The following is a 57,671-nucleotide window of genomic DNA, read 5'->3' as shown; positions in this document are numbered from 1 at the left end:
TTCTATACCTACCGTTTTGTTCAGACTTTCTATAGACTACCGAGTTATTATCTTCATTCATATTCTCTATTGTATCTTCTATTAAATATATATTTGTTCCAGTCTTAGTCCTATTATCATATAAATATTTTCTCTTTTTTCCAAATAATTTATCTGTTCCGTATACTGTTGAACCGTATTTAAACTCCATATCTTCCGGCATTGTTATACTGTACCCTGATATTTGTTGCTTTACTCTTCTTCTTCCCAATATTTCTTCTTCTCCAAAATCTGTATCACCATCTGCTTGTCCTTTCTTTGCATGCGGTCCTGACCATTCTGATGAATCCTGTAAAAAGAAACTGCATGACACTATAAACATTAAACTTAACATTAACATTACTATTTTTTTCATCTTATCTTACCTGCTTTCTTAAATTTTCTACCATATCATCTATTGACTGTGTCGGATTTTTTCTTGGTATAGTTTGATTAATTTTTTGATTATAGATATTAACTAATCCTGCTATATTTTCCTTTTCACGCCATTGTGCATCTTGATTTCCCTTATATTCATCATATAGAGCATCTAATCTGAAGTCTTTTATTTCATTTCTGTCTATTAAATCTACTCCTCTCATCCATTTTTCTACCATCGCATCTTTTCTTGCTTCTCTTATTTCATCTATTGAACCAATTATTTTTTCTTGAAATTCCTTAGGTAAATTTTGTTGTGTCGAAACTTGCATTTAATTTTTTAAAAATTTATCCACTTTTAAAAAAGTGGACAAAACTTCCAACTCAAATTTCTCTACCCTCAAAAATACTCCGTTCGTTTGAAAAAATCATAAACTCACTTCGTTCAAACAATGATTTTTCATCACTCACTCCCATATTTTTTCGTAGAGAAATTTGAATGTCGGATCTAATTTTATTTACTGGCTTTTCATTACTTTTACTATTGCTTCACACTGTTCAGTACCCACATAGTTTCTATTATTAGACCCACAGACAACATATAAATTAGGTTTTATTTCTACTAATATCCCCCCTCTAGAGTTGTAAGCTTTTGCTTCCATTTTATATCTCCCATTTTTTTTTATTTCATTTTTCCAAATGTATGCATCATTTTCACTATAGCTAATTAATTTTTCTATTGATTCCTCTATTAAATATACGCTTGTTCCAGTCTTAGTCCTATTATCATATAAATATTTTCTCTTTTTCCCAAATAATTTATCTGTTCCATATACTGTTGAACCATATTTAAACTCCATGTCTTCCGGCATCGTTATACTGTATCCTGATATTTGTTGCTTTACTCTTCTTCTTCCCAATATTTCTTCTTCTCCAAAATCTGCTCCTGCATCTGCTTGCCCTTTCTTTGCATGCGGTCCTGACCATTCTGACGAATCCTGTAAAAAGAAACTGCATGACACTATAAACATTAAACTTAACATTAACATTACTATTTTTTTCATCTTATCTTACCTGCTTTCTTAAATTTTCTACCATATCATCTATTGACTGTGTCGGATTTTTTCTTGGTATAGTTTGATTAATTTTTTGATTATAGATATTAACTAATCCTGCTATATTTTCCTTTTCACGCCATTGTGCATCCAGATTTTCCTTATATTCATCATACAGAGCATTTAATCTGAATTCTTTTATTTCATTTCTGTCTATCAAATCTGCTCCTCTCATCCATTTTTCTACCATCGCATCTTTTCTTGCTCCTCTTATAGTTTCTATAGAATTAACTATATTCATTTGCTCTTTTCCTGGTATATAAGGGTTATATTGCATTGAATATTGTAACATTTCCTTTACTATATCTCTGTCTTCTATTCTATACCATCTATGATTGTTTTCTATAAACTTTTTAAATTCCTTATCAGTTTTCAGATTATTATTTCTCATTATCTCATCTTTGGCATATGCATATTTTCCATTTTTTTCTTTGTCAAATTCTTCTATTGTAGGAAGTTTCATGAATACATATCTTTGATCTCTCATTGTTGATGGTCCGAAAATCGGTATTCCCGAATAACTGTTTCTTTTATCTCTCGGTTTTTCATCGTAATCCCTTGTTTCCGAAATGAGTCCTTTTATTCCGTTCCATTTTCCCTTCTCACTTCCAACTTGATCAAGATAATTTATTAAAGATACTCCGTTTATAAAATTCATCTTCTTCGCCAAATTATCAAATACCATCGGTACTACAGGCGTTCCTGTATGATATAACGTTATATTACCATTCAGTGTTTTTCCTTTATTGTTCAGATAATTTAATGCTCCCATCATTATTATATTTGCTTGGCTGTATGTCGTTATATTGAATTCCCGTTTTGGATCTAATTGCATTAATACATCCGCTAATCCTCTTGACGTTCCTGTTGTAAGATGAAAATTAGTTTTACTTCCGTCAAACATTTTTCCTAACACTGCTTCGGCTCCGTCAATTATTCCTCCTCTCGTTTTGCTGTAAATTAATGTTATTTTTACAGGTTCTTTTTTCATTTTATTTTTTATTTCATCCATTGATACTAACTGATTTATTGCATTTGCTATAGAACCTTCGGATTCTTCAGTCATTCCGTTTATAAGTATTTCATTATTTGTTATCTCTGATGCATTCTTTAATTTCTTTCCTGTTATAACCGGTTTCCCATTTTTATCTTCTTCCAGCACTATATCATATATATCAAATTTATCTTTTTTGAAATACATTTGTATTCCTTCAAGCATTCCTCCATTTTGTCCTGCCGTCGGTATTATAGGTAAAGTTTCATTTTTCAACTTCTTATCTACAAAATCTTCTATTCTTCTTATTGTCTTGTAGACTTTTTCTGTCCATTCTCCCTGTATGTTCTTTGGTTCATTATTTAACAGTTTCTCATTTACATCATCTGCAAACTTGCCTATTATTCCCGCATCTGTTGCCAGTATTCCTCCTATTTCTCCCCAACCTTTTTTCGTTTCCACAAAGTCCACATTTACTTTCTTTACATTCACATCTTTCAATATTTCATCTGATCTATATACATCTCTATTTAAAGGTCCATTCTGTTCTCCTACCGTCAACACTCCGTTTCCTATTGTTGCTCTCGTTACTTTTTCTCTGTTATGACCTTCTATTGATGCTCCGTAATCTGTTCCTACTTTGTCTTCTTTTCCTTTTATAGGATTACCGTTTTCATCTTTTAAGTGTATCTGCTGATCTGTAGGTACTTTTTCTCTTTCTGTTATACTTGCTCTTATTCCTGCTCCTACCTTTTTATCTTTGCTTTCTATATCTTCTGTCAGCAGCTTTTTGATTTCTACTGTTAAATTTCCTCTGTCTTTTCCGTTTTCATCTATATTTCCTATCAAACCGCCTTTTAAGTATCCTTCATCTGCTTTTACTCTTATTTTTTCTGTTCCTGTTATACTGCTTTGGGTTCCTACCCATGCTTTATCTCCTTTTACTACTGTTACTTCTCCGTTTCCTGAATAAGTATATTTTTCTTTTCCTTTACCTGCATTTACTCCTATTCCTACTCCTATTTCTCTATATTTTGATGTATCCTGTAAACTTTCCAATACAAGTTTTTTTGTTTCCACATCTGTTTCTTTTCCCTTTAAGTTTCCTCCTTTTATTATAAGTTCATCAGATCTTGAATACAACTTATTTCCTGCTATTATTTGGCTGTTATTATATGTCTTTCCTTCAGATTTACTTTGGGAATATCCTACGTTCCCTCCTACATTTCCTGAATTTGTTCCCCATATACCGTATTTTCCGCTTACTGATATATTTCTGGACTTATTCTTATTTTGAAAATCCCACTTTTCAAAAAGTGGACAAAACTTCCAACTCAAATTTCTCTACCCTCAAAAATACTCCTTTCGTTTGAAAAATCATAAACTCACTTCGTTCAAACAATGATTTTTCATTACTCACTCCCATATTTTTTCGTAGAGAAATTTGAATGTTGGTCTTTATTTTTATTTACTACAAGTCTTCGTAAAACCGTTTGCTCTTATTATTTTTTGAGCCAAATTATTCACATTAGCCCCGTAATAACTTATTCTATAATATTCTCCATTAACCTTTTTGGTAAATTCTATTTTATTACAATGATCATCTTTAACAAAATAAATAGGAAGACCGTAACCTGTTCTTAAATCTATTATGGTTCCGTTTTTAAAATTTATCTCTGTATTTGATGGTATTAATAATGTTATATTTTCAAATTTTACTCTTTTGTCTATATTCCTTCTATCTATATCTTTTATAGATTCTTCTACTTTTTCTTTATAATGATTATTTAAAATAGCTCCCGAAACATTTTTTTTCTCATTTCTTTTGTTTCTTTATCCTGCTCCATCTCAAATACCGTCTTTTCAATACCATATCTCAGCTCTCCACATGAACCTAATAATATCATTAGCCCTATTACTATCATTACTTTCTTTTCCATTATCTCTCAACTCCCTGTCTTAATTTTCTTAAGTAACTCGTTATATCCGATACTTTTAACTCTTTTCTTTTTTCTTCTACAGACATTCCTACATTCATAATTCCCGGCAATCCCTTGTCCTGATATCTGCCCGCATTGTATTCTCTTATTAACTCTGCTCTGTTGTATTCATCTCTTGCTTTTAATAAGAATGGACTGTTATCCAATATCGCAGGTCCGTTCATTGCTAAGTCTAATTTTAATGCCTGATCTTTTTTATATAACTCTATTACTTCTCCCAGTATTTCTTCTTTTCTTGTATTACTCGCACCTTTATATTCTTCAAACTTATTATATATTTGTTCTGATATCTCGGCACTCTCGTATACATTGGAGTTGATACCCCCACTTTTGAAAAAGTGGACAAAACTCCCAACTCAAATTTCTCTACCCTCAAAAATACTCCGTTCGTTTGAAAAATCATAAACTCACTTCGTTCAAACAATAATTTTTCATCACTCACTCCCATATTTTTTCGTAGAGAAATTTGAATGTTGGTTTTTATTTTTATTTAATTACATGTGTTTTTAAAACCATTTATATTTATTATTTTTTGTGCTATTTTACTTATTTCAGGTATAGTTTTATTATAAAATATACTATATTTATTATTATTATGTATTTTTTCTATGCAATGAAGTTCTTTCGAAAATGTAATTGGTATTCCATACCCTGTCTTTTCATCTACTATATTTCCAACCTTCATATTCAATCTTGTATTTTCCGGTATCAACAACGTAATTTCTCCAAATTGTACATGTTTATTTATTGGTCGTTTTAGTATATCTTTTATCACTCCTTCCACTATCTTTTTATCTTTTTCCTCTGCTCCTCCTGCTTCTTTTTCTTTTAATGAATTTGCATATTTTTCTTCTTTCATTTCATACACTGTTTTTTCTACTCCGTATCTTAACATTCCACATGAATTTAATAACATCATTAGTCCTATTACTATCATTACTTTCTTTTCCATTATCTCTCAACTCCCTGTCTTAACTTTCTTAAGTAACTCGTTATATCAGATGCTTTTAAGTCTTTTCTTGCTCTGCTCTCTTCTCCAGACATTCCTATATTCGTAATTCCTGGTAAGCCTTTATCCTGATATCTGCCCGCATTGTATTCTCTTATTAACTCTGCTCTGTTATATTCATCTCTTGCTTTTAATAAGAATGGACTATTATCCAATATCGCAGGTCCATTCATTGCTAAGTCTAATTTTAATGCCTGATCTTTTTTATACAACTCTATTACTTCACCTAATATCTCTTCTTTTCTTATGTTATTCGCACTTTTATATTCTTCAAACTTATTATATATTTGTTCCGATATCTCGGCACTCTCGTATACATTGGAGTTGATACTCCCCACTTTTGAAAAAGTGGACAAAACTTCCAACTCAAATTTCTCTACTCTCAAAAATACTTCGCTCGTTTGAAAAATCATAAACTCACTTTGTTTAAACAATGATTTTTCATTACTCTCTCTCATATTTTTTCGCAGAGAAATTTGAATGTTGGATTTTATTTTACTTAATTACAAGTCTTTGTAAAGCCGTTTGTTCTTATTATTTTTTGAGAAATATTACTTATTTTTGGATCTTTTTCATTATAAAGTATTCTAATAAAAGTTTGGTCATTTACTTTTTTTCTATAAAATATTGATGTACAACGCTTAACTTCATCAAAACTTACAGGTATTCCATATCCTGTTTTTTCGTCAACTATATTTCCTACTTTTTGATTTATGATTGTATTTTCTGGTATCAACAACGTAATTCCCCCAAATTGTGCATGTTTATTTATTGGGCGTCTTGATATATCTTCTATTACTTCTAATACAGAAGACTCATAATTTTTATTGCCTATTGCTCCTCCTGCATTTTTTTCTCCATTCCTTTATTTCTCTATCTTCTCTTGCTTCATCTACTGTCTTTTCAATCCCATATCTCAACTCTCCACATGAACTTAATAACATTATTAGCCCTATTACTATCATTATTTTCTTTTCCATTATTTCTCAACTCCCTGTCTTAACTTTCTCAAATAACTCGTTATATCTGATACTTTTAACTCTTTTCTTTCTCCTCTCTCTTCTTCAGGCATTCCTATTTACATAATTCCTGGTAACCCCTTATCCTGATATCTTCCCGCATTATATTCTCTTATTAACTCTGCTCTGTTATATTCATCTCTTGCTTTTAATAAGAATGGACTATTATCCAATATCGCAGGTCCATTCATTGCTAAGTCTAATTTTAATGCCTGATCTTTTTTATACAACTCTATTACTTCTCCTAATATCTCTTCTTTTCTTGTATTACTCGCACCTTTATATTCTTCAAACTTATTATATATTTGTTCTGATATCTCGGCACTCTCGTATACATTGGAGTTGATACCCCCACTTTTGAAAAAGTGGACAAAACTCCCAACTCAAATTTCTCTACCCTCAAAAATACTCTGTTCGTTTGAAAAATCATAAACTCACTTTGTTCAGACAATGATTTTTCATCACTCACTCCTGTATTTTTTCGTAGAGAAATTTGAATGTTGAATATTTTTTTATTTACTGCAAGTATTTTTAAATCCATTTATACTTATTATTTTTTGTGCTATTTTGCTTATTTCAGGTATAGTTTTATTATAAAATATTCCATAATCTATATTTTCTTTTACTTTTTTTGCAATACACCCACTACTACTTCCTGAAAATGTTATAGGTATTCCATATCCCGTCTTCATATCTATTATATTTCCTTGTTTTGAATTTATTACTGTACCTTCCGGTATTATTAAAGCAACCCCTTCAAATTGTACTCTTTTATTTATAGGTCTTTTTGATATATCTTTTACTATTTCTTCTACTCCCCCCCTATATTTATCTCTCGAAACTGCTCCTGGACCATCTTTTTTAGTTGCTTCTTTTTCCTCTTTATCCTGTTCCATCTCAAATACTGTCTTTTCAATCCCATATCTCAACTCTCCACATGAACTTAATAATAGCATTAATCCCATTACTAACATCACTTTCTTTTGCATTATCTCTCAACTCCCTGTCTTAACTTTCTCAAATAACTTGTTATGTCTGATACTTTTAACTCTTTTCTTTCTCCTCTCTCTTCTCCAGGCATTCCTATTTTCGTAATTCCTGGTAAACCCTTATCCTGATATCTTCCCGCATTATATTCTCTTATTAACTCCGCTCTGTTATATTCATCTCTTGCTTTTAATAAGAATGGACTGTTATCCAATATCGCAGGTCCATTCATTGCTAAGTCTAATTTTAATGCCTGATCTTTTTTATACAACTCTATTACTTCTCCCAGTATTTCTTCTTTTCTTGTGTCATTTGCACTTTTATATTCTTCAAACTTATTATATATTTGTTCCGATATCTCAGCACTCTCATAAACATTGAAGTTGATACCCCCACTTTTGAAAAAGTGGACAAAACTCCCAACTCAAATTTCTCTACCCTCAAAAATACTCTGTTCGTTTGAAAAATCATGAACTCACTTCGTTCAAACAATGATTTTTCATCACTCACTCCCGTATTTTTTCACAGAGAAATTTGAATGTTGGAAATATTATTTTTAATTATAAGTCTATTTATTTTTTTATAGGTTCTGTTAATTCATCCTCTTTAAAATCATCTATAGTTTTTTCTATTCCATATCTTACTAAACCCAACATTCCACACGAATTTAATAACATCATCAGCCCTATTACTAACATTACTTTCTTTTCCATTATCTTTCAACTCCCTGTCTTAACTTTCTTAAGTAACTCGTTATATCAGATGCTTTTAAGTCTTTTCTTGCTCTGTTCTCTTCTCCAGGCATTCCTACATTCATAATTCCCGGCAATCCCTTATCCTGATATCTACCTGCTTTGTATTCTCTTATTAACTCTTCTCTGTTATATTCATCTCTTGCTTTTAATAAGAATGGACTGTTATCCAGTATCGCAGGTCCATGCATTGCTAAGTCTAATTTTAATGCCTGATCTTTTCTATACAACTCTATTACTTCGCCTAATATCTCTTCTTTTCTCGTATTATTTGCACCTTTATATTCTTCAAACTTATTATATATTTGTTCCGATATTTCCGCACTTTCATATACATAAGTTCCGTGAGGATTACTTATTAAGCTTTTTATTCCTTTTTCAGAAACAGTTTTATTGTTTATAGAATTTTTATAATTTTCTTTTATTTTAGATATTTCATCATTTGTAACTACCTTTGAATACAAATAATCTTCTTCTAATATCTTTTTATCTCCAGGCAACACAGGTATAAATAATCCCGGCATTCTTTGTTCTCTAAATATTGCTTTTCCTGCAAACCACCAATTCCCTGTATTATCTTTCCATGAATGTTCTTTTACACTGTTTACATTTAATGCATTTATCAATCTAGACTCTCCTGATAATCCTAATATCTTTTTAGAGTTCGCCACAAAGTCAGGTGTATTTAAGGCTGCTCCTCTAAATGTTATTCCCAATGAATTTTCAAATTCCTGTATCGTATTTCTTCTTATCGGTGTTCCATACATTCCTACTTTATAACTTCCTTGTCCATCTCCTAATTTTATTCCGTTATTTTTTAATATATTAAATGCTCCTAACCCTACTATATTTCCTTGACTGTATAATCCCAAGTCATAATTTACTCCCTCTGCTCCTGATGCCAACGCTATCGCTGTTCCTCTCGAGATTCCTGTCGACAATCCTAAACTTGATAAACTTCCATCAAATACTTTTCCCATAAAACTTTCAAACAGATCAGATACCATTCCTCTCGACGGATTATACACCAACGCTATTTTTACTTCTTCTCCATTTGCAAATCTCTTTTTATTCTCTTCTGTCATATTTTTAAATATAGCATTTCTTGTCGCATTTGATTTTACTTCTGTTATCCCATTTATAAATGCCTGAACATTTTTCAATCTTTTTCCGTCTTTATCAATTCCTACTTCTGACAGTCTTCTTTTTTCAACCATTCCCATCAGCATTTCCCCATTTTTACCTTTTTGCAATGTTACTTCTATTATAGGGGCTTTATCTTTTCTTACTGTTCTTACTATTTGTTCTAACAATCCTCCATGATGTTCCTGTAATGGCATAAGTGAACCTGTCATATTGTTCAGTTTTACTAATTTAGACTCTACAGATGCTATTGCTGAACTTGTTTTTGTTCTAAACTTATCTTCATAATTCGTTCTTACCTTATTTCCTGTATGTTCTTTTATATCATCCAGAAAATCTCCTATTATTCCTGCATTACTTGACATTATTTTATTAAAATCTCCCCAGCTGTTCGGTTCGCTCTTAAATATAAATTCTGTCTTTTGTACATTTACATCTTTAAGCATTTCCTCTGCTCTCGTTATATCTCTGTTTACTCCTACTTCTATCCCTTTTCCCGAGTTTATTGCTCCGTTTCCTATTGTTGCTCTTGTTACTTTTTCTCTTTCGTGTCCTTCTACTCCTACTCCGTATGTTTCATCTACTCTGTTTGGAACTTCTTTTACATTATCTCTGGTTTTATTCTTTCCTTTTTTATTATTTAAAACTAATTCTGTATTATTATCTCTTGATCTTTGGTTTATTTCTATATTTCCATTTAAGTTTATCAGTTTATCATGACTTTCTATATCCTGTGTTCTTAAACTTCCATATGATAATGTCAAGTTTCCTTTGTCTTTTCCATTCTCATCTATATTGGCTATTATCCCTCCTATCAGTGCCAATTCTTTGCCTACTTTTACATCTGCACTCTCTGTTCCGATTATTCCGCTTTGTTCAGCTACCCATGCCTTATCTTTTCTTCCGTAATTGCCTCCCAAACTTCCGTTATGTCTGTTGTCAGGTTTTCCGTCCTGACCTTTTCCCTTTTGCATACTGTAGCCTACATTCACTCCTATCTGTTTCATCTCCTCTTTATCCTGTAAACTTTCTACCAACAGATTTTCTCTTATATCCGCTTCTACATGCTTACCTACTGCTCTGCCCCCTCTTATTTCCATATTGTCGGCTTTTATTTTCAGTTTATTGCCTGCCTGTATTTGTGTATTATTATACATTGTGCCTTCTGATTTCATCGTACCGTAATTTGCTCCTGCCGATACTCCTTCTGCTCCCCATAATGTTATTCCTAAGTTTGCTCCTATGCTTCTTGATTTTGCACTGTATCTGTCTGCCGATGCTTCCAGTTTTATCTTCTTGGCATCCATTTCCAAGTCATTTTCTGCTCTTATAAAACTTCCGTTTATTTCCAGTTCTTGACTCTTTAGCAATATATCCTGTCCTGCTCTCATATTTGTTGTTACATTTTTCAAGTACTGACTCGCACTTTTTGTTGTGTCGAAACTTACATTCAATTATTTAAAAATTTATCCACTTTTGAAAAAGTGGACAAAATTTCCAACTCAAATTTCTCTACCTTCAAAAATACTCCGTTCGTTTGAAAAATCATAAACTCTCTTCGTTCAGACAATGATTTTTCATCACTCACTCCCGTATTTTTTCGTAGAGAAATTTGAATGTCGGATTTATTATTAAATTAATGACCAGGATAACAATCCAATCCTAACTGACAAGTAGGAATACAAGAACTTAATATCAATGCAAGTCCTATAATTAATAACAATAAAAATATTTTTCTCTTCATCTTTAATTCTTCCTTTCTATCAAAATAATTTTTTATTGGCTTTTCATTACTTTTACTATGGCTTCACATACAGGAACTCCTTTTTCTATTTCAGGAGAAGCTGCTTTACAAGCTATATATAATCCCGATTTTATCTCTATCATCATTTGATACTGAAACGGTCCTGTTGTTATTCTATATTTTCCGTTACCAATTTCATAGATACTTCCTTCTTTTTTAGCTATATACGTCTTTAACTCCAACATTGATTCTTCTATCAAAAACACTTGAGTTCCCGTTTTTGTTACTTCATCATATAAATATTTTCTTTTTTTGCCGAACAATTCATCTGTAGTTGCTGATTTTCCATATTTAAAAACCATATTCTCCGGCATTTTTATATTGTATCCTGATATTTGTGCTACTACTTTTCTTCTTCCTAATATATCCTTTTCTGTAAATTCTGCTCCATAATCTGAATATCCTTTCTTAGGAATCGGTCCTGTTAATTGGGACATATCTGTTATACATGATGACAGCATTATTAAACTTAATATTAAAATTATATTCTTTTTCATTTATCTCACCCTTCTTCTCAAATTCGCAACCATGTCATCTATTGATTGCGTTGCACTTCTTTTAGTATTACCATTCATATGCAAATCTCCTGTTCTTTTATTCTCAGGTATTTTCTCTCTTTCTCTCCATTGAGCTCCAAGATTTTCCACAAATTCATCAAATAAAATATTTGTTCTAAAATCTATTATCTGATTATTTGTAACAACTGGACCGTATTTCATTTTATCAAGCATAATATTTTGTCTTTCAGCCCTTATTTTATTTATTTCTTTTTCTACTTCTATTGCTGATTTTCCTGAATTTAACAATTCCAATTCTCTAGCTACAAATTCTCTATCCTCATACATATATCTTCCATGATAATTCATCGCATACCCTGTAAATTGTTTACCATTCTTAAAACCGTGAGCTTGACTTATACTTGATATTTCCTCTGGAGTATATTCTTCTTTTTCTTTTAAAGTCAACATCGGGTATACCTGATCTCTTAACATTGATGGTCCTATAATTGCTATCTTCGGTGCTAAAGCATCTCTTTTGGTTCTCGGTTTTTCATTATAATCTCTTGTTTCAGATACTATTCCTTTTAGTCCCATCAATTTTCCATTTTCACTACCTACAGGGTCTAATGTATTTATCATTGATACTCCGTTTATAAAGTTCAATTTCCCTGTTAATGCATCAAATGCTTTTGGAGCTATCGGCGTTCCTGTATGATATAACGTTATATTACCATTCAGTGTTTTCCCTTTATTGTTCAGATAATTTAATGCTCCCATCATTATTATATTTGCTTGGCTGTATGTCGTGATATTATATTCTCTGCTCGAATCTAAACGTGTAAGTATATCCGATAGTCCTCTTGAAACTCCCGTTGTCATTCTAAAGTTTGTTTTGCTTCCATCTGCCATTTTTCCTATTACCGATTCAACTACATCCGGATAATATCCTCTTGTCTTATTGTAAATCAACGTAACTTCAAATTTTCCTCCGTTATCTATTCTTTTTCTGTCTGCTGCTGAAGATAATTGATTTATTGCATTGTTTATCGATCCTTCTAATTCTTCTGACATCCCGTTTACAAATATTTCTTTTGTTTTTATCTGACTCGGATCTTTTAATTTTTGTCCTGTTATTATTCTTTTTCCATTTTCATCTTGTTGAACTACAATATGATACATATCCAATTGATCTTTTTTACCGAAATATTTGAAAGCATCCAGAATTCCTCCATGTTGTCCTGATGTCGGTATTAATGCAAGTGACTCATTATAAAGTTTTTTATCTACAAAATCTTCTATTCTTCTTATTGTCTTGTAAACTTTTTCTGTCCATTCTCCCTGTATGTTCTTAGGTTCATTATTTAACAGTTTCTCATTTACATCATCTGCTAACTTTCCTATTACTCCTGCATCTGTTGCCAGTATTCCTCCTATTTCTCCCCAACCTTTTTTCGTTTCCACAAAGTCCACATTTACTTTCTTTATATTCACATCTTTCAATATCTCATCTGCTCTATATACATCTCTATTTAAAGGTCCACTCTGTTCTCCTACCAACAATACACCATTTCCTATTGTTGCTCTTGTTACTTTTTCTCTGTCATGACCTTCTATTGATGCTCCATAATCTGTGCCTACTTTGTCTTCTTTTCCTTTTATAGGATTACCGTTTTCATCTTTTAAGTGTATCTGCTGATCTGTAGGTACTTTTTCTCTTTCCGTTATACTTGCCCTTATTCCTACTCCTACATGTTTATCTTTGCTTTCTATATCTTCTGTCAGCAGATTTTTGATTTCTACTGTTAAATTTCCTCTGTCTTTTCCGTTTTCATCTATATTTCCTATCAAACCGCCTTTTAAGTATCCTTCATCTGCTTTTACTCTTATTTTTTCTGTTCCTATTATACTGCTTTGGGTTCCTACCCACTCTTTATCTCCTTTTACTGCTGTTACTTCTCCGTTTCCTGAATAAGTATATTTTTCTTTTCCTTTACCTGCATTTACTCCTATTCCTACTCCTATTTCTCTATATTTTGATGTATCCTGTAAACTTTCCAATACAAGTTTTTTTGTTTCCACATCTGTTTCTTTTCCTTTTAAGTTTCCTCCTTTTATTATAAGTTCATCAGATCTTGAGTACAACTTATTTCCTGCTATTATTTGGCTGTTATTATATGTCTTTCCTTCAGATTTACTTTGGGAATATCCTACGTTTCCTCCTACATTTCCTGAATTCGTTCCCCATATACCGTATTTTCCGCTTACCGATATATTTTTAGATTTATTTTCATAAGTGTCTTCAGAGCCATGTATTTTTATTTTATTTGATTCTAAAAATACATTATTATCTCCTTTTATTATTCCTCCATATATTTCCAATTCATTACTTTTAAGAACAATATCTTTTCCTGCTCTTATATTTGCTGCTATATTTTGAATATACTTACTTGCTGATTTTCCTTGACTTACACTTGCTTCTAAGTCTAAGCCGGCATGAACACCTCCCGAACTTGGTCCTTTAAAGTAATTATTTAAAGCATTTATTGTATCTTCTTTTCCTTCAAGACTTTCCATAAGGTCTTTACCTTTTGCTATGTCTTTTATAAAGCTTCCTACTCTTCCTATATTAGGCAATTCTTTTATTGCTTTAAAATAATCTTTATAAGATTTAAAAGTATCTTTTATTCCGCCTAAATTAAGACTTACTGCCAATGCTGCTCTTGCATTTACACTTTGGCTGTTTGTCAGTATCTCACTCGTTGAGTCTTTTATATAGATTTTTCCTTTTTCTGCAAATACTCCTATATTCTCTTTAGCTCCAAAATCTCCCTGTAACAATACATTTCCTTCATCTGATTTTATTAATATATTCTTATTCGTTACAAGTACATTCTTTTCAGGTGTTATCATCGTTCTGCCGTTATAGTCTTTGGAATATGCCGCTTCTACTCCTGCCGATGCTGACAGCTTTTTACCGTCCGCTGTCGCAAATAATCCTGCTCTTATTTTTTCATTCTGCTCTCTTATACTTGCAAAATTTTCTCCGTCTTTTAATACTACTCCGTTTTTTCCGTCCAGTATAATATCCCCTGCTGCTCCTATTTTACTTCCTATTGATATTATATGGTCTCCTTCTGCTTTTACTCCTCCACCTTTGGAGTTTATTATACTTCCGACATTTTTTATCGTCTGTGTCGATATTTCATTCTTACCTTTTTCTACTCCTGCAAATACTCCTCCCTTATTTGCTGTAAATTTTAATCCTTTTGATAAATGCTCTTCATATCTGCTGCTTATTTCCGTTCCCGGTACTATTTCTACTCCGAGTTTTCCTCTTAAAAATACAGGTCCTACTGTTTGTATATCTACTCCCTCTATTCTCAATTTTCCTTCAGAGTCCATTTTTACTCCGCTTTCTCCGTATAGTTGACTATGTCTGTATTTTTCCTTATCATCACTTATATAGTCACTTCTTCTTTTATATGTTACTCCCCAGAAACTTTTTACTGTATGTGAATCATATATATTTTTTATTCTGTCTTTTGTACCTTGTAAATATATATTTCCGTCAGACAATCCTACTATCTGCCCTTTTGTTTTAAAGTTTACTCCCTGTGCAAATACTCCCTTATTGTCCGCAGCTTTTCCTATCCCTTTATAGTTTATAAGGACATTTCCTTCATTTGTTATTTCCACAGGATTTGCATAAACATTATCCTGTATCCATGTTTCTGTCGTCGTTTTCTTTCTTCTCAGTCCTCCTCCGCTTGTACTTGTCTGTGTTCTGAATTTATATTCAGTGTCCACTGTCGAGAACATCAAAAGATAGTTCTTCGCATTCAGCACTACATCATTTTGTGCTCTTAAATCGCTGCTTTCAAGAACTATGTCTTTTGCCGAATCAAGTATTGTGTCTTTTCCTTCTCCTATTATTCCTGATACTGTGTTCATTTTATTTACTGTATCCCAATATCTTGAAACCTGTACCTGTACAGTTTTTGACGGTCCGTATTCCATTTCTCTTTCTTCTCCGTCTCTTCCTCCACGACGTACTAATTTCTTATCTCTTACCTGTCTTGTTTCCGTTACTGTTTCTGTCACTCCTTTTTTACTGTCCTGTAAACTTATTGTTTTATCTACTATATCTTTTTCTGTACTCTTTATATATGTTCCGCCTTTTCCTTTTATGTTTCCGGCTACATTTTCCACTTCTTTTCCTTCTACATAAACAAGACCATTTCCTTCTATTTTCCCTATATTTCTTATACTTTCTGTTACTCCTATTACTTCAGGAGCTGATGCTCTTCTTACTATAAATCCTCTTAATCCTCCACTTTGCGGTTGTAACATTATTGTCTGGGATGTTATTGTACTTTCATTTAAGACTTTTCCGTCTTTAGACGTAACTTTCGTAAATTCTGTTCCTGAAATTACTGCACCTGTATTTGTTACTCCTTTGTTTCCTTCTACAATTACATCTTTTCCTTCTATTTTTGCTATGTTGTTTCCTATACTTGCATTTACTATTTTTCCTTTTACATCTATAAATGTTGTTCCTTTTCCTGCCTCTCCTATTTGCGATGTATTTACAAGTTCTCCCGCTTTTATTACTGTACTTTGACTTCCTATTATACTTGAAGGATTTATTACCATTCCTACTTTTCTGTTATCTACCAATACTCCGTCTTCTCTTCTGTATATGCCTTTTGTATATTCTTCTGTACCGTTCACTACTTTTCCCGTTACTTCCATATATACATCGGCTCCTTCTATTCTGCCGCCTGCTCCCAATACTGTCAGGTTTTTATCTTTTTCGTCCTGTATATATTTCCCAATATTATATACATTTTGAGCTTTCACATAAATACCTTTTTGAGCTTTTATATTTCCTCCGTCTTTATTTATTACATCTCCCTTTTCCGCTTTTATTGTTATGCTTCCGTCACTTGTTATATTTGAAGCCTCTACGTTAAAGTTTACTCCTCTTTCACGTATCTCTCTTTTTTCTTCATTTTTATTATTTCTTCCGCTATTTCTTCTCAATCTTGAAAATATTCCGCCTCTTGTATACCCTATTCCTTCTGTTCCTGTCGCTTCATATCTTACAGTATCTATTATTTCTATGTCTGCTGTTCCTATATTTTCAAAACGACCATTCTTTACTTCTCCGTATATATCTCCTTTTGCATCTATTTTTCCATTGTCATTTCTTATTAATGTTTCCGCTATTAATGTCAAACTTCCTTCTGATAATATTTTCCCTCTGTTGTTTTCTATTATACTTCCTTCTAAATATGTATTTTCTTTACCTTTTATTAAGCCTGTTCCCTTATTTAACAGCTTTCCTTCAGCTTTTACATAAAGATTCTTATCCGATAACAGATTCCCTTCATTTTCTATATTCTTTGCTGTTACTGATAATGTATCCAGCCCTCTTATATCTTTGGCATTCTTTAAGTCCGATTTCGTATCCAGTCTTAATATCCCCGATACTATTTCATCTTTTAGTATTATTCCTTCCTGCCCTATTAACTCCAATGTATTTTTTCTTTGCATTTTTTCTTTTATTGTTACTTTTTTTCCGTTTAATGTTGTTACTGCATCTCCTTCTACTAATCCTTCATATTCGTACTCATTAGGCGTAGTTAATTCCACTACACCTCTTGATACTATTTTTCCTTCTCCGTTTGATACTTTTCCTACATTTAACGTTGTTTGTCCTAAACTTGCTATTATTCCTTTTGTATTATCAAGTCTATCTGCTTTTAATTCTACTCCTGTTGTCTGCTCTTTTACTTCGTCTTTCTTACTTTCTTCTTTCTTGTCTTCTTTTTTCTCAGGTCCTTTTTCTTTCACTTCCCATTTTTGTGCTTCTTCTTTTGTTATTCCGTCTGATAATATATATCCTTCTCTGTTTATTGTTTCTTTTACATTAAGGTCTATTTTCCCGTTGCTTCTTATTATTCCTGTCAGGTTATTCAGTTTTTCTCCTACTACTTTTACTCCTTCAGAGCCGAATATTTCTCCTCTTATGTTACTTCCTTCTTTTGCTGCTATATCAAGTTTTTCGTTTGTTAATATCTTTCCTTCATCATTTATGAATTTATTTGCATCTATTTTTTTGATGTTTCCTTTTAGTGTTCCGTTTTTATTGTCTATTACTTTTCCATCTAAAGTTAAGGCTCCTATAGATTCTACTTTACCTTTGGCATTTCCTGTAAGATTGCCTCCTATTCTTACTTCTCTTCCTTTTATTAATCCTTCTGTATTATCTACTGCTCCTGTTATATTTATTCCTTTTTCTGTTTCTGCTTTTGTGTTTTCTTCCTTTTTATTACTTTCCTCTTCCTGTTTTGCTTCTTCCTTTGTCAGTCCGTCTGATAATATATATCCTTTTTTATTTACTGTATTTACTACATCCAATTCTATTTTTCTGTTACTTCTTATTTCTCCTGATAAGTTATTCAGTTTTTCTCCTACTATTTTTACTCCTTCGGAACCGAATATTTCTCCTCTTACATTGCTTCCTTCTTTTGCTGCTATATCGAGTTTTTCGTTTGTTAATATCCTTCCTTCATCATTTATGAATTTATTTGCATCTATTTTTTTGATGTTTCCTTTTAGTGTTCCGTTTTTATTGTCTATTACTTTTCCATCTAAAGTTAAGGCTCCTATAGACTCTACTTTTCCTTTAGCGTTTCCTGTAAGATTTCCTCCTATTCTTACTTCTCTTCCTTTTATTAATCCTTCTGTATTATCTACTGCTCCTGTTATATTTATTCCTTTTTCTGTTTCTGTATCTACTTTTTTATTGTCTTCCTTTTTACTTTCCTCTTCCTGTTTTGCTTCTTCCTTTGTCAGTCCGTCTGATAATATATATCCTTTTTTATTTACTGTGTTTGTTACATCCAGTTCTATTTTTCTGTTACTTCTTATTTCTCCATTACTGTTATCCAGTTTTTGTCCTGTTATGTTTATTTTTTCTGTTGCAAATACTTCCCCTTTATTTTCTGTTTCTTTGGATTTTATATCCACTTTTCCCTGTACTTCTATTTTGATGTTATTTTTGTCTTGTCACTTTCTATCTCAAATGCTTTTTTCTCCTAATGCTTCTTCCAAATATCCAGTTATCACTTTTGCATCTATTTCTGTTTCTTTTGCTTTTATCTGTACTTTCTTTCCTGATGTTGTTTCTCCTTTTATTCTTACTTTCTTCGGTGTTTTATATACTACTTTCTTTCCTGCATTTACTTTGTTTGTTGTTATATCTCCGTTTGCTGTCAATACTACATCATCTACACTTACCAAGTCCCCTTTTGTATTTACTCCTGCTCCCTTATCATTTGATATTATATCTATTTTTCCTGCATACATACTTCCTGCTGCTTTTCCGTCTACTGCTATTCCGCTGTATGTTTCACCTTTACTTTTTACTTCTTTTGTCTTATACTGGTATGTCTGTCCTCCTGCCGATACCATTACTCTTGTTTCTCTTGATGCTTTTATTACTCCCGCTATATCTATCGTTTTCCCCAATAATTCAAGATCTGTCAAGCTTAATGCATCTATTCCTTTTCTCCTATTCCTATATGTCCTTGTGACACGTCTATTGCTACTAAATCTCCGTCTTTCATTTGAAGACTTCCTGTTGTCAATGTCACTCTGTCGGAATTTAAAAACCCCCGCCATTAACAAATATTCCGTTCCTATTTGCCATAACGAGGTCTGCTCTTTTTCCTGCCACTTCCACTATTCCGTTTATGTTTGTTTTATTCTTCCCTGTAACCTCTGTTATTATGAGATTTGCTTCAGGTCCGTTATCAAGATTTCTGTTTCTTACTACCAGTCCTGCGATTTGTGTATTTATGACTACATTTTTATTATTGTTTAAGATTAGTCCCTGTTCACTTACCTGTAATTCTTTCAGAGAGTTATAACTTGTGCCGTTCTTATTAGGTGCTGCTATATCTATCTGATCCACCCCTGAAGCAGTTTTTGTTACCCTTGTCCCTATACTGACAGGGTCAGGCACGATGTCAGCGAATATATTAAAATTAAAAAACAGTAACATTACAAAAGCTATTATTTTTTGTAAGATTCTGTTTTTGAAATATTCACTCAGTCCTTCAAAAGCTCTACTCTTTTTCACTTATCTCACGCTCCTAATGTTTTATTCATTTTCATTTATATATTATAATAATGTATTTTACCTTATTTTCTTTAAAATTTCAACAAATATTCTTACAAAACAGTAAAAATTTAATAAATTTTATGATTTTTTAAATAATAGACGTTTTTTTCATTAATTAAAAGCTTCTATCTATACTGTCTCAAAATTTATCCAAAAAAATCAACCCTCCGATTTATAAAAATAAAACTATAAACCAAAGGGCTGATATAAATAACTGCTTTTATTATTTAAACTATTATTTTGCCAATTCAACAAAGTATTTCAATGTTCTTACTAATTGAGCAGTGTAAGACATTTCATTGTCATACCATGAAACTGTTTTAACTAATTGTTTGTCTCCGCTTTCGATAACTTTTGTCTGAGTTGCGTCAAACAATGAACCGAAATGGATTCCAACTATATCAGAAGATACTAGAGGTTCTTCAGTATATCCGAATGATTCGTTAGATGCTGCTTTCATAGCTGCATTAACTTCGTCTTTAGTAACTTTTTTGTTTAAAACTGAAATTAATTCAGTTAATGATCCTGTAGGAACAGGTACTCTTTGAGCAGCTCCGTCCAATTTTCCTGCTAATTCAGGTATAACCAATCCTATAGCTTTTGCAGCTCCTGTAGTATTAGGTACTATATTTGCAGCGGCAGCTCTTGCTCTTCTGAAGTCACCTTTTCTGTGAGGTGCATCCAATGTATTTTGATCTCCTGTGTAAGCGTGGATAGTAGTCATTGATCCTACTTCAATTCCGAATTTATCTTGTAAAACTTTAGCCATAGGTGCTAAACAGTTAGTTGTACAAGAAGCAGCAGAAATTACTGTTTCTGAACCGTCCAAAATATTGTTATTCACATTAAATACTACTGTTTTCATTTCTCCTGAACCAGGTGCTGATATAACTACTTTTTTAGCTCCTGCTTTAATATGTTTTTCGGCTTTTTCTTTAGAAGTGAAGAATCCTGTACATTCCAAAACTACATCTACTCCTAATTGTCCCCATGGTAAATTTTCAGGATCTGCATCTGCGAAAGTTTTAATTTCTTTTCCGTTTACTACGAATGCATTTTCCTTAACTTGGATTTCTCCGTCAAATCTTCCTTGTGCTGTATCGTATTTGAACAAATGTGCCAACATAGCCGCATCTGTCAAATCGTTAATTGCAACTACATCAAATTCAGGATCATTTGCCATTAATCTTAATGCCAATCTCCCTATTCTTCCAAATCCGTTAATTGCTACTTTAACTGCCATATTACTATTACCTCCTAAAAAATTTTATTATTTTATTCACAATTTGAGTATATCACAAATCATTTAACTTTTCAATAGACTGAATATGTAAAAAACTGTATATTGAAACAGTCCTGTTGTCAGACATGAAAACAAAATCCAGAGTCCCGACACATTTTCGGGAACTTTTCCCGATAAATCTTTTTTTAAAAATTTTATCATAAAATATACTGATACCGCTAAAACTATAGTCAATACCGTCATTCCCAAGAGAAAATACTTTTCATTTGTCTGTAATAATCCGAGCATAACGAGAATATAGTCCAAAATATAAAGTCCGCACAAAATATACACCACTTTTTTTCTGCCCCAAAGTTTGCTGTATGTTTCCACACCGTGTTCTTCTTCATCAGATTTTCTCGTTTTTCTTCCTATTTCGAGAACCATTCCGTTTAAATATCCGAGCATTAGAAACGGTATTATTCCTCTATAAATTTCAAAAACCGACAAATCAGTCATTTCGTGTGATGTCATTATAAATCCTGCAGCCTTAATAATAACGAGATTTATAAATATCATTATTACTACGTGGGAAAGAGCATAAATTACAATTCTTTTCGTAAGCCACTCTTTTATAAAGAACTCTTTTGCCATTAAAAACATATAGATCCAGACAAAACTCATATAAATCAATATTTTCGGATTTATTAAAAATGCCGATATTATTTGCATAATGACAGTTACTATTCCTATATTTCTCAATGTTTTCAGTGTTATTATACCCCGCTGTACAGGTCTGTAAGGTCTATATTTCAAGTCTTCTTCATAATCTTTAAATTCATCGGTCAGTCTTAACTGAAAGAAAAACATCAGAATAATTATAAATAAAGGAATTACTTTGTGTAAAGGCATTGGAATCCTGTCAGGATCATTTCCTGTCATTCCTAAAATTTTCATATTATAAAGAAACCCTGTATAAACGTATGCCGACAGAGTAAACATAAGTACGAAAAAAGAATTTTTTCTTGCAGGAAATCTTTCGTCCAAATATATTTTAAAATTTTTTATTCTTTCAGTTACCATTATTTTGTTATTCACTCGACTTTCTCCTTTTCAAAGATTTAGAGTTTTTCTTTCAATTCTTCCAATTTTTTATAATCAGTTTTACTGTTGTGCCTTTTATCTACAGGTATTTCATCCTCCACGATTTTAAATATCCCGAATTTCTCTTTTAATTTTTTAATTTCTTCATTTTCTTCCAAATTTCCTTCAAAATCAGGATTTCTCTCGGTAATCAGATAAAGTTTATCATCTTTTGAAGTCAAAATCGATTTTTTTAAAGCCTCACAGAAAGAAAATGCCGTTTCTATGCTGAAAGGATAGTAAATATTATCGTTTATTCTTATTCTTCCTTTAACTCTTCCCAGCAGTACAAGCTGTCCTTTTTCATTAATATAGCCCGTATCTCCTGTTTTATGCCATTTTTTATCAGGGCTTTCGGGAATATTCAAATAACCTTTCAGCACATTTTCCCCTTTTACAAGTATTTCTCCTTTAATTCCCGTATTTTTATCTTCTTTATTTTCCGACTTTTTATTTTCTGCTTCACTTTTTTTCTCAAAGCCTTCGTTTTCTGATTCATTCATTTTTTCATCAGCTTTTTCAGAAATTTCTTCTATTTTTAGGTCAATTTCATCCACTTTTCTTCCGACTAAAAGCCCGTAGCCGTTTTTCATATTTTCAATATCTTCTTCGGTTATATCCTCGTAGTTCAGTATTGAAATAGGCTCGGCTTCTGACGCACCGTACAATGCTCTTACTTTGACATTTTCAAAGATTTTGTCTATTTTCTGCATAAGTTTCGGAAAGACAGGTGCTCCTCCTGTATATACAGTCTGAACATTTTTCAATGTCATATTATTTTTTTCTACATAATTTACAATATTTTCCAATATTACAGGCGGTAATATTATATTCTGTATATTGTTTTTCTTAATTTGTTCCGTTACTTCTTTCGGATTTGCTTCCATAGGCGAACTCATATCTATATCAGGAATAAAGACAGTCGCTCCTGTCGCCATATGAGACAGCAGAAAAATAGGAAATGACGAATAAATCGACGTTTCTTTTTCAAATTTCAAATTTTTCTCAAGAACTTTATGCTGTCCCATTAAAAATCCGTGAGTTCTCATGATGATTTTAGGAAACCCTGTACTTCCGCTCGTAAAACTTATCAGAGCGGGTGTATTTTCATTGATATGTTCTTCTTCTCTTTCGTACTTTTTAGGCTTTCTCTTTTTCATCGGAGGCAGGCTTTCAGACTGCTCAAGCATTTTATTATAATTTATCTTTTTCCCGATTTTTCTTATTCCTTTCAGGAAAAATCCTTTTAAAATAGTTTTTCCACTCCCTATTATTCCTTCGGGAGAAATCATCTCACAACATTTGTTTATATGTTCGGTATCGGCATAAGGATCTATAAACACCGCCTGTAACCCCATTTTGAATATTGCCAGTAAAATTATATAAAACTCCACTCCTATCGGCACAAAAACGACTATTTTATCCCCTTTTTTAAAGCCTTTATTCTCCAAATAAGTACATATTTTATCGGATTTTACATCCATATGGTTAAAGTTGGCTTTATCTCCTGTTTTCAAGTCTACTAGTGCAGTTTTATAAGGATGTCTGTCTTTTAACTCTTTAATCTTGTCAGCTATTGTCATATTAAACTCCTCTCAAATATTTTTATTTTTGATTATAATATTACAATTCTTTTATAAATAAAGTGTATTCCCGCAGTTTCTCCCCAAGTAATAATCCTGTATTTTTCGACACGTTGCTTTCATGCATCAATGCGTATATTATATTACTGTAACCGTTATTTTGAACTTCTTTTATAAATTCGTCTATTAAAATATATCCGATACCTTTTCCGTTATATTTCGGTGCTACTGCTATCGTTTTCAGTATTACGGTGTCAACTTTTTTCTTATAGTAAAGTTCGGCATAATCAGGTATTCCGAATACATATCCGACAAGTTCCTCTTTTAAATATACCAGTTTAAAAAACTGCTTTACAAGCTTGTCTTTATAGCTCATATACATTTTCAAAAATATTTCTCTGTCAAGTTCCGTATACAAAAAATTGTTTTTAAAAGCTTCTATTGTCAAATCGTACACATCATTTAAAACTTCGTTTAAATCTTTATTTTCAATACTTTCAACTTTTATATCGTTATAAAAATCGAACTTTTTTATCTTTTCCATTTTTCTTTTTATATTTTCACTTTTTTTCATATTTTCGGATATTGAAGAAATATATCCGGCAAGAGAAACAAATCCCGTCTTTTCAAATAAATCAGGATAATAATCCTCGTTCCATGGCTCCATTAAAAACTTCGGTCTTTCTCCTTTTTCCGTTACATACCTGTAAGTATTCCATGTCGTTCCGTTTAAAGGCCCTATTATTACCTGAACTTTTTCATTTTTCAACTGTTTAAAAATCTCTTCCAAAATTTCACTGCCTTTTTCACGAAACGCCTCATTTACAGTTACATTTCCTATATATGACGTTTTTTTTCCATTATAATCAGGTCTGTTATGCCATAAATAAAGATTTCCCTCAGTTTCTCCAGATTCACTGTAAAAAACTGTTATTTCTGACGGTCTTTCTATTTTTATTTTTTGAATTTCTTCTTCAGAAATATTATTTTCCGCAATGTATTTTTCCAAAACGGTATTTTCAGTCTGATTATCTTTCATTATTACGTATCTTTTCATTTTCATAACATATCCGCTTCTTTCAAATTAGATTTTACAACATTCCTATTCCTGTGAGCAGCAACGAGCATAAAAATACTGTTCCCGATGCTATAAACACCTTACTTTCTCCGCTTAATTCCTTTTCTTTTTCGATAATATAATATATTTTCATCGAAGTTTCGTATAAAAATATTCCTCCGATCAGGAGAATTATAACTCCTGCGAGCATTTTAAAATCCCGAATCATTGATAAAAATAAGTAATTACATCCGAAAAATAACAGTGCTTTTCCTGTACTTCCTGCTAAAAATCTCATTCTGAACGTTTCTCTGTTTACATTTCCGGCATTGTCCCTTATAAGATTTATAAGCCCGAAATGTAAAGAAAACGAGAAAATATACACCAGATATAACCTCTCTTTATCCAGTATTGTTGCCAATGCGAGCCATACAAACGTGGAAAAAGCTATGGCAAGAAGTCCTTTCAGCGAATCTTTTACCTGCCCTTCGACTTTCGGCGTAAAATGATAGTATCCGAGATACATTATCAATGGCGGAATAAGCCATTTTATACCCCCTATTATCATAACAAGATAGAGAAAAAACAGACTTCCTGTCTGAGCAATTCTTGTAAGCGTGGTTTTTTTTCGATTAAGTATAATAATTATAAATAACACAACAATTACCCAAAACTTATGCACAAGCTCTTTTGTACCGAGATTTGTATTCAGTTTCAAAAACAGATATACGAAAAAAGGTACAAAAAGATTATCAAGTCCGTTCCATGAAATGACTTCGAGAATCATAGTCAGTATACTTAAAAGCAATGATAACAGGACAATATTTATATTTTTCAAATCACTGAAAACAAGAAAGAAATTAATACAGACAAAGTATGTTGTCAGAAAAAATACTACCGAACCTTCAACGGACTTTGTTCCGAACCCCGTATCAAACTTGAATTTACTGTAAAATTCTCCTATTAATGCAGCAAAAGCATCGGAAAACATAAGTATTACCAAAGGCAGTGCATACGTTACTTTATTATCGCTTGATACTATCCACAAGCCGAGTATACTCATGATAAAATATATATCTCCCAGTGTTTTCCTGTTTTTTGTTTCTATTACCTGTTTAAGTCCCGTTATTTTATTCTTTATTATTCTTATGCCTATAAGCAGTATAAGAAATATTACTCCCAACACTATAACAGAGATTTTTCTTTTAAAAAGAAAAGGCAGTGTCAATCCTCCGAATCCCGAGCCTATATGAAGTATTTTTCTTATAAGTTCCGAATTAAGTTTTTCACTTTTTTCGAGTTTATTCAATAGCAGAAAAAACAGCATGAAAATTATTAAAACAACTATCATCTTAACTATTTCCATTTTTTATCACCTTTTCCACAACAAAATCAGTATAAAAAAACGTTTTATCTTTTTTGTGAAGCTTTTTATCAATCATTTCCGAGCGTTCAAATCTTTTTTCTTTTCCGCCTTTTATAAGTCCTGTATTTCTTTCCACAACCAGATTCCAGTATACCAGTTTTGCTTCATCAGCGGATTTCTCATAAATCTTTTCCATTAATTTTTCATAATTTCCCAAAGACATATATTCAAAAATATCACTTAAATTAAATTTATTTATTTTCAAATCTGTTCCGTCCAGATATTCTTCCATAGAATTTTGTACAATTTCTATTTTATGAATATTCTCCCTTATTTTTTCAAAGTTTTCCTCTCTTAAAACATAAGGCAGACAGTCCGAACGGTAATTCCCTGTAAGAATATAGTTAAGATAAGGATTTTCATAAGGAGAAAGTTCACACGAGGCGTACCTGCTTCTTTCGGTCATTACTTTTGAAATATCTTTTTCCACATATTTAAAAAATTCTTTATCTCTTCCGAATTTTCCTACAATATAATTTAAAAAAAACAGTTTGAACATCATTTTCCATCTGAAATTATTCCATTTTTTATTATAATATTCGGTTCTTTCCGCCTCGGATTTTTCAGAAAGAAATTCCTCCACTTGCTTTTTTGAGTGAACAAAAGGCAATATTCTTTTTCTGAAAAGGCTGAAAAATTTCTCGAATTTTCCCGTATGGATAACTCCGCTTTGAACGGCTTCTTTGTTAAAATCCCAGTATTCTCTGACTTTTTCTTCGAGATTCCCTCTTATTTTTTCATACATTTCAGCTCTTTTATCCGATTTTTTTACTCCGATAAATTCGAGCATTTTTTCATAAGAAAACTCTTTAAATACTTCTATTTTCAGTCTCACAAGAGCAATCTGGGGAAAACTTATATCAAGGGCTATTATTTTTGAAGGATTTTTTGTAAGCATGGAAAATACATTATCCCCTGCCGAAAGAATACCCAGACACACATCATTTTCCTTTATGTCAAGTCCTTCCAGCAAAACTTCCGTGTCCTCCCAACATTGCGAGTACCTTATTAATGAAAAATCAACCTTATTTTCTCTGACTTCACTTTTCACTTTATACTTCCTCCAATTTTTTTATTATTCCTGTACTTCCGTCAAACTGAATGTAATCTCCCGTTTTTAAAAGGCCCGTTGCACCCTGTACTCCCACTATTGCAGGTATATTCATTTCACGTGAAATAATCGCACTGTGAGACAAAAGACTTCCTTTTTCCACGATAAGCCCTTTTAACAGAGGAAATACCATAACCCAGCTCGGATCCGTAGATTTTGTCACTACAATATCCCCTTCTTTCACTTCGTCATTTACAAGGTCCAAAACGACTTTGACTTTTCCTTTTACTATTCCTTTGCTGCAGCCCGTCCCTTTCAGTTCCTCGTTATTCTGAGCGGCTGCCGATAAATCTTCGTAGTAAAAATCTTCTCCTAAAAATCCCTTAGTCAAAAATCTGTCAGGCAGTATAATTCCCTCTTCATATTTCTTATATTCTTCTTTTCTTAATTTTACAAGCTCTTTCAGATTTACGTCTATGACTGCCCCGTCCATCAGTCCGAATACTTCTTCTATCGTAAGATAAAATATATCTCTTTCATTTTCTGTAATGTTATCTTCTTTTAAATATATTCCGATTTGTTTCATAATTTTTCTTACAGTACCGAACACTTTTGTCCGTTCATACCGCAGATTTTCCCTTAATCTTATAAATTTTTTCGCATAAAATACAGACTTTTTCAGTATATATTTCTTTACAAATCCTATTTTCAGTCCGTCGTATATTTTTTTCTGCTCATCGGCTATATTTCTTTTACTATGTTCCTGTTCACTTTTTACTCCCGAAAGAGAATATATCATTTTTATAAAAAACAGCGGTTCTTCTTTTAATGTAAGCGACTCTAATTTCAGCTCCTGAACTGTTCTGTCTCCGAATTTTTCCATATATTCATTTAAAACTCTGTTAAATTCGCTGTTTTTTGTTAAAGACGAAATATTGTAAAGATTTCCGAATAAAATTTTTTCTCCTGTTTCGGTTTTTTTCTCTTTTTCCGCATTTTCTATTATTGACTTCACTTCATCTTTCAATATCTCATTTTTTCTCAGCATTTCACTCAATTTTTCAATGTATTTTGAAGGCTCCACACTTATCATTTGCTGTCCTTCCTGAGCGATAAGTATATTATGCACTTCATCCGCATTTTCTTTTATATACTTTTCTGCGATTTTTTTTGAGATCCCGAACCATATCATCACAAGAAAATCATTTATAATAGGTATTTCCCAGTTTTTCAAAAACTTATTTTCCAAAAACCTGTAATATTTTTTAAGTTCCGTTATATTCATATCACTTAAATTTATTTTTTCATTATTCAGGTTTTCATTTATGATTTTATAAAATTTTTCCGCTTTTTTCTCTATCAGAAACATATTAAAAAATATCGCAAGTCCCGCTTTCAATTTTTGAATTTTATTTACATTTTTCTCCAAAAAAGACATTTTTTCGTTTGCCTGTAACAGATTTTCACTCAAATTTTCCTGAGACAGTTCTTTCTTCACTCCCATCATCTGTTCCATAAATTTACTGTTATTTTTGGCATTAGGAAACAATAAAAGCAGTTTATACCAGTTTATCAGGTTATAATAAACTCTTCCTTTTAAAAGCCCTAACATATTATCGTAAACGACCTGATAGCTTTCCACAACTTTAGACGGTACTCCCGTAATCTCGGAAAATCTTTTATAAACTCCCGAATATGCCGTTCTTATAAAACTGAACGTAAGCGGAAGGCTGATACCCGGATAACTTTCTACAATATTACTGTTATCCCATATTATAATATTAGATATATTATCCGTATCTTTTTTTAATGTTGTAATGGGTCTTGACTGTAATATATAAAGTTCTCCTTTTTCATAAGCCCACTCTATATCCTGGGGTCTTCCGTAACATTTTTCTATATTTATAATATTTTCTCCAAGTTCCTCCACTTCTTTTTCGTTTAAAATTTCGTCATCTATATTTATTTCTTCTGTTTTTATTTTCTTATTTTCAAAATCGAGAGTCTGTCTTATCTTTTTTGTTTTTATTTCCTTTTTTATCTCCCGCGTATTTTTATTGTAAATATACAAATCTCCGTTTTCATCTCCGTCAACTATACTCGTTCCCAAGCCGTAAGTTCCCGAGATGACAATTTCGTCGGTATTTCCGTTTACAGGATTTACGCTGAAAGCCACTCCCGCCTTTTCAGAATTTACCATTTCCTGTATAATAACTGCAGGAACATTTATTTCGTTGTTTATATTTCCTTCTTTTCTGTATTTCATTACGTGGGAAGAAAAGGACGAAAGCCAAACTTCCTTTATTTTTTCGATTATATTTTCTTTTCTTACGTATAAAAATGTTTCAAACTGCCCTGCAAAAGAAAAATTATCACTGTCTTCTTCCACAGAAGATGATCTTACAGCATAATATTCGTCTTTTCCGATCACTTTTTCTATTTCTTCGAGAAATTCCTTTTGAGGTTTATGTTCTTTTATGATTTTTATTATATTTTCTATTTTTTCTTCGGTATTTTCACCGAAAATACTTTTCCAGTCCTTTATTTCTCCAAGAATGCCTTTATTCCGATTACTGTCCTGTATCTCTTTAAATATCACTTCTTTAAAATATCTGTTGTCAATTACCGAAAAATTAGGAACATTAAATCCCTGATTTGCCAATTCCAAAAGATTTTGAGCTTTCTTTCCTGTTTTTTCTTCAAATATTCCGCTGTTCCCTCTGTAACTTTTCATTTCCTGAATATATTTCATAAATATTTCTCCTTTCAGGGAAAATTTTTTATTTCAAGATATCCTCTCCGAGAAATTCTTTCATATCGTCAAATAAAGGTATTTCCAGTTCTATTTCTTCTTTTTTCACAGGGTGAGTAAATTTTACTTTATACGCATGTAAAAATTGCCTTTTTATTCCTCTTTTTTCATCGATTCCCTTGCCGTAAAGTTCATCTCCGACTATTGTATGTCCTACAGACTTTAAATGTACTCTTATTTGATGGGTTCTCCCTGTAAAAAGCTCACATTCCGCAAGAGTCACATTTTTTTCGGGATATTTTTTTAAAGGTCTTACTGCTGTTTTCGCATATTGACCTCTTTCGTCTATTATTCTTTCAAGTTTATCTCCATCCCTGTAAATAGGCTTTTCTATGACTATTTCTTCATCAAACTCCATAATTCCGTCCACTATTGCAAGATATTTTTTCTCAAAATCGGAAAAATTTTGTAAAAATGCTTGTGCAAAACTGTTTTTCGCAATAATTATAAGGCCCGACGTATTCATATCCAGTCTATTATAAAATCTCGGAACAGTTTCTTTTCCGTATTTTTCCTTAAAATAATGAACTATCCCGTTTGCCAGTGTAAAATCAACTTTTTTCTGAGTAGGATGTGTCAGTAAAAACGGCTCTTTGTTTACAACAAGCAAATCATCATCTTCATAAACAATATCCAAATCAAGTTTTATCGGCTTTATATCCGTTCCTTTTTCTTTTTCGATTACTCTTAAAATTCCGCTTGAAGGAAGTTTTTTTGTAGTCCTTACCTGTTTTCCGTTTAAAAACACTTCCACATTTCTCAAACTTCTTCCTGAATAATTCTGCACTTCTCTCAAATATTGGGATATTTTCATTCTCTGGTACTGTTTTTCCAATTTAAACTTTTTCATATTTTTCCCTGTCTACTTTGTGTTATACTTGTTCATAAGTCTTTCCAAAGTCATATCGTTTTTAATATCTTCTATTAGGTTAAAGATTTTTTCTCTGCTTTCTTTCAGTGTTTCTTTTTCTTCAGGAGAAAATTTTCCTAAAACAAATCCTATAGTCTCATCTTTTGATTTCGGTTTTCCTATCCCGTATTTTATCCTCACAAACTTTTCGCCGACATGCTGTATTATCGACTTTATTCCGTTATGACCTGCAGATCTTCCGTCTTTTTTTACTTTCAGCTTCCCGAACTCCATATCCATATCATCATAAATAACAAAAAGTTCCGTTTCGGGATCTATTTTGAAAAATCTGACAGCCTCTCCCACAGCTTCTCCGCTTGAATTCATAAAAGTAAGCGGTTTCTGATAAAACACTTTATCCCCTTTATAAGTCGTCTGTATAAATTCCGATTTATATTTTTCTCTCATATCGTTTATATTGTTTTCTTTTAAATATTCATCTATAAATATAAAACCTATATTATGTCTTGTCAGTTTATACTGTTCTCCAGGATTTCCCAGTCCTACTATTAATTTCATTTTCTACAAATCATTATTCCTTCCCCCGCATTTTCGGAGTCGACGCAGTCGCGTAGAACACAGGTAGCGGGAGTATGAGGACGGCAACGAGCCCTCATAAAAATAATTCTCTCCTTCCTTTTCTGCTTTTTTGTTTTTCATTTTTTAAATTATATCATATTCCCGATTAATAAACAAAAAAATCCGGACCATATGTCCGGTATTTTTTCATTGTAGGCATTTAAAATAAGTCATTAACTATATTGCAGTTATTCGGCTTCTACATTTTCTTTTTCATAGTTTTCCAAAATTACTCTTGTCAATTCGGATCTTAATTCCGGAGTAATAGGGTGAGCTATGTCCTTAAACTCTCCGTTAGGCATTCTTCTTGAGGGCATCGCAACAAAAAGTCCGTTTTGTCCTTCAATAACTTTTAGCCCGTGAATAACGAAGCATTCATCAAACGTAATGTCTACATATGCTTTTAACTTTCCGCCTTCCTCAGAGCCTTTTCCGAGTCTGAGTCTGATATCTGTTATTTTCATACGCTTCTCCTTGCTAAAATAAGATGTGTTTTCCATAATTATTATACCTCATTATTTTCAAAAAACAAGTGAAAATAACAATGTTTTTAAAAATTTTCACTTCAATAATTAAAAATAAGGCTCTAAACATTTATAATAGAGCCTTTCAATTATCATTTTATTTTTAAATATAATTCCTGTTTTTAACTTATTAATTCAATATATTCATCAATAAAATCTTTTTTTAAATTTTCAGGAGGAATATCTTTTATTTTTATTTTTATATTTTTATTAAAATATTTTATATCAAGAATATCTCCCTTTTTTATATTATAAGAAGATTTTTTTTCTTCTCCGTTTACGGAAATATTTCCGTTATCCGCCAACTCTTTTGCAACAGTTCTTCTTTTTATTATTCTTGTTATTTTTAAAAATTTATCCAATCTCATATATAACCCTTTAATTAAATATTTTTTTTAGTTCATCTTTTACATCTTTTGCAGTTGAATCTCCCGAAACAGAATTTTTATTCTCGTTTCCGTTGTTATTTTCCTTAGGTTTTTCAGCTTCGTTATTTATATTCGTTTCCGTATTTACAGTAGGTGTCGCTGAATTATCCCCGTTCACAAAATCATTTACATTGAGAATCGTACTTAAAGATAAAAGTCCTCTCTGAAGTTTATCGAGTTTTCCTTCTTTCGCATAAATATCGTCAATCAAACCTTCAATAGATTTTGTCTGATCCTCATACTCTTTCATTATCTCATTATAACGTTCGGATTTCATGCTGTTTATCTTTTCTTCAAGCATTTTTTTATCTTCTTCGGATAAATTCGTTTTATTCAAGTTTTTAAAATTATTATTTTCAAAAGTCAATTCCGAAATCAGATTTAAAGCCTTTCCTTCAATCAAATCTTTTTTGGAATACTCGACAGTAGAAGTTATCCTTTCACCAAATAAAGTTTTTAAAGCAATATCATCTTTATTATAGAAAATTTCATATCCTTTATCAGTTTCTGTAACATCGGCTTTTATATTATCACCCAACGTTACCTGCCCTTTAGATGTTTTATTTCCTTTTTCCAATCCCGAAAAAACAATTTCTCCGTCATTTACAGAAATAGAGGAAATAGAAAGTCCTGAATTATCTTTAATTTTTTTTATAAATTTTACAGCTTTCAGTGTTTTATTTAAAGAAATCGCAATTTCTCTTCCTCTTTCCAGAAATATATACGAATTAAGATTTTCCATATCATTCAAAGATATTATTTTTTCCAGTTTATCCAAATCTCCCGAAATATTTTCAATCATTATACTTCTTTCAGCTTCGATTTCCGATATTTCTTTATTCACTTTTTCTTTTTCCGTATTAATCTGCTCATTAAAATTTTTCAATTCTTTGTTCAATTCGATTAATTTTGAAGATTTTTCTTTCAAATCAGTCGATAAACCGTAATCCTGTTTCAGTTTATTTACAGCTTCGATATTTCCTTTTTTCATATTAAAGAAGTCATCAATATTCTTATCCAGATTATTTATTCTTGCAGTTGTTTCTTTTATATAGCTTTTTGTTGTTTTGACTATTTTTTCATGCTCGGCAGGAACATTAATCTTTTCAATAAAAGAATCTATCTGAGGATCAGCCGCATTATACAGTAATTCAGACTTTACTTCCTGAAGCTCCATTGATTCCAGTTTCACTTCAGGCGATATTCCGAATTTTCCTCCACGTACTATTTTTATTTTGGCTTTCCCTTTTCCTAATTTTTCTCCATTCAATATAAAATTATCAAATACGATTTCCCCGTCTTTAATGGAATATTTCAAATTTTCAAATCTTGAACTATCGGTTTTCGTTAAATGAGCAATTATTCTGTTTGAAAAAATTACTCCTCCCAAAGCGAAGATTACTGCAATTATTACTAAAACCAACAAAAATTTTAAAAACTTCATGTTATGCCTCCTTTTTGCCGAAATTTATTATTTTAACTGATTCAGTAATCTTCCTGCAGCCAAGTAAAACGAATTCATGTTGTTATCTCTTATAATCTGATAAGTTCTTGCCAAAAACTCTCTTTTTGTCATTCTTATATTTTTTTCCTTTAACAGTTTATTCAAGCTGTCAACTGTAACCTGTCTGATTTGTGCAGCATCTTCGTATACTTTCTGATCTATAAATGCCACTATTTTTTCATCTGTAGCATCAAATTTATTGTCTATTTCTCCTCCCGAGTTACTTTTAGAAGGAGTTACTTTGTTAGGAGCAGGCTTACTTTCCACACGGGATCCTGAAGTTGTACCTGAGCTTGAACTTCCCGCATAAGGATCTCCCGATGTACAGGAGATCATTCCAATAGAAATTAATAACATAATAAAATAACTTTTTCTCATCTTCTTTTACCTCTCAAATCTTTGATATTTCAATTTTTATTTTTTTGTTTCAGGAAGTTTAACAGTATCTTTATTTATTTTATCCAATTTAAACTCTCTTGTAACATCTTCCATAAATTTTTGTGTTTCTTCCTGTCTTTTTGAAGCTTTCATCTGTGCTTTTATCTGATCTTTTACTACATCAAAAGCCACAACTCCTTTAGGATTTTTCTCCAATACTTTTACTATATAAGCTTCATCTCCTACAATTATAACATTGTCGATAATCTGACCCTTTTGAGCATTTTTTACGGCTTCGCTTATAGGTGCGTATTTTTCTGCAAGAGCAGACATAGGTATTTCGTCAGTTTCTCCTGTCGAACCGTTTTGTACTCCTGTATATTTTCTGACAAGCTCTCCGAATTTACCCGGATTTGCTTTTGCTTCTTTTAATGCAGCTTCAGCTTTATCTTTTTCACTCGCAGGAGTAACAATTAACTGTAATCTTACCGAATCTTCAGGTCTTTCAAAGTTTTTTAAATTTGCTTCGTATATTTTTTTTGCTTCGTCATCTGTAACATTTACCGAGCTCAGTCTGTCTATCATCGCAACAGATGCAAGGAAATTTTCTTTTGTAAATTCCACACCTTCGGTATATTTTTTATCTTTGTCAAGCTTTTTTTCTTTCGCTTTTAAAGCAAAAGCTCTCGTTGTAGCTATATTTTTTACGATATTTAATTTCATTTGTTCAAGCTGTTCTTTAGGTACATCTTTTAATTCGGCACCTGCAGCCTCAAGTTCTCTTTCCAATTGAAAATTTACTTCCGATTCATAAACTTTTATTTTTTTATCTTCAGATTCAAATACGACCTTTCCGCTTTTTCCTCTTGTATTTCCACATGCTAAAGCTAATATACACAATACAGTGACGATTAAAATTTTAATTTTATTTTTCATTTAATTTTTGGGGATGTATTAACTGAAAAAGCCGTTAAGCCTTCATTTTTACATCTCCACTCCTTTCCTTGATTTAATTATATAGAAATTTTTAATTTATGTCCAAAAAATTGAAATTCTCCGATTAAATTCGGACTCTGTTCCGCCTTTATATTTTCTATAAATTTTAATAAAGTATAACTCATAAATATTAGATTTCTCTATGATTTTTTAAATTTTTATTCTTATATTAAAGGTCTTTCCAACATTTATCCGTATATTCACTCTTTCTCATTCCGGAAACATATCTGTTTCCTGCAACATAAAAACGAAGCTGCTTTTCCGTCCATATTCCTTTATCGGGAATACCTATCCTTGGACTTACTTTTATTTCTGCAGGAATTTTACTTTTCTCAAAATCAATATAAATTATATTTTCTTTTATTTTTTTCATATCGGTTTTTTCGCTTAAAATTCCAATTTTTGACATATTGAATTTATCTTTTATCCCCATAGCTTTTGTCAGTTTTCCCGGTCCGTTACTCACTAATACACCTGTTTTTCCTCTGTTTTCTTCCATTACTTCTTTTCCTGCCGCAGGCTCTATTCCCCGAATTAATACTGCCTGAGGATTTCCTTCTTCACATGAAACTATATTAAGCATTTTATGAGTGTGCATTGTGTAAATATACACGGTTCCCGCTTCCTGATACAAAGCCTCTACTTTCGGAGTTCTTTTCCCGTCATATCCGTGACATGCCTCATCAATTATTCCGAGATACGCTTCCGTTTCAGTAATATAGCCGCTCAATATTTTATCTCCGTTTTTCACGATTATCAATTTTCCTAAAAGTTCTTTTGCCAGAGAAACTGTACCCTGTTCAAAAAAATCTTTTGATTTATTTCTATTTTTAAGCATTTTCCAAGTTTTCCTCTTTTCTTTATTTTTTATATTTTACATTATATCGAAATTTTTTTCTATAATAATTTCATATGGTATAATATATAATAAAACAAATTCAGGGAGGTATCCGAAAAATGAAAAATTTAAACTTTTTATCAAAAAGAAAACTTATCGCCTTTTTTTCTGCATTAACAATATTTTCTGCAGCTTATGCGGTTTCTCCGAAAAAATCGTCTGTTGTAAAAAGCAATGCTGTTAACACAAAAACAATTATTTCCCCTACAAAAAAAGAACTTGATATTATTGCCGATAAAATATTCCAAAACGAAGCAGGCAGTGTAAAAGATAACCTTGTCTACTGGAATACCGGAGAAAATTTTCCTTCATTGGGAATAGGGCATTTTATATGGTACAAAGAAAATGAAAAAGGAATTTTTGAAGAGAGTTTTCCGCCACTGATAGAATATTTTAAAATAAGAAATATTAAATTACCTGAAATATTGGAAAAAAATAAATATGCTCCATGGAAGAGCAGAGAAGAACTTATAAAACTGAAAAACGAAAAAAATCCCGATATAGAAAAACTTATTGACTTTTTATACAATACAAAAGATATTCAAATCGAGTTTATTTATAAAAGAATGGAAGCCTCTCTTGATAAAATGTCGGCAATTTCCGAAAATAAAGAAAATGTAATAAAACAGTTTTACAGAGTGGCAAATTCTCCTAACGGATTGTATCCTTTGATTGATTATGTAAACTTTAAAGGCGAAGGAACAAATTCCGAAGAAAGATACAAAGGGGAAGGCTGGGGACTCTTACAAGTTCTCGAAAATATGAAAGGGGAAGGTTCAGGTAAAGCAGCTTTGGAAGAATTCAGCAATTCGGCAAAATTTGTTCTTCAAAGAAGAGTAAATAATTCCGATCCTTCAAGAAATGAGAAAAAATGGCTTGCAGGCTGGTTTAAAAGATGCGATACTTATAAAGAATAATACAAAAATCTTATAAAATGGGAGCGATAATTTCCTTATTATTGAAGGCAATAAAGCTTCCTTTTATTTTTATCTGAAAAACATAAAAATTTTTCTGTTTCAAATTTATTATTTTCCGATAACTTTAAACAGTAAATTCGGCAGATTAATCAAAATAGGCGGATCTTCGGGAATTGCTTCTCTGAATAAAATTTCAAATTTTTCTTCTTTTTCCGAAGGAAAAATCAGTTGCTTTTCGACTTTCCCCCGAAGACAGTTTTTCAAATCGAAGTATCTGAAAATTTTCCCGTTTTTTTCAACTGAACATGCCAAAATATAATACTTTCCGTCAGGGATATTTTTGAAAGTACATCTATTATTTACTTTCTTAGGAATTACAGCTTTTCCGATAACAGGAGCATGATTCGGTATAGGTGTTTTAAATAATCCTACAAAAGTCATTTCACTTTTATAATTTTCAGGATATTTCAAATAAACTGTACAGGTACTTTTCCCGTTGCTTTTCATATATTCATAATAAGTTTCTTCTGAAGACTCTTTATTTTCCTTATATTTATTCACAATTTCATGCAGTTTTTCAATATTTTTTCTGTATTCTCTCGGCGAAAGTCCTGTATTTTTCCTGAATATATTGGAAAATGAGCTTGAACTTTCATAGCCCGACTCCAGTTGTGCAAGAATAACACTTTTATCTTCTTTTATAAGCTTTTGTAATGATTTTTCAAGTTTTAATACAGAAACAAATTCTTTGGCTGAAAATCCTGTTTCCTTTTTGAATTTTCTGCTGAACTCATATTTCGTGTAACCGAATTTTTCAGCAATCTCTTTTATTGAAAATTTTTCATTCTCATCGTACGATTCGAGTTTTTCTCTCATATATTCGGCAATAATCTTTATATCCATATATAAATCTCCGTAATTTTTATTAATTTTAACATACAAAGTACAAAAAACGCAATTCATGATAAGATTTTTTTAATGATTGCTGTTATAATAAAATTAAAACAAAATCTTATTACCAAAGAAAGGATAAATTATGAATAAAATCATCCACTGCAAAGTCAAATTAAAATGTGATACAAAATATGCTTTTGAAATGTTCACAAAAAATGAACTTATTTCAACATGGTTATGCAAGCATGCCGATATCGAGCCTGTAACAAACGGAAAATACGAATTATTCTGGGATGATAACAAAGAAATCAACAGTACCATCGGTTGTAAAATTACTGCAATAGAGCCTTCCCGATTATTGTGTTTCGAGTGGAAATGTTCTCTTGAATTTTCGGAATTTATGAATTATTCCGATCCTTTAACTCATGTTTGCGTACTGTTTTCTAAGGAAAATAACGATTCCTGTGAAGTCAATTTAATTCATAGCGGTTGAAAAGAAGGCGAAAACTGGGAAACAGCAAGAAAATGGTTTGAAAATTGTTGGAATAATTTGTTTAATGTATTACAGGAAAAAATAGAAAAGAAAGGATAGTTATTATGAAAATTAAAAGTGTAGCAATAGGGATTCCCGTAAATAATCTCGAAAAATCTGCAAAATGGTACAAAGATATTTTTGAACCTGAAGAAGAATCTGTTCCTTCTGTAGATTCTCCAATAATTGAATATAAAACAGGACCTGTTTGGATTCAGCTTTTTGAGGGAAAAACAGAAAATAGTGATAACGTCGTTAATTTTGAAGTTGAAAATCTTGAAAAAGAATATAATCGTTTAAAAGAAATGTCTGTAATCAATGATGAAGAAATAACAGATATTCTCGATGTTATTAAATATCTGTAATTTAAAGATCCTGACGGCAACAAATTAACTTTTGTAGAGATTTATTCTGAAAGTGAATTAAAATCAAAATAACAAAAAAAGGACTATTTAAAATGAAAAATTATCATAAATTTTTAAATTTCTGTTATTTATAATTTCTGTATTTTATAAATTTTAGCATTTTAATTTTTTTACTAAAATAGTCCTTTTTTATTTATAATTAATTACAACACAAAAATTTTCTGTTCAAATAATTTTAATACAAATATTCAAAATAACTTAGCTGCAAATTTCTGTATCCGCTTCCTGTAAACCACACTTTATAAACTTGCCCTATCCCCAATGTATTTCGTGGATATAAAAAATGGAAAATTTTACCTGAATCCAAACTTTGACAACGCATATGAGAATAAGAACTCGAAAGAATTTTGCATTCTTCTACAAATCTTTCAGAAAAACTTAGTAATCCGAACATTAAAAATAAACATAAAACTAATTTTTTCATAAAAACCACTCCTTAAACTTTATTTATATTATACTTTACAAAATATTAAAAGTCAATAACGATTCAATGATTTTTATTATAAAATAAAATTTATTTATCTCTATAATGAGAGAGCTATTGAACAATTTTTATAATTCAAAGATTTTTTTGTTTTAAAAATATGATATAATAAAATAAAACCGTGTTACAAAAACTTATAATCGAAAGGAATACTGACATGAACAAACCGAAATCACTTAAAAGAGGAGATACTGTCGCTGTCGTCAGCCTGTCGAGGGGGGTATTGGGAGAAAGTTTCTGTAATCACCAAAAATTACTGGGAACAAAAAGACTTGAAAAAATGGGATTTAATGTCGTTTTTATGCCTAATTCACTGAAAGGCATCGAATATTTGGAAAATCATCCTGAAAAAAGAGCCGAAGACTTAAAAAATGCTTTTAAAAATCCTGATATTAAAGGGATTTTATGTGCTATCGGAGGAATTGACGGATATAAAATTTTTCCTTATCTTATGGAAGATGAAGAATTTATCTCACTTGTAAAAGAAAATCCGAAACTGTTTACAGGATTTTCCGATACTACAGTCCATCATTTGATGTTTCATCGATTGGGAATGCAAAGTTTTTACGGACCTTCTTTTTTAACGGATATTGCAGAGCTTGACGATAATTTACTGCCTTATACGGAAAAATACTGGAATATATATTCGGGAAGTGCTTTAAACGAAATAAACTCAAGCGATATATGGTACGAAGAAAGAACCGATTTTTCCGAGAAATCTTTAGGAATACCGAGAATTTCCCATAAAGAAAATCGGGGATTTGAACTTTTACAGGGAAAAGAAAATTTCAGTGGAAAACTTTTGGGCGGCTGTATTGAATCTATTTATAATGTTATTTCGGGCGAAAGATTCAGTGAACAGAAAGAAATATGCGATAAATACAACATATTTCCGACAAAAGACGAATGGAAAGAAAAGATTCTGTTTATAGAAACTGCCGAAGGAAAATCTTCTCCCGAAAAATACAAAAAGATGCTTGAAGCTATTAAAGAAAAAGGTGTTTTTAAAGTAATAAGCGGAATAATTGTCGGAAAACCTCAGGATGAAGCTTATTATGAAGAGTATAAGTCTATTTTAAAAGAAGTCGTAGATAATCCCGAACTCCCTGTACTCTATAACGTAAATTTCGGGCATGCTTATCCCCGTTGTGTTTTGCCCTACGGGCTGAAAATTGAATATAATCATTCGGAACGTAAAATTATTTTTAAAGAAAATATTTTTTCTGAATAAAAAGTAAAGCAGGTGATAATTTGAGAATCTTAGTTGTTGAAGATGAAAAAAGTTTAAATGAAGTAATTGTAAAAAGACTGGAAGATGAGCATTACGGGGTAGACTGGTGTTATAACGGGAAAGATGCACTTGATAATATTCTTTTAACAGAATACGATGCCATAATTCTGGATATTATGTTGCCCGAGTTAAACGGTTACGAAGTTCTAAAAACTATACGTTCAAAAAACATAGACACTCCTGTCCTCTTTTTAACAGCAAAAGACAGTATAGAAGATAGAGTTAAAGGGCTTGATTCGGGAGCTAACGACTATTTGACCAAACCTTTTGCTTTTGAAGAGCTTCTTGCCCGAATAAGAGTAATGTTAAGAAAAGATTCCAACAGTTCAGGTAATGTATTTACTGTAGCAAATTTAACTGTGGATACAAACTCACACTCGGTTTTTCGTGATGATATTCCTATAAAACTGTCCAAGCGTGAATTTACAATACTCGAATATATGATTAGAAACAGAGGAAAAATACTTTCCAAAGATAAAATAGAGCAACATATATGGAATTATGACTATGAAGGCGGAAGCAATGTTATCGAAGTTTATATAAGATACTTGAGAAAAAAAATCGATGCCGATTTCTCTCCGAAACTTATTCATAATATTTACGGAGTCGGCTATATATTGAAGGTGGAAGATGAGTAATTTTTTCAGGAATATTCTGAACAGAATTTCCGTTTCTTTAAAGTTGAAAATTACTTTCTGGTATATGGGACTTATGACAGGACTTGTAATTTTCTTTCTTTCTATAATTTTTTACATAAGTGATAATTTAATTCGTAATTCTATTCATGAAGATTTAAAAAATACAGTAAACAGTGTTTTCGGTCAAATCGAAATTTCCGATAATAATGAGCCCGATTTTGATGAAAGCCTTGTACTTTTGAGAAATAATATAGAGATTTCAATATACAATAAAGACCTTGAATTTATTTACGGAAGTGCTTTGAGCGATTTTAACTTTGAAAATTCTCCTTTTCATGAAAATACCATAAGAACTATAAGAAAAGGAGATGAAAAATGGTATGTATATGAAAATAAAAAATATATTCCGAATTATGGTGATTTGTGGATTAGAGGTGTTATTCCTTCCTCTCTTGCGGAAAAAGCTATCGAAACAATAATTTCCATTTCACTGATTATTTTGCCTTTTTTCCTTCTTTTTGCAGGAATAAGCGGGTATATAATAACAAAAAACGGCTTCAAGCCTATTGAAAAAATAAGGCTTACTGCAGAAAATATAAACGCAGGAAATGATCTGTCCCGAAGAATAAATTTAGGGCAACAGAGAAAAGATGAAATTCATACTTTGGCAAATACTTTTGATACGATGTTCAACAGACTCCAAACTTCTTTTGAAAACGAAGTACAGTTTACTTCTGACGTTTCTCATGAACTGCGTACGCCTATATCGGTCATTATTTCCCAAAGTGAATACGGTTTAAACCACACTGAATCCAAAGAAAAAATGGAAAACTCTTTAAAATCGGTGTTAAAAGAGTCAATAAAAATGTCTCAAATGATTTCTCAACTTTTGATGCTTTCAAAAATGGATAAAGGACACCAGAAACTGAATATTGAAAAAGTAAATTTAAGTGAACTGCTTGATATTATAATTGACACTCAGCAAATTGCTGCAGATAAAAAAAATATAAAAATTAATTCGGTTATAAGTCCTGATATTGTAATTCCTGCAGATGAAATACTTATAATGAGACTTTTTATAAATCTTATTACAAATGCTGTCAATTACGGAAAAGAAAACGGATATATAAATATTGAATTATTCAAATTTAAAGATAAAATTATAAGCAAAATCTCCGACAACGGAATAGGAATAGCCCAAGAAAATATAAATAAAATATGGACAAGATTTTATCAGGTAGATTCTTCAAGATCTTCCGACTCGTCAGGACTTGGACTCTCAATGGTAAAATGGATAGTCGAAGCTCATAAAGGAAGTATTTCTGTAAAAAGTGAGCTAAATAAAGGAACCTCATTCACAGTAGAACTTCCTCTAAACAATAAATTATAAAATTTTAATATTTAAAATTTTCAAACCTCTCATTTTTCTTTAAGCATTTTTTGGTATAATTTAGTATACTAAAATTCAGGAGGTTTTTTTATGAAAAATTTTATTAAATTAACAGTTTTGACACTGGTAACATCCGCTCTTTTAAATGCAGGTACGGTAAAAGTGGGCAATCAGATTAAAATTAAAACTCCGGGAAGTACTTCTGTAAATGTTTCCGACGGTAATATCAATATTAATGCACAAGATTCGGAAACAAAAAACAGCAGTAAAAAAGCAAAATCGACTAAAGGTAAAAAAATTGTAATAAACGGGGCTTCTATAACAAAAACCGTTACATTAAACGGTGAATCTCTGGAAATAACAGGAGCTTCAAATCATATTACAGTAAAAGGGAATGTATCTTCTCTTACAGTAAACGGTGCAGACAATACAGTAACTCTTGATTCTGTTTCAAGCATAAACGTTTACGGGACTTCAAATAAAATTTATTATAAAACGGCTCCTTCAAAATCCGGGAAACCTTCGATTTCAGTGACAGGAGCAGACAGTACTGTTTCCAAAAGATAAAAAGGGGTGAAAAATACCGATATGAACCGTAAATTTTTAAAAATATTATTATTTATGATTTTATTTTCTGCAGTTACTTTCGGAATCGGAAAAGGAAAAAATATGTTTTCTACTGATTTTTCCTATAAAAGAAGTAATGCCGATTTAAAAAATAAAATTTCTTCGGAAAAAGCAAAAGAAATAGCTCTTAATCATGCAAGAGTTTCAAAGAATAATGCCAAATTTAAAAAAATCGGACTGCACAAAAAGAAAGATGTTCTTATTTATAAAATAGAATTTTATGTAGATAAGACCAGGTACCAATATGAAATTGACGCACGTAACGGGATCATTCTTAAAGCGAAAAATAATCATAAAAATAAATAAGAGATAATAAGGACTTCGATTATCCGATATGATACAAAAATAGCTATTTCAGATAAATTTTGAATTATTCAAAAATAAAAAATAATATTTTTTAAAATTATGTGTTTCTATCTATAAAAATGAGGACTAAAATATGCTGATAAGTCCTCATTTTTTTAATTTGTAAAAAATATTCCTATTCCCATTACTACTAAAGCTATCCAGAAATTTACCGTCGGCATTTCTCTGAATAAAACTAGAGAAAGTATAACTCCTATAAAAGGAGTAAGTGCGTAATAAGCACTTGTTCGACTTGCCCCCAGATATCTCTGAGCCTTAACATAATAATACACACTGAGCCCGTAAGACACAAACCCTAAACATAAAGAATAAATCATTGTCATTAAAGACGGTAAAGGATATCTTAAAAAGACACCTATTAAAAACGCAGTAAGACCCGAACCTATTCCTTTGATTATAACTATTTTTTTTGGATCGCTTTGAGAAAGCATTCTCGTACAGTTATTTTCAAGCCCCCAGCAGCAACATGCCAATATTACAAATAACGAGCCTTCTGAAAAAGAAAAGCTTTTTATTCCCTGAAAACTCAGTATTATTGTTGATAAAGTCACTAAAAACAGTCCTGTCGCCAATCTTTTGGAAATTTTTTCCCGAAATATAAAATATGCTATTAAACTTGTAACTACTATTTCAAAATTGTTAAGTAATGATACATTTTCAGGCAGAGCTTTATTTAAGCCCGTCATTAGAAAAATCGGAGCAAAAATATCCAGAACTATCATTCCGAATATATATTTTACATCCTTTTTTTCAAAGGGCTTTTCTTTTTCGGAAACATTCTTTTTTCCGAAAAATACTACTCCAGTCATTCCCATTCCTGCACCTAAATATAAAAGTCCCGCCAGTATTACTTCATTTATATCTTTTAATAAAATTTTGGCTACAGGTACATTTAAAGCATAAAACAAAGCTGCCAGAACTGCATAATAATGATTAATATATCTTTTTTGAATGTTCACTTTCGACTTAGCCCCCATTTTCGTCTATATTTTTTAAAGCAGCATATTTCCCAATCCTTAAAGCATCAGTACTTTTTATTTCAAAACTTTCTGTTCAAATTTTTTCCCGTCATAAATTACATATTTTCTGTCCTGTAATGCTCCCGGATTCAAATATGTTACTCCGTCAATTTCTTTCATGTATTCTCTGTGTGTATGACCGAAAATACATATATCCGAATTTTTTGAAACGGCTTTTTTCTCAATTTCATTTAAGTTACTTTTTACTCCGAAAAGATGCCCGTGAGTCAAAAAAACTTTTTTTCCGTTTACTTCAAAAATCTCAATATCTCTCGTATCTTTATCGAAATAATCGGTATTTCCTCTTACAATTTTAAAAGGAATTTCACTGTATACAAGGGACATATCAATAGCATCCGTACTGTGATCTCCTCCGAAAATAATCATTTCAGGCTCTTCCAAGTCTATTACTTTTTGAAAATAATCAAGTCTTGTATGGCTGTCTGAACAAATCAGTATTTTCATTATTTTTCCTTCTTTCTATACTATAAATATAGGTTTTTTAAGATTTTCAAGTAATTTTACACCTAATTTTCTCGTAATTCTTTCGACCATTATTGTATATCTTAAATCTCCCATTAAAATAAAATCGTATTTTTCCGATTCTTCCATTATTGTTTTGAAAGGATCTCCTTCTTTTTCTACAAGATTGCAGTTATCTCCGAATCTTTCTTTCAAATAATCTTTAGAGTCCACATTTACCCTTAAAACATCGACTTTCTGTTCGTCAAACATATAAAAGAAAGTATATAATGTTTTGTTTGCGTTATAAGCTCCGTCATCCAGTAAAAGTATTTTGTCAAATGAAAACTCGGTTACATTAGGCAATATAATAAGCGGTTTAAAGTTACTTCTTAAAAGTTCTTTTAAATAAGGGCTTACTTTTTCATTTTTCACTACTACTATCAAGTCATATTTTTTCAACTCGTTAAGAGCCGTTTCTATTGTTTCTCCGTCTTCGGAATAAACTTTGGAAAACTCGGACCCCAATTTTTCTTTTACATTATTGAAATTTCTTTCTTCAAGTTCCATATATTCTTTAAAAGCATAATTTGAACCTATATTTACTCCTATTCCCTCTATTGTTACAGGAAATATTTCATATTTCAGAACGTCTTTTACATATAATGCATCTGTTTCAACATTATATTTTTCTCTGAATTTTTTTCCGAATTCTTTCAAAGTCTCAATTTCACTTTCCGAAGATACCAGAAATAAAGCCTTTTTCATTAGCATTGCAATCACTCCCTTTTATTAATATATAATTCCCTAATTTTTAAATGCCTAAATTTTTCAAAAAAACTCAATATAACCGAAGATGAGGGTAACAATTACCCTCTTCCAAAATTTTTTTAACTTAATTCTTTTTCTTCTTCAGGATTTTCGGCTATTTTTACTGCAGAAGCCACTTTTTCCTCATTTCTTACTTTCATAATTCTGACTCCCGATGTGGATCTTCCTATTACCGAAACAGTATCCACTTTTGTTCTTATCAATGTTCCTTCGGAAGTTATAAGCATTATTTCGGTTTTATCGTCAACTATTTTGACATCGACTATTTTTCCTGTTTTTTCATTAATTTTTAAGTTTATTATTCCTTTTCCGCCTCTTGACTGTACTTTATATTCGCTGAGAGCCGTTCTTTTCCCGTATCCTTCTTCGGTAATAGTCATAACACTTAATTCTTCGGATATTTTTTCAGGATTTATTATAACCGCAGCCACAACATAGTCTTTATCTCTTAATGTTATTCCTTTTACTCCTGCTGCAGTTCTTCCCATTACCCTTACATCTTCTTCACAGAATCTTATGGAAATACCGTTTCTTGTAGCGATAAATATCTCATCTTTTTCACTTCCGCTTGTCAATCCCGCAAATTTAAGTTCGTCTTCATCACGTAAAGTCAATGCTCTTATTCCTGTTTTATTTATATTTGCAAATAAAGTCAGGTCGGTTTTCTTAACCACTCCGTCTTTTGTTATAAAGAATATTGCTTTATCTTTTTCAAATTCACGAACTCTTATTACCGTACTTACTCTTTCGTCTTCGGAAAGTTTAATAAGATTGCTTATGAGTTTTCCTCTCGCTTGTTTTCCTGCTTCAGGTATTTCATAAACTTTCATGCTGAATACTTTTCCTTTTGTCGTGAATATAAGAAGTGTATCAAGGTTTTTAGCTATGTACATATCTTTTATTACATCGTCTTCGACTGTATTTGTAGCATTTACTCCTATTCCTCCACGTCTTTGGGAATGATAAGTATCTATGGAAGTCCTTTTTACATAACCTTTTTCAGTCAACGTAACTACTACATCTTCATCTTTTATCAAATCTTCTATTCCGATTTCCACTCTTGCTTCTTTTATTTCCGTTCTTCTTTTATCTCCGAAATCTTCTTTTAACTTAATTACTTCGTCTTTTATAATTCTGTATTTTTTGGAGTCATCGGCAAGTATGGATCTTAATTCTTCTATCAATAACATTAATTCTCTATATTCCTGTTCGATTTTATCTCTTTCCAAGCCTGTCAATCTTTGCAATCTCATATCAAGAATTGCTTTTGCCTGAATTTCCGAAAATCCGAAACTTGCTATTAATTTTTCTCTCGCTTCATTGGCATCTTTCGAACCTCTTATTATTCTTATTACTTCATCAATATTGTCAAGGGCAATCTTAAATCCTTCCAATATATGAGCTCTGTTTTCAGCTTTATTCAGTTCAAACTGAACTCTTCTTGTAATAACATTATATCTGTGTTCCAGATAATTTTCCAGTATCTGCTTTAAATTAAGTACTCTCGGAGCATTATTTACAAGAGCAAGCATTATTATACCGAAAGTATTCTGCAAATCGGTGAATTTGTAAAGACTATTTAATATAAGCTCGCTTTCTTCACCTTTTTTAAGCTCTATAACGATTCTTATACCTTCTCTGTCAGACTCATCTCTCAAATCGGAAATACCTGTTAATTTTTTGTGTCTTACAAGTTCGGCAATTTTTTCTATAAGTCTTGCTTTATTTACCTGATAAGGCAGTTCTGTAACGATTATCGATTCTTTTCCGGTCTTTGAAGTTTCTATTTTTACTTTTCCTGCTACTTTTATTTTTCCTCTACCTGTTCTATATGCTTCGTATATTCCCTGTTTACCGTTAATTATTCCTCCTGTAGGAAAATCAGGCCCTTTTATATAATTTATCAGTTCGTCTACGGATATTTCACGATTATCAATTAACGCTACTATTCCGTCACAAATTTCCGATAAATTGTGAGGAGGTATGTTTGTCGCCATACCTACCGCTATTCCTGTAGAACCGTTTAAAAGAAGATTCGGCAGTTTTGCCGGCAATACTGTAGGCTCATCCAGACTTTCGTCAAAGTTTTTTCTGAAATCTATCGTATTTTTATCAATGTCTGCAAGTAATTCTGCCGTTATTTTAGCCATTCTCGCTTCTGTGTATCTCATTGCCGCAGCTTCATCTCCGTCAACAGAACCGAAGTTTCCGTGACCATCTACCAGAAGATATCTCATATTAAAGTCCTGAGCAAGTCTTACCATCGCATTATATACAGATGAATCCCCGTGCGGATGAAATTTACCCAAAACTTCTCCGACGATTCTTGCCGATTTCTTAAAAGGCTTATCGTGAGTCATTCCCATTTCGTTCATAGCAAACAGTATTCTTCTGTGAACAGGTTTCAGCCCGTCTCTTACGTCAGGCAATGCCCTGCTTACTATAACACTCATGGAATAATCCAGATAAGATGCTTTTATCTCATCTTCTATATAAATATTTACTTCGTTTGTCATATTCGTTTCTTTAATTTCCTCGACGATAATATTCTTATCGTCATCATTGGTTTCTTCTATTATATCTTCCTGTTTTTCTTCGTCATCTCTGATATCATCAGACATTCTTGCACCTCCGTTTTTTTATATCTACTTTTTTCCAAAAAAAGTAGCAAAAAACAAGCAACTCGAACTTTATATACTTAAAAATGTCCGTTCGCTATGATTGTTTAATAAGGGCTCATTGCCGCCCTCATACTCCCGCTACCCGCGTTCTCCGCTCCTTCGTCGACTCCGAAAATGCGGGTTTTTACAAATTTCAAATATTAATTTCTCAACATACAAATTTTTCTTCGAGAAATACGAATGAAGTGTTATAAAAACAACTGTTCGAGCAAAGCGAGTTTGTTGTTTTTATAACGTAATGAGTAAATTTCGAGTTAGAAAAAATTTGTGTTGACAGTTTTTGCTAAGCTTTTTTCAAAAAGCGTATATGTAAAATTATACATCCAAATTTCTTACATAATTTGCATTTTCTTCTATAAACTGTCTTCTTGGCTCGACTTTATCTCCCATCAGTATATTGAACATTTTGTCAGCATAAGAAGCATCTTCCATGGTAACTTTGAGCAATGTTCTTACTTCAGGATCCAGTGTCGTTTCCCAAAGCTGCTCAGGATTCATTTCTCCCAAACCTTTATATCTCTGTATTGTATATCTTCTGTTATCTCTTTCAAGTACAGACGTTATCTTTTTCATCTGCTCATCGGAATAAGCATATTTTATTGCTTTTCCTGCCTGAACTTTATATAAAGGCGGCTGTGCTATGTAAATATATCCTTCATTTATAAGCTCTCTTAACTGTCTGTAAAAGAACGTAAGCATCAATGTTCTTATATGAGCTCCGTCGACGTCGGCATCGGTCATAATTATGATTTTGTGATATCTCAGTTTTTCCAAGTCCATATCATCACCGAATCCCGCTCCGAATGCTGTTATCATAGCTCTTATTTCGGCATTTTCAAGCAACTTGTGCATTCCCGACTTTTCTACATTCAGTATTTTCCCTCTAAGAGGTAATATTGCCTGAAATCTTCTGTCTCTTCCCTGTTTTGCCGAACCTCCCGCAGAGTTTCCTTCGACTATGAATATTTCCGACTCGGACGGGTCTTTGGAAGAACAGTCTGCAAGTTTTCCCGGAAGTGATCCCACTTCAAGAGTATTTTTTCTTAATACAAGTTCTCTCGCTTTTTTTGCAGCCTCTCTTGCTCTTTTTGACATAGTCATTTTTTCTATTATTTTTTCAGCTTCTTTCGGATGATCTTCCAGATAAAATTTCAGATTGTTTCCGACTATATTCGATACAATTCCTGTAACTTCGCTGTTTCCCAGTTTAGTTTTTGTCTGTCCTTCAAATTGAGGCTCGGGTATTTTCACACTTATTACACAGACAAGACCTTCTCTTACGTCTGTTCCCTGAAAAGTACCGTCTTTATCTTTTACGATATTCATCTGTTTTGCAATATCGTTTATTGTTCTCGTAAGAGCTGTCCTGAAACCGCTCACGTGAGTTCCGCCTTCGTGAGTATTTATATTATTAACGAAAGAATAAACATTTTCTCTTTGAGAAATTGTATAACTCATGGCAATTTCCACTTCCACAAATTTTGCAGCTCTCATTTTTTTTACAGTATTTCCGTTTTCATCAACAGTTTCTACTTCTTTAGCTGCTTCGACTTCGTAAGTGTCACTCATATATATTACTTCGTCGGTTATTTTTTCTTCATCGGCTATCTCATTTAAGAAATCTATTATTCCGCCTTCAAATAAAAATTTTTCTTCTTTTATTTTTTCCTGATCTCTTTCATCTATTAATGTTATCGTCAGACCTTTATTCAAATAAGCAAGCTCTTTTAATCTCGACTCCAACACCGAAAACTCATAAACTGTCGTTTCAAAAATCTCAGGATCTGCTTTAAATTTTGTCGTTGTTCCGTGAGCTTCAGGAGATGCCTCTCCTATTTTTTCCACATCTGATACAGGCTCTCCTCTTTTATATGTCTGTCTTACTATCTGCCCGTCCCTTGTTACAGTTACTTCGAGCCACTCGGACAATGCGTTTACTACCGATACTCCTACTCCGTGAAGTCCTCCCGATACTTTATAGTTGTCATTATCAAATTTTCCTCCGGCGTGAAGTACCGTCATAACTACTTCCAACGTAGATTTTCCCGTTTCGTGAGTGGCAAAAGGTATTCCCCTTCCGTTATCGGAAACTTCTATTACATTATCTTTCAAAATTTTGACAATTATATTATCACACACTCCTGCCAATGCCTCATCCACACTGTTGTCCACTATTTCCCAGACAAGGTGATGAAGTCCTCTCGATGATGTCGAACCTATATACATTCCCGGTCTTTTTCTTACCGCTTCCAGTCCTTCCAGTACTTTAATATTCTCGGCTCCGTAATTATTAGCCATTCTTTCCTCCCGTTTCTATAATTTTATTTCTTATCTTCTTTTTGATTTGAATATTTCTCTCAAAAATCTCGTATTATCTTTAAATAATACTCTATATTTATGTATCGTTATATAGTAATACAATTTTTTAAACACTTCTTCATAAGGTTTTTTATAAAGTTTTGCGTATTCTTCGGAAAATTTTTCCGCATATTTCTTAAATTCCATCATTCTCGAAACATTTTTCATTCGGGAATTAAAATCAAGGCTTTTTTCAAAACTCATTCTGTTTAAGTCCACAAGATAAAAACCGTATTTCCCGTCTTTTTCCCTTTTTATGAGAACATTTCCCGGCGAATAATCTTCAAATTTTATACCTTTTTCATGTAAATCAAAAGTAAATTCGGCAAATTCTCTGATTATTTTATCCTGATCTTTTAAGATCAGCTCATCTATTTCAGTAGATGTTTTTTCATCCCAGAAAACTTCTCTGCATGTAAATTCATATTTCAGCTCTTCACTTATATAAAAACTTCTTTTTTCTCCTGTTTTTTCGTCTGTATATTCATCAAAATAAGCTATCGGTTCGGGTGTTTTTATGTTTTTTTGAAGAAGTCTATTTCCGAACTCGTATGATCTTTTTGCTTTTGATGCTCTGAAAAACTTATAAATAAGTTCTGTCAGAATATTTTTCCTCCCGAATCTTTTTATATTTATTTCTTTTTCTTTACCGTTATTTATTATTACAAACTTTTTTATCTGATTTCTTGCACCCTGAACGACAAAGCTTCCTGTTGTATCAAAATTTTTCAATACATCCGATAAAATTTCTTTATCATATCCTTCTTTTATTTTATAATTCTCTTCTTTTATCATTGTTTTATGCCTCTTTATCTTTTATTTTCAGCTTTATTTAGAGATTTCATATATTCTCTTCTGGATTTCATAATTCTTTTTCTTGCATTTTTTATAAGTTCTTTGTCGTCTACTTTTTTTTCGACTTTTTTTATAAAATCAAGGGCTTTATCAAAATCTTTAAGCATTTCCCAAATATATGCCGAATTAAAATAATGTAACGGATTATCGGGATTTAAAATCAAGAGTTTTTCGCATACTTTTCTCGCTCTTTCAAAGTCTTCTATGTAAGCCGCATATCTTCCTTCGAGATTTAATGATCTCTCTCTTGGAATAGGGCTATTTGCGTAATTTATAAGCATAAGCTCTATTTCATCTTTTCTGTCGGCTCTTAAAAGAAATTCATAAAAAGCTTCGTAGACAAGTTCATCTACATTTTCACAGTTTATCGCTATATTGTAATTTTTCAAAGCTTCTTCTATATCTCCGGCTCTTTCTTTAACATCGGCTATTTTTGTATAAATATAGTATTCTTCTATATTATTTTCGGGATTCTTCAGTCTTTCTTCATATATTTTTATTGCCTCGTCATATTTCCCTTGCTTTGTAAAGCATTCCGCTTTGTCCAGATATCCGTCGGAATTTTCGGGTTCCATTTTTATAGCCTTTTCTATTACACTCATAGCTTTTTTGTAATATTTCATATCCATATATGAAAGTCCTATATTCAGCAGCACATGATAATCTTCCTCGTATTTAAGGTATTTATCATAATAAAATATTGCTTTTTTAGGTTTACCGAGAGATTGATTTATATATCCCATATTAAATAAAACAAGAGAATCTTCAGGATAATTTTTATAAATTCTTTCACAATACTGAAGAGCTTCTTTAAATAATCCTGATCCTGTGTAAACTCTTGTAAGTAAAATAAGGGCTTCATAATTATTTTTATCAATTTCGAGTACTGTTTCCAAATATAAAACCGTATCATCGTATTTCATTTCTTCGTATGATTTTACAGCTTCTTGCAATAAATTTTGTATTTTCATTTTTCTCCTCGTTAAAAAACTATACTATTTACCAATTTATCATATTCATCCGCCCGCATTTTAAGAGCTCTGTTTGTATACGAAGATATATATACAAATTTTTCCGTAAATATCAGAGTTCTTCTTTTCTTTTCATTTTCAGTCAGATCCAGTATTCTTCTTTTTTCTTTTTCCATTATCTTTTTGTTGTTTCCGTTTGAAATAAAATCTTTATAATCCATTAATAACTCTATTTCTTTCAAATTTATAAAAATGTTATTCTCAATATACAGATACATTTTTCATTCCTTTTCTTTTTTATAATTATAACATTTTTTGAGTTTTTTATAAATAGCTTTCCTTTTTTTGTTTTTTAAAGGATTTTCATTATCTTTTTTGATACTCTTTTCTTTTTCTCAGTCCTGATATCACTTTTTTTCTTTCAATATTGTATATTTCTTTATTATCAGTACCTACTTTGTAGTCTATATAATTTTTCACATAAATTTCAAAGTCCGTATTTGCTTCTTTTCTTATTTCACTTTCATAATCTTCGCTGTATTTTATCTCTATATTTTTTGTAATATAAAAATACAGAAGATCGTTATACGCCCGCTGGGCTAAAATATCTCTTACTTTATAATAAGTATATCTGTCCGTTCCGCTTATTTTTACAGCTTCATTTTCCCCTATAAAAGGATTCCCCGTTATTATTGCGGACATTTTTTCAATTTTTTCATTTTCTTCTTTTTCACAACAATAAGGACATATTTCATTTTTTCCAGAAGGATAAAATATATCACCGCAATTTTTACATTTTATATATCCTTTAGAAAGTAAATAAATATCCTTTTTTTTTCTGTTTAAAGCTATTTTTTCAAGCTTTTCGCCAATATCCTTATATTTTTTATCAATTTTACTTATACTTTTTTTTATTTTTTCTGTTTCAAAAGCCGATAATTCTATATTTTCTTCAAAATCCGTCTTTTCATTTATTTTTTCTTCATTGATTTCAATATTTTCTTCGTTACTTTCAGTTAAATTTTTTACAATGTTTCTTCTCGGTTTTTTTTCGATTTTTCTTATTTCCAGTTCGTTTACCGCTTCTTTTTGAATAAAGTCGTTTATTTTTTCGATAATCACACCTGTATGTACTAAAATACTGTGATGAATAAGAGAATCTTCCACATTTAAAGTCATTTTCTTATTATAAAGGTATTTCGGAAAAGATTTTCCGCCTATTTCTTCTCCCGTAATATTTATCCAGTTTTTCTTTATTTTCCATAATATATAATTTTCATTATTAAATAGGGACTTTTTGGTCTTTGTAATATCCGAAACTATATTTTCCGTACTTTTTATATTACTTTTCATCTGTTATCACTTTCCCTTTTTCAATAATAAATTTTTTCCCTTTAATATTCAAATCTTCTGTGGAAGTTATGAAACACTGTATTTTTTTATTTATAAAATAATCAAGAATACTCTTTTTTCTCACTTCGTCAAAATATGAAGCTATGTCATCCATTATAAACAGAGGATATTCATTTTTTTCTTTTACAAGCATATCTATTTCCGAAACTTTAAGCGAAAAAATAATAGATTTTTTTTCTCCCTGAGAAGAAAAAGATTTTGCATTTTTCCCGTTTAATTCAAATATAAAATCGTCTTTTTGAGGTCCTGTCAGACTGTATCCGAGTATTTTTTCTCTTTCCGCTTTTCTTTTTATATTTTCCGAAAACTTTTCTTTTATTTCTTCTTTTGTTTTTTTATCAATATCACCTAAAAAACAGTCGTATTTCAGTTTAAGTTCGGACTTCGGATCAAAAAGTTTTCTGTAATTAAGATTCAGCAAAATAGATATATTTTTTATAAATTCCCTTCTGTGAATAATTATATTCGTCCCTTCTTCCATAAATTTTTCGTTATATATGCTGTATATTTCTTCACGAGTCTTTTTTTCTTTTATCAGTTTATTTCTTGTTTTCAGTATTTTTTCAAAATCCACTATCGATTTTAAATAATCTTTTTTCGCCTGAGAAATTTCATAATTAAAAAAATTTCTTCTTATTGAAGGATTTCCCACTATTATTTCTATATCTTCGGGAATAAAAGATATTATATTTAAAAGTCCCACATAATCAATATATTTATTTTTATTTCTGTTTATATAAAAATCCTTTTTTTCTTCGTTCACATCTATTGCCAAAATATTTTCTTCTTCATTTTTATTTATATATTTTCCGAACACAATAACTCTGTTTTTATTATATCTGAAAAGTTCTTTCGTTTTTTTTGTTCTGAAACTTTTTCCGGTCGCTAAAAAATGAACAGCTTCGATAAAAGATGTTTTACCCTGTCCATTTTTTCCGTATATTAAATTAAAATTTCTGTCAAGTTCGGTTTTAGTATCTTCCAGACACCTGAAATTACTGTAACTCAATTGTTTCAAATACATATACTGTCCTTTTCGGAAAAATCTTTTAGAATTACTTTATTTTTACTTTTTCTCCTTTAAATTCCACAATATCTCCCGAATATAATTTTTTTCCTCTTCTTGTTTCCGTATCTCCGTTTACTTTTACCTGCCCTTCCTGTATAAACAGCTTGGCTTCCGCTCCGGAAATGACAAAATTTGTCCACTTTAAAAACTGATCAAGTTTTATAAATTCGGTATTTATTTCTATTTCTTCAATTTCTTCTTTTTTCATAGGATTTTTTATCCTTTCAGTATTAATGTTATTTTACTATTTTTTGTTTTATTCTGTCCAGTTCTTTTTTAAAAGCAATATTTTCTTCTATTTTTCCTTCGATTTTTCTGATACTGCTTATAACAGTACTGTGGTCTTTTCCTCCGAAAAGCCCTCCTATAGTAGTCAGATTAAGATCAAGTATATTTTTTATAAGAAACATGGCAGTCTGTCTCGCATCGACTATTTCCTGTTTCTTTTTTCTCGCTTTCATTTCCGACACAGGAATTGAATATTCCTGAGAGACTATTTCTATTATTTTTTCCGCAGTTATTTTGGACTGCTGACTTCTCATTCTTGTACTTAGTTCATCCTGTACCTGTTGTAATGTTATTTTTTCATTTAAGAGTTTTGCTCTTGCATTTATAAGAGTAAGTATTCCTTCCAGTTCTCTTACATTGGAACTTACCGACTCGGCTATATATTCGAGAATATTATCGTCTATTTCTATATTTTTTATTTCTACTATATTTTCAAGTATGGCTTTTCTCGTTTCATAGCCCGGTTCCAGTATTTCCGTAGATAATCCCGAAATAAATCTGGATTCCAGTCTTTTGGAAAGATTTTTAATATCCTGAGGATATCTGTCACTTATCATTATAATCTGTTTTCCCGATTCCTGCAATTTATTAAAAGTATGAAAAAATTCTTCTTCAGTATCTCCCATTCCTCTTCCGAATATTCTTTCAAAAAACTGTATATCGTCTAAAAGCAGTACATCAAGATTTCTGAAAGTATCCCTGAAGTTTTTTATTCTTCCTTCTTTTATTGCAGCAATAAATTCGTTGGAAAACTCTTCTGTAGTAGTATACAGAACTCTTTTTTCAGGATTTCTTTCTAAAATGGCATTTCCTACAGCCTGCATGAGATGAGTTTTTCCAAGTCCCGAACCTCCGTATATAAACAAAGGATTATACACCGGAGCTTCATTTTCCAAAACTGCAAGACAGGCATTATAAGCCATTCTGCTGTTATCTCCTACTATAAAATTATCAAGTCTGTTTCTTACATTGAGTCCTGTTTTCATCGAGGAATTTTGATTTGTACTTCTATATTCCTTAATTCTGTAACTTATTTCCCCCGGTTCTTCTTCTTTTTTTATATTAAAAACTATATGGATCTTTTCATTTGACAATATAAAAATATCATTTAAAGTTTCTTCTATTTCATTTTTGTATTTTTCCATTTTTTCTTTCATAAGAGGTGAATTACAGTTCAGCGACAGTATATTATTTGAAAAATCATCGGCTTTTACATTTTTGAAAAAAGCATTGTATTCAGTTTCCATACTTGTATTATTTTTAAATATCTTCAATATTTTGTCCCACAGATTAGAGGCATTTACGTCCATTTTTAAACTCCTTAAAACATTTTTGTAGTATGACTATACCATAAAAAAATCAATTAATCAAGAAACCCCTTTCCTAACTTTTCCACATACTTTTCCACTAAATTCAAGGTTATTTTCTAAAATTTCTTTTAACTTTTCCACATTTTCATACAGTTTTCCACATTAATCACTTTTCTTATTTTTCAAAGAAAAAATTTTTTTATCCACATCCGAATATTTTTTCTTAATTTTTTGTTTAAAAAATGTGAGTAATTATTTTTCCACATTTTCTCCTGAAAATAACCACAGTTTTTTATCCCGAGTTAATCCTGTTTTTCTTTATTCCAACAAAATAACACACTATAATAATATTGATAATAATTTAATGTATTTAATATATTATTTATTATAGAATGTTGATTAAAAAATCTCAATAAAAATCCGGAGCAG

General features: G+C 31.3%; 60 protein-coding genes (1 of these 60 running past the window's edge). 8 read left to right on the top strand and 52 right to left on the bottom strand.

The window, feature by feature from the left end:
• The 38 genes from FVE72_RS00285 to FVE72_RS00115 form a co-directional block, all read right to left on the bottom strand.
• Positions 1-379, bottom strand: partial view of a hypothetical protein gene (locus FVE72_RS00285; protein WP_232049456.1) — the 5' portion only. 137 nt of this gene lie to the left of the window's left edge; 379 of the gene's 516 nt are visible here — the first part of the coding sequence; its start codon is at positions 377-379; its stop codon lies beyond the left edge, outside the window.
• 16 nt (positions 380-395) lie between these two features.
• Positions 396-728 (bottom strand): hypothetical protein, encoded by a 333-nt coding sequence (locus FVE72_RS00280; RefSeq protein ID WP_026736802.1) that lies wholly within the window; start codon positions 726-728, stop codon positions 396-398.
• Between the two features lie 186 nt (positions 729-914).
• Positions 915-1,460: a hypothetical protein gene (locus FVE72_RS00275; protein WP_026736801.1), complete on the bottom strand. Its 546-nt coding sequence runs from the start codon at positions 1,458-1,460 to the stop codon at positions 915-917.
• 1 nt (position 1,461) lies between these two features.
• Positions 1,462-3,843, bottom strand: a complete 2,382-nt coding sequence (locus tag FVE72_RS00270) for a hemagglutinin repeat-containing protein (protein ID WP_026736800.1) — start codon at positions 3,841-3,843, stop codon at positions 1,462-1,464.
• Between the two features lie 449 nt (positions 3,844-4,292).
• Positions 4,293-4,445, bottom strand: a complete 153-nt coding sequence (locus FVE72_RS11125) for a hypothetical protein (RefSeq protein WP_154669354.1) — start codon at positions 4,443-4,445, stop codon at positions 4,293-4,295.
• Positions 4,445-4,669, bottom strand: a complete 225-nt coding sequence (locus tag FVE72_RS00260) for a hypothetical protein (protein ID WP_026736799.1) — start codon at positions 4,667-4,669, stop codon at positions 4,445-4,447. The genes FVE72_RS11125 and FVE72_RS00260 overlap by 1 nt, the downstream gene beginning before the upstream one ends.
• A gap of 44 nt (positions 4,670-4,713) precedes the next feature.
• On the bottom strand, positions 4,714-4,908 hold the full coding sequence (locus FVE72_RS11250) for a hypothetical protein (RefSeq protein WP_172966381.1): 195 nt from the start codon (positions 4,906-4,908) through the stop codon (positions 4,714-4,716).
• A gap of 87 nt (positions 4,909-4,995) precedes the next feature.
• The gene (locus FVE72_RS00250) at positions 4,996-5,457 is read right to left on the bottom strand and encodes a hypothetical protein (RefSeq protein WP_036055946.1); all 462 of its coding nucleotides are present in this window, start codon (positions 5,455-5,457) and stop codon (positions 4,996-4,998) included.
• Positions 5,457-5,927 carry a hypothetical protein gene (locus FVE72_RS11375; protein ID WP_232049455.1) on the bottom strand — a complete coding sequence of 157 codons (471 nt, stop codon included), beginning with the start codon at positions 5,925-5,927 and terminating at the stop codon, positions 5,457-5,459. Before FVE72_RS11375 ends, FVE72_RS00250 begins: the two co-directional genes overlap by 1 nt.
• A gap of 86 nt (positions 5,928-6,013) precedes the next feature.
• Positions 6,014-6,253 (bottom strand): hypothetical protein, encoded by a 240-nt coding sequence (locus FVE72_RS00240; protein WP_232049454.1) that lies wholly within the window; start codon positions 6,251-6,253, stop codon positions 6,014-6,016.
• A gap of 85 nt (positions 6,254-6,338) precedes the next feature.
• Positions 6,339-6,494 (bottom strand): hypothetical protein, encoded by a 156-nt coding sequence (locus FVE72_RS11120; protein ID WP_154669353.1) that lies wholly within the window; start codon positions 6,492-6,494, stop codon positions 6,339-6,341.
• Positions 6,495-6,592: 98 nt separating this feature from the next.
• Positions 6,593-6,763 carry a hypothetical protein gene (locus FVE72_RS11370; RefSeq protein WP_232049453.1) on the bottom strand — a complete coding sequence of 57 codons (171 nt, stop codon included), beginning with the start codon at positions 6,761-6,763 and terminating at the stop codon, positions 6,593-6,595.
• 14 nt (positions 6,764-6,777) lie between these two features.
• Complete coding sequence (locus FVE72_RS00230; RefSeq protein WP_026736795.1) at positions 6,778-7,074, bottom strand: hypothetical protein; 297 nt, start codon at positions 7,072-7,074, stop codon at positions 6,778-6,780.
• Positions 7,046-7,522 (bottom strand): hypothetical protein, encoded by a 477-nt coding sequence (locus tag FVE72_RS00225; RefSeq protein WP_036055944.1) that lies wholly within the window; start codon positions 7,520-7,522, stop codon positions 7,046-7,048. The genes FVE72_RS00230 and FVE72_RS00225 overlap by 29 nt, the downstream gene beginning before the upstream one ends.
• On the bottom strand, positions 7,522-7,791 hold the full coding sequence (locus tag FVE72_RS00220; protein ID WP_051411699.1) for a hypothetical protein: 270 nt from the start codon (positions 7,789-7,791) through the stop codon (positions 7,522-7,524). Before FVE72_RS00220 ends, FVE72_RS00225 begins: the two co-directional genes overlap by 1 nt.
• A gap of 5 nt (positions 7,792-7,796) precedes the next feature.
• Entirely contained in the window at positions 7,797-8,030 is a 234-nt protein-coding gene (locus FVE72_RS11245; RefSeq protein WP_146966283.1) for a hypothetical protein, read from the bottom strand.
• Positions 8,031-8,092: 62 nt separating this feature from the next.
• Positions 8,093-8,218: a hypothetical protein gene (locus tag FVE72_RS11525; protein WP_258454496.1), complete on the bottom strand. Its 126-nt coding sequence runs from the start codon at positions 8,216-8,218 to the stop codon at positions 8,093-8,095.
• Between the two features lie 14 nt (positions 8,219-8,232).
• Positions 8,233-10,869, bottom strand: coding sequence for a hemagglutinin repeat-containing protein (locus FVE72_RS00210; protein WP_026736791.1), 2,637 nt, complete (start codon positions 10,867-10,869; stop codon positions 8,233-8,235).
• Positions 10,866-11,003: a hypothetical protein gene (locus FVE72_RS11240; protein ID WP_172966382.1), complete on the bottom strand. Its 138-nt coding sequence runs from the start codon at positions 11,001-11,003 to the stop codon at positions 10,866-10,868. Before FVE72_RS11240 ends, FVE72_RS00210 begins: the two co-directional genes overlap by 4 nt.
• 188 nt (positions 11,004-11,191) lie before the next feature.
• Positions 11,192-11,716, bottom strand: a complete 525-nt coding sequence (locus FVE72_RS00205; protein ID WP_026736790.1) for a hypothetical protein — start codon at positions 11,714-11,716, stop codon at positions 11,192-11,194.
• Positions 11,717-18,754: a hemagglutinin repeat-containing protein gene (locus FVE72_RS00200; RefSeq protein ID WP_146966278.1), complete on the bottom strand. Its 7,038-nt coding sequence runs from the start codon at positions 18,752-18,754 to the stop codon at positions 11,717-11,719.
• Positions 18,755-18,805: 51 nt separating this feature from the next.
• Complete coding sequence (locus tag FVE72_RS00195) at positions 18,806-19,273, bottom strand: two-partner secretion domain-containing protein (protein WP_146966275.1); 468 nt, start codon at positions 19,271-19,273, stop codon at positions 18,806-18,808.
• Positions 19,274-19,391: 118 nt separating this feature from the next.
• On the bottom strand, positions 19,392-19,868 hold the full coding sequence (locus FVE72_RS00190) for a two-partner secretion domain-containing protein (RefSeq protein WP_146966273.1): 477 nt from the start codon (positions 19,866-19,868) through the stop codon (positions 19,392-19,394).
• Between the two features lie 277 nt (positions 19,869-20,145).
• Positions 20,146-21,153, bottom strand: a complete 1,008-nt coding sequence (gene gap, locus FVE72_RS00185; protein WP_026736787.1) for a type I glyceraldehyde-3-phosphate dehydrogenase — start codon at positions 21,151-21,153, stop codon at positions 20,146-20,148.
• Between the two features lie 63 nt (positions 21,154-21,216).
• Positions 21,217-22,230, bottom strand: coding sequence for a UbiA family prenyltransferase (locus FVE72_RS00180; RefSeq protein ID WP_146966271.1), 1,014 nt, complete (start codon positions 22,228-22,230; stop codon positions 21,217-21,219).
• Positions 22,231-22,253: 23 nt separating this feature from the next.
• On the bottom strand, positions 22,254-23,858 hold the full coding sequence (locus FVE72_RS00175; RefSeq protein WP_026736786.1) for an AMP-binding protein: 1,605 nt from the start codon (positions 23,856-23,858) through the stop codon (positions 22,254-22,256).
• 40 nt (positions 23,859-23,898) lie between these two features.
• Positions 23,899-24,921, bottom strand: a complete 1,023-nt coding sequence (locus tag FVE72_RS00170; RefSeq protein ID WP_026736785.1) for a GNAT family N-acetyltransferase — start codon at positions 24,919-24,921, stop codon at positions 23,899-23,901.
• A 28-nt stretch (positions 24,922-24,949) separates the two neighbouring features.
• Positions 24,950-26,281: a diacylglycerol/polyprenol kinase family protein gene (locus FVE72_RS00165; RefSeq protein ID WP_146966269.1), complete on the bottom strand. Its 1,332-nt coding sequence runs from the start codon at positions 26,279-26,281 to the stop codon at positions 24,950-24,952.
• A complete protein-coding gene (locus FVE72_RS00160; RefSeq protein WP_146966267.1) occupies positions 26,268-27,392 on the bottom strand; it encodes a DUF3419 family protein in 1,125 nt (374 codons plus the stop codon). Before FVE72_RS00160 ends, FVE72_RS00165 begins: the two co-directional genes overlap by 14 nt.
• Before the next feature lies 1 nt (position 27,393).
• Positions 27,394-30,144, bottom strand: coding sequence for a PEP/pyruvate-binding domain-containing protein (locus tag FVE72_RS00155; protein ID WP_026736784.1), 2,751 nt, complete (start codon positions 30,142-30,144; stop codon positions 27,394-27,396).
• A 28-nt stretch (positions 30,145-30,172) separates the two neighbouring features.
• Entirely contained in the window at positions 30,173-31,054 is an 882-nt protein-coding gene (locus FVE72_RS00150) for an RluA family pseudouridine synthase (RefSeq protein WP_026736783.1), read from the bottom strand.
• A 12-nt stretch (positions 31,055-31,066) separates the two neighbouring features.
• Entirely contained in the window at positions 31,067-31,633 is a 567-nt protein-coding gene (gene pth, locus FVE72_RS00145; protein WP_026736782.1) for an aminoacyl-tRNA hydrolase, read from the bottom strand.
• A gap of 248 nt (positions 31,634-31,881) precedes the next feature.
• Positions 31,882-32,157, bottom strand: a complete 276-nt coding sequence (spoVG, locus tag FVE72_RS00140) for a septation regulator SpoVG (protein WP_006808379.1) — start codon at positions 32,155-32,157, stop codon at positions 31,882-31,884.
• Between the two features lie 182 nt (positions 32,158-32,339).
• Positions 32,340-32,585 carry a S4 domain-containing protein gene (locus FVE72_RS00135; protein ID WP_146966264.1) on the bottom strand — a complete coding sequence of 82 codons (246 nt, stop codon included), beginning with the start codon at positions 32,583-32,585 and terminating at the stop codon, positions 32,340-32,342.
• 10 nt (positions 32,586-32,595) lie between these two features.
• Positions 32,596-34,089, bottom strand: coding sequence for a hypothetical protein (locus FVE72_RS00130; RefSeq protein WP_146966262.1), 1,494 nt, complete (start codon positions 34,087-34,089; stop codon positions 32,596-32,598).
• Between the two features lie 27 nt (positions 34,090-34,116).
• Positions 34,117-34,527: a hypothetical protein gene (locus tag FVE72_RS00125; protein WP_006808391.1), complete on the bottom strand. Its 411-nt coding sequence runs from the start codon at positions 34,525-34,527 to the stop codon at positions 34,117-34,119.
• 36 nt (positions 34,528-34,563) lie between these two features.
• Positions 34,564-35,463 carry a peptidyl-prolyl cis-trans isomerase gene (locus tag FVE72_RS00120; RefSeq protein ID WP_146966260.1) on the bottom strand — a complete coding sequence of 300 codons (900 nt, stop codon included), beginning with the start codon at positions 35,461-35,463 and terminating at the stop codon, positions 34,564-34,566.
• A 229-nt stretch (positions 35,464-35,692) separates the two neighbouring features.
• Complete coding sequence (locus FVE72_RS00115; RefSeq protein ID WP_026736781.1) at positions 35,693-36,361, bottom strand: DNA-3-methyladenine glycosylase; 669 nt, start codon at positions 36,359-36,361, stop codon at positions 35,693-35,695.
• A gap of 119 nt (positions 36,362-36,480) precedes the next feature.
• On the opposite strand from FVE72_RS00115, the gene FVE72_RS00110 reads away from it, so the two are divergent.
• Positions 36,481-37,338, top strand: a complete 858-nt coding sequence (locus FVE72_RS00110; RefSeq protein ID WP_026736780.1) for a hypothetical protein — start codon at positions 36,481-36,483, stop codon at positions 37,336-37,338.
• A 108-nt stretch (positions 37,339-37,446) separates the two neighbouring features.
• Here the strand turns inward: FVE72_RS00110 and FVE72_RS00105 are convergent, their stop codons facing one another.
• Positions 37,447-38,241, bottom strand: a complete 795-nt coding sequence (locus tag FVE72_RS00105) for a helix-turn-helix domain-containing protein (RefSeq protein ID WP_051411697.1) — start codon at positions 38,239-38,241, stop codon at positions 37,447-37,449.
• A gap of 133 nt (positions 38,242-38,374) precedes the next feature.
• Here FVE72_RS00105 and FVE72_RS00100 point away from each other — a divergent pair, with 133 nt between their 5' ends.
• The gene (locus FVE72_RS00100) at positions 38,375-38,725 is read left to right on the top strand and encodes an SRPBCC family protein (RefSeq protein ID WP_026736778.1); all 351 of its coding nucleotides are present in this window, start codon (positions 38,375-38,377) and stop codon (positions 38,723-38,725) included.
• A gap of 104 nt (positions 38,726-38,829) precedes the next feature.
• Positions 38,830-39,129 (top strand): VOC family protein, encoded by a 300-nt coding sequence (locus FVE72_RS00095; protein WP_051411695.1) that lies wholly within the window; start codon positions 38,830-38,832, stop codon positions 39,127-39,129.
• A 235-nt stretch (positions 39,130-39,364) separates the two neighbouring features.
• Here the strand turns inward: FVE72_RS00095 and FVE72_RS00090 are convergent, their stop codons facing one another.
• Complete coding sequence (locus tag FVE72_RS00090; protein ID WP_026736777.1) at positions 39,365-39,613, bottom strand: hypothetical protein; 249 nt, start codon at positions 39,611-39,613, stop codon at positions 39,365-39,367.
• A 217-nt stretch (positions 39,614-39,830) separates the two neighbouring features.
• Here FVE72_RS00090 and FVE72_RS00085 point away from each other — a divergent pair, with 217 nt between their 5' ends.
• The 5 genes from FVE72_RS00085 (at position 39,831) to FVE72_RS00065 (ending at position 43,925) form a co-directional block, all read left to right on the top strand.
• A complete protein-coding gene (locus FVE72_RS00085) occupies positions 39,831-40,904 on the top strand; it encodes a S66 family peptidase (protein WP_026736776.1) in 1,074 nt (357 codons plus the stop codon).
• Between the two features lie 20 nt (positions 40,905-40,924).
• Positions 40,925-41,602 (top strand): response regulator transcription factor, encoded by a 678-nt coding sequence (locus FVE72_RS00080; protein ID WP_146966258.1) that lies wholly within the window; start codon positions 40,925-40,927, stop codon positions 41,600-41,602.
• Positions 41,595-42,992 (top strand): HAMP domain-containing sensor histidine kinase, encoded by a 1,398-nt coding sequence (locus FVE72_RS00075; protein WP_051411693.1) that lies wholly within the window; start codon positions 41,595-41,597, stop codon positions 42,990-42,992. The genes FVE72_RS00080 and FVE72_RS00075 overlap by 8 nt, the downstream gene beginning before the upstream one ends.
• Before the next feature lie 90 nt (positions 42,993-43,082).
• Positions 43,083-43,559 carry a DUF3060 domain-containing protein gene (locus tag FVE72_RS00070; protein ID WP_051411692.1) on the top strand — a complete coding sequence of 159 codons (477 nt, stop codon included), beginning with the start codon at positions 43,083-43,085 and terminating at the stop codon, positions 43,557-43,559.
• 6 nt (positions 43,560-43,565) lie between these two features.
• Positions 43,566-43,925, top strand: coding sequence for a PepSY domain-containing protein (locus tag FVE72_RS00065; RefSeq protein ID WP_050775480.1), 360 nt, complete (start codon positions 43,566-43,568; stop codon positions 43,923-43,925).
• Positions 43,926-44,080: 155 nt separating this feature from the next.
• On the opposite strand, the gene FVE72_RS00060 is transcribed toward FVE72_RS00065, so the two are convergent.
• The 12 genes from FVE72_RS00060 to dnaA all read right to left on the bottom strand — a co-directional run bounded on the left by FVE72_RS00060 (position 44,081) and on the right by dnaA (position 57,242).
• A complete protein-coding gene (locus FVE72_RS00060; RefSeq protein WP_232049452.1) occupies positions 44,081-44,962 on the bottom strand; it encodes a DMT family transporter in 882 nt (293 codons plus the stop codon).
• Positions 44,963-45,019: 57 nt separating this feature from the next.
• Positions 45,020-45,469 (bottom strand): YfcE family phosphodiesterase, encoded by a 450-nt coding sequence (locus FVE72_RS00055; protein WP_026736773.1) that lies wholly within the window; start codon positions 45,467-45,469, stop codon positions 45,020-45,022.
• 15 nt (positions 45,470-45,484) lie between these two features.
• Positions 45,485-46,240, bottom strand: coding sequence for a hypothetical protein (locus tag FVE72_RS00050; protein WP_026736772.1), 756 nt, complete (start codon positions 46,238-46,240; stop codon positions 45,485-45,487).
• A 116-nt stretch (positions 46,241-46,356) separates the two neighbouring features.
• Positions 46,357-48,813: a DNA gyrase subunit A gene (gene gyrA, locus FVE72_RS00045; protein ID WP_026736771.1), complete on the bottom strand. Its 2,457-nt coding sequence runs from the start codon at positions 48,811-48,813 to the stop codon at positions 46,357-46,359.
• 480 nt (positions 48,814-49,293) lie between these two features.
• A complete protein-coding gene (gene gyrB / locus FVE72_RS00040; protein ID WP_026736770.1) occupies positions 49,294-51,276 on the bottom strand; it encodes a DNA topoisomerase (ATP-hydrolyzing) subunit B in 1,983 nt (660 codons plus the stop codon).
• Between the two features lie 30 nt (positions 51,277-51,306).
• Positions 51,307-52,131 carry a lipopolysaccharide kinase InaA family protein gene (locus FVE72_RS00035; protein ID WP_026736769.1) on the bottom strand — a complete coding sequence of 275 codons (825 nt, stop codon included), beginning with the start codon at positions 52,129-52,131 and terminating at the stop codon, positions 51,307-51,309.
• Between the two features lie 14 nt (positions 52,132-52,145).
• The gene (locus FVE72_RS00030) at positions 52,146-53,162 is read right to left on the bottom strand and encodes a tetratricopeptide repeat protein (RefSeq protein ID WP_026736768.1); all 1,017 of its coding nucleotides are present in this window, start codon (positions 53,160-53,162) and stop codon (positions 52,146-52,148) included.
• 11 nt (positions 53,163-53,173) lie between these two features.
• Positions 53,174-53,440, bottom strand: coding sequence for a DUF370 domain-containing protein (locus tag FVE72_RS00025; RefSeq protein ID WP_026736767.1), 267 nt, complete (start codon positions 53,438-53,440; stop codon positions 53,174-53,176).
• 88 nt (positions 53,441-53,528) lie between these two features.
• Positions 53,529-54,515 (bottom strand): DciA family protein, encoded by a 987-nt coding sequence (locus FVE72_RS00020; protein ID WP_036055940.1) that lies wholly within the window; start codon positions 54,513-54,515, stop codon positions 53,529-53,531.
• On the bottom strand, positions 54,505-55,599 hold the full coding sequence (gene recF / locus FVE72_RS00015) for a DNA replication/repair protein RecF (protein WP_006808384.1): 1,095 nt from the start codon (positions 55,597-55,599) through the stop codon (positions 54,505-54,507). The genes FVE72_RS00020 and recF overlap by 11 nt, the downstream gene beginning before the upstream one ends.
• A 31-nt stretch (positions 55,600-55,630) precedes the next feature.
• Positions 55,631-55,852: a S4 domain-containing protein YaaA gene (yaaA, locus tag FVE72_RS00010; RefSeq protein ID WP_006808385.1), complete on the bottom strand. Its 222-nt coding sequence runs from the start codon at positions 55,850-55,852 to the stop codon at positions 55,631-55,633.
• 28 nt (positions 55,853-55,880) lie between these two features.
• Positions 55,881-57,242 carry a chromosomal replication initiator protein DnaA gene (gene dnaA / locus FVE72_RS00005; RefSeq protein WP_006808371.1) on the bottom strand — a complete coding sequence of 454 codons (1,362 nt, stop codon included), beginning with the start codon at positions 57,240-57,242 and terminating at the stop codon, positions 55,881-55,883.
• Positions 57,243-57,671: the final 429 nt, after the last annotated feature.

It is taken from the genome of Pseudoleptotrichia goodfellowii (assembly GCF_007990505.1).
Classification (GTDB): Bacteria; Fusobacteriota; Fusobacteriia; order Fusobacteriales; family Leptotrichiaceae; genus Pseudoleptotrichia; species Pseudoleptotrichia goodfellowii.
This window is presented reverse-complemented; position numbering and strand designations above follow the sequence as displayed.

Bases quoted from the DNA above. Each gene is read 5' to 3' on its own strand.
- FVE72_RS11125 (WP_154669354.1), bottom strand. From the start codon at position 4,445: ATGGAAAAGAAAGTAATGATAGTAATAGGGCTAATGATATTATTAGGT.
- FVE72_RS00205 (WP_026736790.1), bottom strand. From the start codon at position 11,716: ATGAAAAAGAATATAATTTTAATATTAAGTTTAATAATGCTGTCATCA.
- yaaA (WP_006808385.1), bottom strand. From the start codon at position 55,852: ATGAAAAAAGAAGAAATTGAAGAAATAGAAATAAATACCGAATTTATA.
- FVE72_RS00125 (WP_006808391.1), bottom strand. From the start codon at position 34,527: ATGAGAAAAAGTTATTTTATTATGTTATTAATTTCTATTGGAATGATC.
- FVE72_RS00175 (WP_026736786.1), bottom strand. From the start codon at position 23,858: ATGACAATAGCTGACAAGATTAAAGAGTTAAAAGACAGACATCCTTAT.
- FVE72_RS00165 (WP_146966269.1), bottom strand. From the start codon at position 26,281: ATGGAAATAGTTAAGATGATAGTTGTTTTAATAATTTTCATGCTGTTT.
- FVE72_RS00055 (WP_026736773.1), bottom strand. From the start codon at position 45,469: ATGAAAATACTGATTTGTTCAGACAGCCATACAAGACTTGATTATTTT.
- FVE72_RS00230 (WP_026736795.1), bottom strand. From the start codon at position 7,074: ATGGATTTAAAAATACTTGCAGTAAATAAAAAAATATTCAACATTCAA.
- FVE72_RS00135 (WP_146966264.1), bottom strand. From the start codon at position 32,585: ATGAGATTGGATAAATTTTTAAAAATAACAAGAATAATAAAAAGAAGA.
- FVE72_RS11250 (WP_172966381.1), bottom strand. From the start codon at position 4,908: ATGATTTTTCAAACGAACGGAGTATTTTTGAGGGTAGAGAAATTTGAG.
- FVE72_RS00090 (WP_026736777.1), bottom strand. From the start codon at position 39,613: ATGAAAAAATTAGTTTTATGTTTATTTTTAATGTTCGGATTACTAAGT.
- gyrB (WP_026736770.1), bottom strand. From the start codon at position 51,276: ATGGCTAATAATTACGGAGCCGAGAATATTAAAGTACTGGAAGGACTG.
- FVE72_RS00100 (WP_026736778.1), top strand. From the start codon at position 38,375: ATGAATAAAATCATCCACTGCAAAGTCAAATTAAAATGTGATACAAAA.
- FVE72_RS00035 (WP_026736769.1), bottom strand. From the start codon at position 52,131: ATGATAAAAGAAGAGAATTATAAAATAAAAGAAGGATATGATAAAGAA.
- FVE72_RS00095 (WP_051411695.1), top strand. From the start codon at position 38,830: ATGAAAATTAAAAGTGTAGCAATAGGGATTCCCGTAAATAATCTCGAA.
- FVE72_RS00070 (WP_051411692.1), top strand. From the start codon at position 43,083: ATGAAAAATTTTATTAAATTAACAGTTTTGACACTGGTAACATCCGCT.
- FVE72_RS00060 (WP_232049452.1), bottom strand. From the start codon at position 44,962: ATGGGGGCTAAGTCGAAAGTGAACATTCAAAAAAGATATATTAATCAT.
- gap (WP_026736787.1), bottom strand. From the start codon at position 21,153: ATGGCAGTTAAAGTAGCAATTAACGGATTTGGAAGAATAGGGAGATTG.
- FVE72_RS00120 (WP_146966260.1), bottom strand. From the start codon at position 35,463: ATGAAAAATAAAATTAAAATTTTAATCGTCACTGTATTGTGTATATTA.
- FVE72_RS00105 (WP_051411697.1), bottom strand. From the start codon at position 38,241: ATGGATATAAAGATTATTGCCGAATATATGAGAGAAAAACTCGAATCG.
- spoVG (WP_006808379.1), bottom strand. From the start codon at position 32,157: ATGAAAATAACAGATATCAGACTCAGACTCGGAAAAGGCTCTGAGGAA.
- FVE72_RS00170 (WP_026736785.1), bottom strand. From the start codon at position 24,921: ATGAAAATGAAAAGATACGTAATAATGAAAGATAATCAGACTGAAAAT.
- FVE72_RS00020 (WP_036055940.1), bottom strand. From the start codon at position 54,515: ATGAAAAGTAATATAAAAAGTACGGAAAATATAGTTTCGGATATTACA.
- dnaA (WP_006808371.1), bottom strand. From the start codon at position 57,242: ATGGACGTAAATGCCTCTAATCTGTGGGACAAAATATTGAAGATATTT.
- FVE72_RS00150 (WP_026736783.1), bottom strand. From the start codon at position 31,054: ATGAAAAAGTTTAAATTGGAAAAACAGTACCAGAGAATGAAAATATCC.
- FVE72_RS00225 (WP_036055944.1), bottom strand. From the start codon at position 7,522: ATGCAAAAGAAAGTGATGTTAGTAATGGGATTAATGCTATTATTAAGT.
- FVE72_RS00075 (WP_051411693.1), top strand. From the start codon at position 41,595: ATGAGTAATTTTTTCAGGAATATTCTGAACAGAATTTCCGTTTCTTTA.
- FVE72_RS00030 (WP_026736768.1), bottom strand. From the start codon at position 53,162: ATGAAAATACAAAATTTATTGCAAGAAGCTGTAAAATCATACGAAGAA.
- FVE72_RS00275 (WP_026736801.1), bottom strand. From the start codon at position 1,460: ATGAAAAAAATAGTAATGTTAATGTTAAGTTTAATGTTTATAGTGTCA.
- FVE72_RS00025 (WP_026736767.1), bottom strand. From the start codon at position 53,440: ATGTATCTGTATATTGAGAATAACATTTTTATAAATTTGAAAGAAATA.
- FVE72_RS00050 (WP_026736772.1), bottom strand. From the start codon at position 46,240: ATGCTAATGAAAAAGGCTTTATTTCTGGTATCTTCGGAAAGTGAAATT.
- FVE72_RS00110 (WP_026736780.1), top strand. From the start codon at position 36,481: ATGAAAAATTTAAACTTTTTATCAAAAAGAAAACTTATCGCCTTTTTT.
- FVE72_RS00085 (WP_026736776.1), top strand. From the start codon at position 39,831: ATGAACAAACCGAAATCACTTAAAAGAGGAGATACTGTCGCTGTCGTC.
- FVE72_RS00155 (WP_026736784.1), bottom strand. From the start codon at position 30,144: ATGAAATATATTCAGGAAATGAAAAGTTACAGAGGGAACAGCGGAATA.
- FVE72_RS11525 (WP_258454496.1), bottom strand. From the start codon at position 8,218: ATGTTAGTAATAGGGCTGATGATGTTATTAAATTCGTGTGGAATGTTG.
- recF (WP_006808384.1), bottom strand. From the start codon at position 55,599: ATGTATTTGAAACAATTGAGTTACAGTAATTTCAGGTGTCTGGAAGAT.
- FVE72_RS00115 (WP_026736781.1), bottom strand. From the start codon at position 36,361: ATGCTTAAAAATAGAAATAAATCAAAAGATTTTTTTGAACAGGGTACA.
- FVE72_RS00280 (WP_026736802.1), bottom strand. From the start codon at position 728: ATGCAAGTTTCGACACAACAAAATTTACCTAAGGAATTTCAAGAAAAA.
- pth (WP_026736782.1), bottom strand. From the start codon at position 31,633: ATGAAATTAATAGTAGGACTGGGAAATCCTGGAGAACAGTATAAACTG.
- FVE72_RS11120 (WP_154669353.1), bottom strand. From the start codon at position 6,494: ATGGAAAAGAAAATAATGATAGTAATAGGGCTAATAATGTTATTAAGT.
- FVE72_RS00250 (WP_036055946.1), bottom strand. From the start codon at position 5,457: ATGGAAAAGAAAGTAATGATAGTAATAGGACTAATGATGTTATTAAAT.
- gyrA (WP_026736771.1), bottom strand. From the start codon at position 48,813: ATGACAAACGAAGTAAATATTTATATAGAAGATGAGATAAAAGCATCT.
- FVE72_RS00130 (WP_146966262.1), bottom strand. From the start codon at position 34,089: ATGAAGTTTTTAAAATTTTTGTTGGTTTTAGTAATAATTGCAGTAATC.
- FVE72_RS00260 (WP_026736799.1), bottom strand. From the start codon at position 4,669: ATGAACGGACCTGCGATATTGGATAACAGTCCATTCTTATTAAAAGCA.
- FVE72_RS11375 (WP_232049455.1), bottom strand. From the start codon at position 5,927: ATGATTTTTCAAACGAGCGAAGTATTTTTGAGAGTAGAGAAATTTGAG.